Below are 41079 nucleotides of genomic sequence, written 5' to 3'. Positions count from 1 at the left end.
TACATTACTGCTTTTAAAAGCTCTTCTACGAATGGAAGTATTCCACCTATAAATTTTAAAACTGCCATTGCGATTTCCATATGATTTCCTCCTCTTTTTGAATATTAAGATGTGTTATTCTTTATACTCACATTATAGTAAGCGTTTACATTTTTATCAACACATTTTAATATGCAATATTGCATATTAAAATGTGTTTTAAATTCTCTTCTTTTTTTATGCGTTCATAGAAAGGTATCACCAGTATTTTGAAACAAAACATGCTAATGGTTAGTACCAGTGTTGCTGTAACCAGAGAAAAAATGATGATTTTGTATAGAAAAAAGTATTTTTACGTTTTTGCATAAATGTAAATCAGTTGCTGCACTCAAGACCTTTAACAATTAGATCTCTTTGTTCGAAAAAGATAAACAAAGACTTCAAAACCTTAACATAAATATAAAAAATAAAAACAATACTATTTCAAAACTTCCAATACCGTGTTCTTCAAGATTTGTACACCGTCTAATATACAAGATCGATCAAACGTCATGTGGGGATGGTGTAATCCTGGTTTTAAATTCGCACCTAGCCCTAGCATAACTGCCTTTAAATGAGGCTTTTTCACCGTATAATAATGAAAATCATCACTTCCAGCTGTGCGAAGCGGCGGGGTGCAGCCCTCTGCTCCATATGTTTGCAGAATCCCCTTACGAAGGAACTGTTCCGCTTCTTCTGATACCACCGCTCCAGGTACATAGTCGACCCAATCATACGAGATCTTTACACCCATTGATTCGGCTGATTGAATAACGCGTTCGATCTTTTTCTTTAACTCTTCCAACAATCCATTGTTTTCTGCTCGCACATCTAAAGCAAAATGTGCGTTCCCAGGGATGATATTTAAACTTTCACCGCCTGCTTGGCATCTCGTCATTTTAACAGAATAAGAAGATTGCGGCGAAAACCATATATTTTTTAATCCCATATTAATCATCGTAATGACATCAATTGCGTTTGTACCTTGATGTGGCCGTGCACCGTGAGCGTCAGTTCCAACGATGTGAGCTTCTAAAAAGTCAGCTGCTCCGTGCCGAATAGATGGAGCTGCTTGCTTCAATGATAATTCCTCTATTGGTCGCAAGTGAATGCCAAATAAGAAATCGACGTCATCCACAACGCCTTTCTCCACCATCTTCAGAGCGCCGCTACCCTTTTCTTCTGCAGGCTGGAAAATAAATCGAACGGTTCCTGTTTGCCAATTCGCTTGTTTTAACTGTAAAAGGAGTCCCATCACAATTGTCATATGCGCATCATGACCGCATGAATGATTTGCTTTAAACTCTCCATCCACTTCTTGCCATAATGCGTCCATATCACCTCGAACCGCAACAACCGGTTTCCCGCTCCCCATTTCTGCGATTACACCAGGACAATCATCAAATGTTTTATAAGAAATGCCTTCTGCCTCTAAAAACTTCGTAATATAAGCAGTCGTATTATACTCTTTCCAGCTCACTTCAGGATTCTCATGTAAATGTTGAAAAATCTCGCTTAACCGATCCTGCAAATCCATTTTTTTCACCGCTCTGCTCTCCCTTCTCGCATCGCAACCATTTATTCATAACAATCATGTTTCCCCAAAACATATTCAATATTCTTTTAAATGTCAAGAAATAAACACTGATAATTCACAATTGTCCTCACACTTATTTTTGAAATATAATATGAGAAAACAACGGAAGAGAAAATCACCTCAGCTATCTCATATTCACAAAAGCATTGTAAACAGAAAGGGGTCTTTTCATTGAAAATTACAGCGATTCATCTTTATGCCATTCGTTTGCCACTGCAAAATCCGTTTATTGTAAGCTACGGCACGTATCCTGATATGCCTTCTATTATTGTCAAACTCGAAACGGATGAAGGCATTGTCGGTTACGGAGAAGGCGTAGCTGACGAACATGTTACAGGCGAAACGTGGGAAAGCACCTTTCATATTATAAAACACACATTAGCTCCTGCTTTATTAAGAAAGAATCCAATGAATATCGAGAAAACACATGACATCATGAATCAAACCATTTACGGCGTACCTACTGCCAAAGCTGCGCTTGATATTGCTTGCTTTGACATAATGGGCAAAAAACTTGGCCAACCTGTGTATCAACTCATCGGCGGTCGCTACCATGAAGAATTCCCAATTACCCATGTATTAAGCATTGATTCTCCAGAAAACATGGTAAAAGAAGCGGCTTCTATGATAAATAAAGGATACCAATCCTTCAAAATGAAAGTCGGCACAGATGTCAAAAGAGATGTGGAAAGAATTGAAGCTGTACGTGAACGAGTCGGAAATGAGATCGCGATTCGCGTTGACGTAAACCAAGGCTGGAAAAACAGTGCGACAACATTAACTGCCTTACGTTCTCTAAAATATTTAGACATCGACTGGATTGAACAGCCTGTTATCGCCGACGACATAGACGCAATGGCTTACATTCGCTCCAAAACGGATCTTCCCCTTATGATAGACGAAGGATTAAAAGGGCCACGTGAAATGCACCAAATTATTCAAAAACAAGCAGCTGATAAAGTAAACATTAAACTAATGAAGTGCGGCGGAATCTATCCAGCTGTCAAACTAGCCCATCAAGCAGAACTAGCTGGAATAGAGTGTCAAATTGGTTCCATGGTCGAATCATCCGTTGCCTCTTCCGCTGGATTCCACGTCGCTTTCTCGAAAAAAATTATCACAAGCGTCGAACTAACAGGACCACTAAAATTCACAAAAGATATCGGAAACCTCTCTTATGATGTACCATTTATTCGCTTAACAGAAAAACCTGGACTAGGCGTTGATATCGATGAGAATGTACTCAACGAATTAACTGTTTTTCAAGATATTGTTCGCTAAAGGAGGCCACAGCATGAACATTCTATATGAAGGAACGTTGAAACAAACGGAGCAACCATTCAAAGTTGCACTATTATCTTTGCATCACACCGAGCAACTCTTATCCGTACAAAACGACGTCATTGAAGCGCTAGAAAACAAAGAAAACTTAAAGCCTCTTACATTAGAAGAATTTGAAAACATACTAAGCGGAAATGGTTTGATGATTGGTGCATTCGTAGACGAACAACTCATCGCCTTTCGCGCACTCTTAGTTCCGCCGCTTGATGAAGATCATTTAGGATTGGATATTGGATTAACGGGTGAGGAATTAGAACGTGTTATCTATCAAGAAGTTTCAAATGTTCATCCAGATTATCAAGGAAACGGACTTCAAAAAACATTGGCGAAAGTGATTATGGAGCAATTAAAACAGTCTGATCACAAATATGAGTATGTTTGCTGCACCGTTGCACCGTTTAATATTCCTAGTTTAAAAGATAAGTTTGCGCAAGGGATGGAGATTGCTGCGCTGAAGGAGAAGTATAGCGATCGATTGCGTTATGTGTTTGTGAAAGAGTTGCAGAGTGAGAGGGAAAAAGAATGGGTGAATGTAGAAAAGCTTCTTATGGGTGATATTGGTGGGCAGAAACGGTTGCTGGCAGAAGGGTATCGTGGGTACGAGATGGAGTTTCGTGGCGAGGAGTATTGGGTTTGGTTTGGGAAGTAGGGCAATAGTTACTACTTCCTGATACTTGACTAATTTTGCAATTTTGTTCATTTGGCTTGAATTAGGGAAGAATTTAGCATTTGATAAACGAGTAGAACAAATACTTATTTCAGCTTGTCAGAAATCAAACTGTACAACAGTTGAGATGTTGAAAAGCGCATAAAAAAGACCTCAACTAAGAGTCGATTGAGGTCGAAATATTAGTAAACTAAGTCATTTTTTAGCCCTTATTAAATTGTATTTGAATAATAGTGTTATTCCTAAGTTCATTAGAAAATGCACAACAAATGGTACTAAAATATTGTTTGTTTCAAAATATATCCAACCAAAAGTCAAACTTGGAACGCTTATATTTATTAGCATTATAGGCTTTTTGAAGTATTGAATATGAAAACCTAAGAATAATAAAGTAGTTGTTATAATTACAATCCATTGGTTCTCTATAAATATGAAAAGCAAATTTTGAATAATTCCTCTAAATAAAAGTTCTTCAAATAACGCTCCTAAAAACATAAAGGCAAAAATACTTAACAGTGAATAATTTTGATAACTCTTGTTTGTATCGTCAATGTATTTCGAGGGAATGTAAAGCGTTAAAATTACACCATACAAAAGTAGAGCAAACGAAGCAATACATATATTCATTATCATTCTGATCGGTTTATCGAATGATAAGAAATTTTGAATTGTGAGTACATCATTAACCATAAGAATAAAAATGACAGCCACGCAAATGAATGTAAAGGAAGAGAATACTAAAACAGCGTCTTTGGGGTTGAAATCTTTTTTTGGTTTCTTGGTTTTGTCTTTCATATTTTTCATATCTTACCTTCTTTCTTGTAACTTTAGAATAATCAAAACACCTTATATTCCCATAGTATCAGAAGGTATAATATCTACAAATAATTATTTAAAAAGCAACAATCTTTTAGAAAACAGCCAAAAGAAAAAAGAGAGCCATTTCGCTCCCTCCTTTCTATAACTTCGAACAGTTTCTTAAATAATACTGATAAAATAATTCATCGGACCAACCCATTCGATGCTTTAGCTCAGTTAAATATGCTAATAGAATAAAGGGACCATCTGAATTGAGCTCAAAAGAAACTCCTCTTTCTTGCAGATCATTTGCTAACAGAGTGATCATTTCCATATTTCCACTACGATAAATTTCCTCACCAGCAATAGAAACTTCCTTCGCAAATTTTAATAGACCTCTTTCATGCAATTTCGCTTTTTGTGATTCATAAATGCCATACGCACTGCTGAATAATACATCGATGTCCTTCAACGTAAGTGTTTCTTTTCCAATAAATAAATTTTGTGTTTCTTTTTCAAACACCCGAATAATTGGAATGTCCTCCTTTTTTTCCTTCAAAGCATGCAAAATACTCATGTAATACCATGATTGGTCACGTTTTCCACGCTTAAAACGCGACCATACTTGATCGTCTTCTCTTTCTACATCTTCTTGAATAGACCGTAAGTTATGTAATTTATCTGCGATGATTAAAGTAATCTCTTCATTCGAACGGTATGAAAGAGATTGGATAGTATGTTTTTTTCGTTCTTCCCATGACAATGATTTATCTGGCTCTGAAGCCACCTGAACCATCTTCAACACTTCTTCGCCAAAATGCTCGCACAGCTCAATCTCAGTTGTATTCGTATCTTCTAAAGTGTCGTGTAATACCCCCGCAGCAATCACTTCATCACGCTGCTTTGCCTGCTGTAAAATGAGTGCTACTCCAAATGGATGGATAATGTACGGAATATTAGTACCCTTGCGCATTTGGCCTTCGTGCTTAATAGCAGCAAACTGCATCGCTTTCTCAATTAATCTGCTCATGTACCTCATCTCCTTTATTTATATTCATAACATAAACACCACCCAGAATATAATCTTCCGAGCGGTGTTTGCTTCTCCAACCACTAAAGTCAAAAGTGCCCCTTCGTAAAGGGGCACTTTTAATTTATTTATTAACTTCTAACAAATCCCCCTGCTCCAGCCTTTTCATTACTCTCCTTTTGCTCTACCTTATAACGATCTCCACCTACAAATAAGGAAACAAGAAGCCCAATGATACCAGCTATTATTGCCAATATAACGCCGCGGTGCAACGCTGTTTCTAATGCCCCTCTCAGGAATTCTACTAACTGAGGAGGAATCTGTGTATGATTTTGCATCAAGATTTCTGGTTTTGCTAATTTCTCAATCTGATCAGCCGGTATTCTAGAGGATGTTGCAAAATCCACCATCTTTTCTTTTAAATCATTGTTCACAATAGTTGCTGTAATGGCAGCCTCCATCACACCACCAATACTTCTCCAGAACCCCACAACCGATGACACAATCCCCATATATTTCATATCGACGGATTGAGCGACGCACATAAGTGGTCCAAGAACAATCAGCCCCATCGTGGTCATGACAAGCGTTACTATTAACTTATGAATTGTTCAACCTTAATACATCCCCTGCTTCATTTTCCTTTTAGTAATCATACTCCCTAAGAACCAAAGTACAACAATCCAAGTAAGTAAATATATAAACTGACCTTTAAATTCTAATAGGTCATGTCCCTTTTCTATTCCTTGAACCAGCGTCATGTATGATTTTTGTGGTAAAACGTTACAAATCTTATTTAAAATTGTATTTTCCCCTGTAAAAGAAATATAGCAGCCTGATAATATACAAGTTATAACATAAATTCCACTGGCCACTACAGAGTAGTTATGTTCAATAATTGTTGCAATGAATAAAGCTAATGCCGTTGCGAGGGCACAAAGAATTCCAATTAATATCGCCAACATTCCATAACTAAATCCGATGTCTACATTAAAAACAACCTTTGTGATAACGAGCGCTAAATATGACGGTATATAAAGCCATAAGAATGTAAAAATCCCATGTGCAAAAATATATTGCCTTTCACTTACCGGCGCCGTTAATACACGTTTGAAGATTTTTTTATCCCTGTCCTCTGTATAAAGGGTTATCAATGCAACACCTTGCATGAAAAGGATCATTAAAATAAATCCTAAAACGTTTGTTCCAACACCTCTTTTTTCTTTTTCTACTTGCTTACTTTCTGAAATCTTACCTGTTTTAAAGAAGTTTTCTAGAATTTTTTCATCATTTTTGTTTTTTAAAGTTGTTATATCATAGTTGCCATTAGTTTTCTCTTCCACAATGGCAATATACTTTCCCGAAAGAAGCTCTGAAATGGCTGGTTTTTTATTGATTACATCAATTTTAATCCTATTATCTTTTGGAATGCTCTGTTCATTATTTGAAATAAAAGCTATGTTGCCCTTTATATCTGTTTTTCCCGTAAAAAATACCGCAAGTCCAATCATAATTGGAACAACTATAAACGCCACTATGATCACCACTTTCTGGGCTAAAATCCTATTAAAATTATTTTTAAATATGTGAATTACATTCATCATACATACTCCTCCGGCTTAAAAGTTATTTGACATACTATCATGCAAACGATCGAAGCAAACAGCAAAAAGGAAAGAGTAGGTATATACGTGCTGAAGTCATGGTCATAAATAACCTTAAAGGCACATTCTGTAACCCACTTTATTGGCGATATATAGGATATTTTCTCTATGATTTTCCCGAGACTTGCTATAGGGAAAAAGCTGCCACCAAAAAAGACAAACACTAATATTGGAATTTGCATGACTGAATTTGCAACTCCTTCATTTTTGAAAATACTACAGAACATTGTGCCGAGAGAACAGCCAAATAGTGTTAGCATATTCATTAACAGCATGATGTATAGAAGGTTTCCCTGCCCAAAATTAATGTGAAGGAGATATTGACCTACAAACAATATGACACTGTATGAAATAGTGCCTAACATGTAAGTAGAGATTAATTTGGATAAATATATTTCTGTTTTAGAAACTGGTGCATATGTAATGCGGGTATTCCCCATCTTAACCTTTTCTTCCATAAACGTATTCGTAGCTGTCATGGCAATCAATAATGCGGTAAAAATCATCATCGTGACTCCGTAATAATCATAGGAACTTATCGGCCCTGAACCATAGCCACCTTTTGCTGCGAACCCCATAACTCCTATGAGTATAAATGGGAATATCGTATTGGTAATTAGCAATGCTGGATTTCTAAGGATATTCATAAAATCAAATTTTATTATTTTTATAAAGTTCATCTATGTATCCCCCCTAATCCCTTAAACTTCTTCCTGTCAATTCTAAAAAAGTAGTTTCTAAAGATGCCTCTTTACTGCTCATGCTTTCAATTTCACAACCACTCGCTAACATTAAAGATATAATGCCATTTAGATTATCATTGGATTTCCCAGCAGTTATCTCAAGCATATTCTCAAGTAATTTAACCTTCGTTATCCCATTCATTTCATACAACTGCTGTTCATTTAATCTATTTAAATCTTTAACACAAAAATAATAAGTAATTTCATCACTCACTTGTTGGTTTAATTCTTCTTTTGTCCCCTCTGCAATAATCTTTCCCTCGTTCATAATAATAATTCGATCACAAATTGCTTCCACTTCTTCCATGTAGTGTGTGGAATAGATAACCGTTGCGCCTCTATTTTTCAATGTTTTAATTGATTCTAAAATATGATTTCTTGATTGAGGATCAATACCCACTGTCGGCTCATCCATGATAATAAGTTGTGGCTGATGGGCAATTGCACAAGCAATATTTAATCGTCGTTTCATACCGCCTGAAAAGGTCTTGGGCTTATCGTCTTTTTTTTCATAAAGCCCTACTAGTTCCAAAGCCTCCTTGACCATACTCTCTAGTTGTTTTCCTTTTACTTTATAAAGACTTGCAAAAAAACGTACATTTTTCTCGGCAGAAATTTCTTCATAAATTGCTAAATCCTGAGGAACAATTCCAATCCCCTGTTTTATCGGTTTTACATCTTTTCTTAAATCATGCCCCAAAATCGTTATTTCGCCATTATCAGCTGCTAATACAGTAGCCAAAATATTTATAGTTGTACTTTTCCCTGCCCCATTCGGACCTAATAATCCAAGGATTTCCCCCTTATTAACTACAAAATTGATTCCATCAACAGCTTTTTTTTCATGATAATTTTTTTCTAGTTTTTCGACCGTAACAATACTGTTCATTTTTTCATCCCTCTCATTTAGACAATATAATGTCTAAATGAACAATATCACAATAATTTCAATTGGTCAATATACTGTCTATTTTAACCTGGATGCCGTCACCTATTATAAATACCAATTGGAAAACCAACAGCCGACTCGTTTTAGGAGGGAGCATTACCACCAGCAAATAGCAGGAGTTACATGTAGGAAAATCAAAACGCACTTAAATTTAACAAAATTAAAAAGTCATAAACTTAATTATGACTTCTTCGTTTCTTTACTATATTTCTATCTTTTCTCATTTCTAGAATGGCTTCTTCGTCTTTCAAATTCCTTTAATAGTCTCGCCTCTACGTCCTTCACATCTTCATTCATTTCTAATTCAACTTCTTCTTCAAAGCCATCTTGCTCCTCACCGTCAAAGGAATACAGCCTCTTCAATAACCTCCACAATATTTCCATTTCTTCAGTTGTGAAATCTTCAAAAAGATCTAGAAAAAAGTTAATTCCACCTTCAGCACATTCCACTGCTACTTGTTTTCCAGCTTCCGTAATTTTAACATTAACAGCCCGTTTATCCTTTTGACTTGGCACAGTCGTAACATATCCTTTATTTTCTATAATCGTTATCAGCTGTTTCACACTCTGTTTCGTGGTACCTAACTTTTTAGCAATATTGTTGATTGTTGTTTCATCTTCCGGCAAATGAGCTATTGCGATCATTGTCATATACTGTCGTGATGTTAATTTGTCATAGTATTTATCGCCTTGTACCTGAAGCTTATTTGCAAGAGAAAAAAGTGTTCCATAAGTTTGCTGCATTAAAAATAGCTCTCTATAAGTGTCCATCATATTTCCTTTCTTCTTAGACATTATATTGTTTAAAATGATAATAACATAACATGCTAAACAGTCATTTTCCAACTTGATAATGCTAACCAGTTCTCCATTTCCTTATAATCAGGCATTATCTTCCCAACAAGACGCCAAAAAGATCGATCATGATTTAAATGAACCATATGACACATTTCATGAACAACTACATAATCAATTACCCTTGGCGGTGCCATTGCTAGCTTCCAATTAAACGTTAGCTGTAGATTTGAATCACAAGTACCCCATGTACGATTACTATCTGAAATACGAATGGAACGCGGTTTTGTTTTAAAGTTACTTTGATGCGCTTTAATACTCTTCTCTACTAATGCCTTGCACTGCTTATAGTAAAATCTTTTTAAAGCTTGCTGGATTTTCTCATCCTTTAGCTCTTTCACATAAATATGTAGCTTATCTCCTTCAAAAACTGCATTGTCTTGCTCAATACTTGCATCTTGAGAAATCTGTATCGGATACGTGCTTCCTAAATACAGAAATCCCTCTCCTTGATCATAAGCCTTTTCCTGAGGGCCAAGCATTCTCTCCTGCATTTCCTTACGTGTTTTCTGGATCCAATCCCACTTTTCCTCTAACAATTGGATTATGTATTCCACAGGTGTCCCTTTCGGAGCTTGCACTTCCACATTCCCGTAAGAATCTACATAAAGACGTACTGATTTTTTCTTCTTATAAGTTATATGAAAATTAATTGTCTCACCTAAATATGCATGTATCATTTCATCACCTAGCGTATTTGTTCATAATTATTTTATAAATAAAAAAGAGTAGGCTACAAAACATCCTACTCTATCTATTATATCATTTACTGCTTCAACATAAATGTTACAACGCTTATTCCTTAACCTCTATACTTTACAGCTAATCCCTTTACGAAATTCCTTGCGTATCTATCGCCGCACTCTTTGTAATTCTTATGGCCTTTCTTTCTTAATAGAGCGCCTAACTCTCCTTTTGTCACCTTAACTCCTACGCTGTCTAATATATCAAGTACATCTTCACTCGTTAATGAAAGTGCTATTTTCATTTTCTTTAGAAGAAGGTTATTAGCACTCTCATTACTCTGTAAAGGCATCGCCTGTCCAGCTGGTTGCCCTGGTTTCGGATCTTGCTTTCCTCTTTTTAAAGTAATAAATCCATTTAAAAATGACTCTAACATCATCATATCGCATGTTAATACGTAATCATCTTCGACTACATCAGCATTTTCAGCTTCATGTTGTGGACTTTTCTTTACTTTTGTAAGCATATCAACTACTTCTTCTTTTGTTACTTCCATGCCACCAAGTTTAAAGATTTCCACCATATCTATATCTTTTATATCCATAGCATATCTTACTCTTTTTAATATATCGTTGTTGCTCATTGCCATTGTTAGTCCTCCTGGAATGTTAAATATAGTAATGCTTTTAGCATGTATAAATTAATGTCGTTAAATTAATACTTTAACATTTTAGAGGTAGGTTTTATAGTCTTATCCGACCTTTTCTCCATCATTGTATCTATGGATCGCTTACGTGTTTGTTGTATGCCTATAAAAAGATTTCCCTCGTAACATTAACTAAAAGAAAAAACAGTGCTTTGATTTCTCAAATACACTGTTCTTTTTCAGCTTTACGCTTATTTTAAACTCAACCAAATCACACACTACACATACATTGATGCAATTCATTTCCCATCTAACTCTTTAAGGGTTACACTGTTTCACTATCCCCAGCCTCATCAACACTCTCTTCAAACTTATCAAGCAATGCACGCACTTCATCTGTTGATTTCGTGTTCATCAATTGATTTCTTAATTCAGCAGCTCCATGGAATCCTTTAACATAAATTTTGAAAAAGCGATGAAGCCCTGTGATTGAACGTGGCAGTACTTCCGCATATTGATCTTGAAGATCAAGCTGTAGTCTTAAAAGGTCAAGGTGTTCTTTACTGCTATGCTCTCTCGGCTCTTTTTCAAAAGCAAACGGATTTTTAAAGATACCTCGTCCGATCATAACGCCATCAATACCGTACTTTTCAGCAAGTTCCATTCCAGTTTGACGATCAGGGATGTCTCCATTGATTGTTAGTAGCGTATTTGGTGCAGTGCGATCACGTAATTTTTTGATCTCCGGAATTAGCTCCCAATGTGCATCTACTTGGCTCATTTCCTCTCTTGTACGTAAATGAATAGAAAGGTTCGCAATATCCTGTTTTAAAATATGCGTTAACCAATCCTCCCACTCATTTAACTCTTTAAAGCCAAGTCGTGTTTTCACACTGACAGGTAGTCCACCCGCTTTTGCTGCTTGAATAAGTTCTGCCGCAACGTCTGGACGCAGAATAAGGCCACTACCTTTCCCTCTCGATGCCACATTCGGTACAGGGCAGCCCATATTAATATCGATACCTTTAAATCCTAGCTCTGCCATGCCTATACTCATTTGACGGAAATATTCGGGATTGTCCCCCCAAATATGTGCCACCAGTGGCTGTTCATCTTCTGTAAAAACCAAACGGCCACGCACACTTTTTATACCCTCTGGATGACAATAGCTATCCGAGTTTGTAAACTCTGTGAAAAATACATCCGGTCGACCAGCTTCACTTACTACGTGACGAAAAACAACATCTGTCACATCTTCCATTGGTGCAAGTACAAAAAATGGTCGTGGTAAATCACGCCAAAAATTATCTATCATTTCAAACTCAAATCCTCTCGTTGTGAAAATCGGCAATGTTTATTTTAACTAAAATCAGCCTTGAATGGTATTTTATAAACAAAAAAGCAGATGGTATAGATTTTTTCTACATCAACTGCTCTTTTATTATACCAACTTAAGCCAAGCCACACACTCCACATGCGTAGTATGCGGGAACATATCCACAGGCTGAACCTCCTGCGTCTTATATCCACCTTCTTCAAGCACCTTCAAATCACGAGCAAGTGTCGCCGGGTTACATGATACATACACAACACGTTTTGGCTTCATGTCGATGATTGTGTTTAATAGTGCTTCATCGCAGCCTTTACGAGGCGGGTCCACTACAATCGTGTCGGCAATGATACCTTGTTTGTACCAGTTTGGGATGACTACTTCCGCTTCTCCTACGCCGAATTCGACGTTTGTCATGTTGTTTAATTCTGCGTTTCGGTTTGCGTCTTCGATTGCTTCTGGGACGATTTCAACGCCGTATACTTTTTTTGCTTTTTGCGCTAGGAATAAAGAGATTGTTCCGATGCCGCAATAGGCGTCGATGACCGTTTCGTTTCCATCTAGTTTTGCGTACTCTAGTGCTTTGTCATAGAGCACTTTCGTTTGCGCCGGGTTTACTTGATAGAAAGAACGTGCTGAAATGGCAAATTTAATATCACCAATAAAGTCATAAATATATTCTGATCCGTATAGGACTGTTGTTGCGTTGCCGAAAATGACGTTTGTCCGTTTGTTGTTAACGTTTTGGACGATCGATTTTACGCTTGGGAACTTCGCTGTAATTTCTTCGATGATTGCCTGTTTGTTTGGAAGTTCTGCCGTACGTGTAATAAAGACTAGCATGATTTCCCCTGTGACTTGTCCGTAGCGAGCCATAACGTGACGAAGTGTGCCTTTGTGGCGTTCTTCGTTGTACGCTGTTATGCCGTGCTTTTCACAAATGCGTTTTACTTCTTGAATTAATGTATCGTTTTCTTCTGCTTGGATTAAGCATGTTTCCATGTTAATGATGTCATGCGTTCCTTGGCGATAAAAACCAGCGACAAGTCCGCCTTCACGTTCGCCAATTGGTACTTGCGCTTTGTTTCGATATACCCATGGATTTTCCATACCAAGGACAGGATGAACCGACACATCATGTAGTCCGCCAATGCGCTGCATTACGCCCTGCACTTGTTTTTCTTTTGCTTGTAGTTGTCCTTCATATGTTAAATGCTGCAGCTGACAACCTCCGCAATGGTTATATACTGGACATTCTGCGTCTTTACGATATGGACTTTCTTTACGAATCTTCATTAAACGACCAAAGGCAAAATTCTTTTTCACTTTAATAATTTTAATTTGCGCTTCTTCACCTGGTAATCCGTTTTTGACAAAAATAGGATAGCCTTCTACTTTCGCAACACCGGCACCGTCATGTGTTAAATCTTCAAATACTACATCTATAAACTCGTTTTTTTCAACTGGTGGCGTCATTATGTTAACCATTTTTCGACCTCTCTTTTTTCATAACACTGCGTTACATTTTACCATATTCCCTCGCTCTTTAGCCATTGGAAGAAAAAATCTATTGACGACAATTCTTTATAAATGATACGCTACTACTAATTGCATACGGATGGTGTTACCTCATATATACTTGATGATATGGATCGAGAGTCTCTACCTGGCAACCGGAAATTGCTGGACTATGGGGGAAACTAATGAATATTAGCTTTTTTTGTATATATAAAGACTCATATTGATTAGCTTTCTCGCATAGAAGGAAGCCGATCTTTATGGGTCTTTTTTTATTTTTATTTTAAAGGTCAGACATCATACGTATGACTTAAAATCTTTGAGGGTACCACCTCTATTTACTTAACAGCATCTGAAAGGAGCAAATTTTGTGCACTATGTAATGAGTATTATCGGCATCCTTGCCGTATTAGGAATTTGTTTCGCTTTCTCTACCAACAGAGCAAAAGTGAATTTCCGCGCTATTATTATTATGCTTGTTTTCCAAATTTTAATTGGTTGGTTTGTATTTGGAACAAAGGCTGGTCAGCAAATCATCGTTTTTATCGGTCAAGTCTTCAATAGATTAATTAAACTTGGTACGACAGGCGTGGATTTCTTATTTAACGGCATTCATAAAGATTTTGTCTTTTTCTTTAATGTATTATTAATTATCGTCTTTTTCTCTGCACTACTTTCTATTTTTAGTTATCTCGGCATTTTACCTTTTATCGTTCGCGCTTTCGGCGGTGCGATTTCAAAGATTACAGGTTTGCCGCGTGTGGAATCGTTCCACGCTGTAAACTCGGTCTTCTTTGGATCAAGTGAAGCTTTACTTGTTATTAAAAATGACCTGCAGCATTTTAATGCAAACCGTATGTTTATCATTTGCTGTTCGGCAATGAGTTCTGTATCAGCTTCTGTCACAGCATCTTATGTGATGATGTTAGATACAAAATACGTATTAGTAGCCTTGCCGCTAAACTTATTCTCTAGTCTTATCGTTTGTTCATTATTAACACCAGTTGATACAGCACAAGAGGATGAAAAGCTCCAAAAGTTCGATAAAAATATGTTTGGCAACAGCTTAATCGATGCAATGATTAACGGTGCATTAGACGGTTTAAAAGTAGCTGGAATTGTTGCAGCATTAATGATTGCTTTTATCGGTGTCATGGAAGTTGTAAACTTCGTAATTTCTTCTGCTTCAGGTGCAATTGGTCATAGAATTACATTACAACAAATCTTCGGCTACATTCTTTCACCATTTGCTTTCTTAATGGGAATTCCAGCACATGATGTTATTTCTGCTGGTGGTATTATGGGAACAAAGATTGCATTAAACGAATTCGTTGCGATTTTAGATTTAAAGAAAATCATGACAACATTATCCCCGCGCACAGTTGGGATTGTGACAGTATTCTTAATTAGCTTTGCAAGCATTAGCCAAATCGGCGCAATCGTTGGTACAATTCGTGCTCTATCTGAAAAACAAGGGAGCGTTGTATCACGCTTTGGTTGGAAACTCCTTTGCGCTTCCACATTAGCTTCTATTTTATCTGCGACAATTGCGGGATTATTCATTTAACTATACAGACGGCTTCCTATTCCCAAAAGTAGGAAGCCATCTCTTTTACATACAAACAGAGGCAAACTACACCAAAGGATAGCTTGCCTCTATTATATAAATACAAGTTGATTTTTTAACATATAAGTCGCTGATATGCAGAACAAAACATGGCCGCTACTTGCTTTCTACCTTTGTTTTAAACTTTGCACGTGGCAGAAAAAGTCCCTGACCGTTTCTACGCACGGCCAGTTTCTCTGGTCTCCTTCCCTAAAAAAGGTGGTTTTTATGTCATTTTTTCAATTTGTATTTATATAGATAAGTGATTTCTATTAAAAATTATTAACTTCTATAATTTTTTGTTGTATTAACCATTTTTTAAATTCAATTGAACCTAATTCATAATCTAAATCATTTGTATGAAGTGAAAAAATTTTAACGCCATATTTTTCATAATATTGCTCTTTATACTTTTTAGGAATTTTTAAATTGTAACTTTCAAAATCAAAAAATACGTCCCAAGTATTCGTTTGATTTTTTTTATATGCAATTGCTTCAAAATCATATCCTTGTTCGTAATAACCTAAATGCAAATGATATTTTGAATCATATATAGAATTCATAACAACATTCCCTTTACTTTTAGTTAAAGATAATAATGTTTTTTCATATTAGAAGCAACATAATAATATATTTACTTTTTTATTGTTGCTTGTTTCTCTTTTTCAGAATTACAAGATCTCCCCTGGTTGCTGCATTGCTGCCATGCAAAATACACCATGACCACTACTTGCCTTCTCCTTTTTGTTTTAAACGTCGCACGTGGCAGAAAAAGTCCCTGACCGTTTCTATGCACGGCCAGGTGCTCTCATCCTCGCATAAAAAAAGAAAGAGGGTTTTTATGTCGATTTTTCAATATAATTGATTCATTTAAGTGTATACATTTATTATCTCTTATTCGTTGTATAAGTATAGGGAGGACAAATGATGAAAAAAGAAGATATACTCGCCTCCTACCTTATCAGTTTAGGAGAGGAAGTGTTCAATCTATTACTAGCGAAAGGAGCCAAAAAAGAAGATGCTGAAGATATAATTCAAAACACTTTTTACAAAGTATATACACTGTTAGATGATCTAACAGTGAGCAATATACGTCCGTGGTTTTTTAGAGTCGCACTCAATGAATATATTGACTCAAAAAGAAAAAAGGAGCAGCAGAACATCTACTTAACCGAAGAAATTTATGTAAAGCTCCAATATACAGACAGCGAATTTGACGCCATTTTAAATAAAGATGAGATTTTCTATTTATTAAAAGACATCAAAAAAGACTACAAAGAAGCTTTCTTTTTAAAGTATTACTATGATTTTTCATATGAAGAAATTGCAATTATTTTGGACGTTAAAGTAAACAGTATAAAGCAAAAATTATATCGTGCCCGTAAATCTATTCACTCAAAAATAGGAGGAAAACATTAATGGACACTTCGTTAAAAGATGCTTTAAAAAAAGCTAAACGAAAACAATTACTAAAAATCATCATTACTTCAATTATTGTTGTGCCTATTCTATTACTAATCTTTTATAAAACTGGAAATTACTTTGCGGCGAAAAGTTCTACAAGACTTCACAAACAACTCTTTTTACATAATGAAATTGCCGAACCTAATGTCAAAATCAACTCTCAAGTTACAAGTAACTCCTCCATGTTTGGTGGTAACATTGTAACGAATCGTTCTAAAAATATTAATGGTTATTTAGTACAATGGAGCACACTTACAAGTTCGTATGATTGGCTTCGCGTTAATATCGATCACAACGAGTTAATACCAGGATTTTATTGGTCTGATACAGAGTTCTACGAGTATGATAAACAAACAAAGAAGAAAGTTGCGACATTTTATCATCCATCTATTAAAAAGTACTATGATGGTGTACAAAATGAACTAGGTGAAATTTCACAAATGGAAAATCACGTTGCGGAAGTTGCAATTTCTTTCGATCAGCCTTATACATTACAAGAAATCCAAGCAAAAATTCCCGATAATTTAAACATCGTATGGTTGTATATGACATCAAAAATTGTAGATGAAAGCAAAGGCCCTATGGGTATGCCTGTTTATGGATTCAATCCATCTGATTCACCGAAAAAGGCATACGATAGCTTTATTGATGCATTAAAAAAATATGATACAGATAGTAGTGACGAAACAATCCAGAAGTTTTTAAAATCAAATAAAAATAAACAGTTCGATGAGGTAAAAATTTTAGGAGTAATGTTGACTGGTCAAACACAAAATTTTAAATCCTTAGAAAATCAAGGTTTCATTCGTGGTGCTTCTGTAGGGGCTACTGCACAAATCGTTCCTTATATTAAACCAAAGAAATAATAAGCAAGAGACCAGATGAACATTTGGTCTCACTTTGTTAAAAAAGATTATATCAACGAAAATGCCAAATTTTTTTGGCACTTTCGTTGATTTGTATTTGTTTTATAAAGTAGTTTTTTCTATAATTTGATGTGTTAGATGTAAACCAACTCGCTTAAGTGAGCGAAGTTTGGTCCATTTTTTAAGTTTTGTATGATGGCCGTCATTAAAACTTGTGTTTTAACTTTTTGAACTCCACGGTATCGCGCATAGCGCAAACCGTGGAGTTCTTTACTATGGGCGAACAGAACGAAGAATTTCCCCTCTCATGGACTCCTCGTTTACTTGTTTAAAATAATAATGACAACGCTGCGATGTTCTTTTGTGATAAAACTTTGCAATAGAACCGATCAGCATTTGTCTAGAAAAATTCCCCAAACAAATCTTTGGTATATATAATAACTTTATAGATATAACTAACATTCTATTTATGTGAAAAAATTGAAAAGAGGTGGCACTTTGAACAAATGGGTTATATTATCTCTATCATGTGTACCTTTCGCTCTTCTAACTGTATGGAATGAAGTTACATTAGAAATAGGTGGCTCAGCAAATATTTTTTGGAAAATCGGGATATTTGCACCGCTTGCAGGGGCTATATTTGCAGCTGGGGCTAGTAAGACTTATCAACACGTTATACTTACAATGTTTAATTTAAGTTACTATATTGGGTTTATATTGTATGCAATATATGAATAAAACTCCAAATTCATAACAATGACGTTTGCTGATCTTCTTATGTAATTAACGGGATGGCAAACAGAGAAACTTTGTTTTCATTTTTTCTACATATAGTTACTGCTATGTAGAGCAGCTGCCCCCTTAAACAGAAAGAAGCTTTTATGTTATTTTTTAACTGATATAAAAACATCCGCCTAATAAATCACAAAAATTCAGTATCCTTGCCGTAATTAACCAAAAAAGGATATTCCCCTCTTCATTCGAGAGTGATATGATTAACAAGGATATAATACACAATAGAAGGATGGATATGATGAAGAAATACGCACTATTGGCTTTACTTTCTTCTACTATTCTCGTAGGCTGCAACACTAGTGTAACTAGTGATAAACAAAAAAAAGAGGCAGCTACCGAGAAGCAAAAAGAGACGAAAAAAGCGGAAGCGAAAACAGTAGCCGTTCCTTTAACACAAGGGAATGTAACATGGGAGCCCTTTGCACCTGATGCAAAAAACACTGTGCTCTATATGAACAATTTAAAGGATGCGTTTACAGAAGTACAATACCACGTTTGGCGCACTGCTGATGGCCCTGAAAGCAAACAAACATTTTCCTCAAAGGAAAAAGAACATAACTTTGCTTTCCCATTCCACTTAAAATCTTTCAATTTGAAACGCGGAGAATATCAAATTGAAACAACAGGATTAAAAGAAGATGGCACACAAGTACCTCTTGCGAAATCTACAATTACATTCCAACAATCTGTACCAATTCTAATGTATCATGCAATTGAAAAATACTCTGGACCAGGTGACGGTGAGTTAGGGTTGTATGTACCGCCAGAACAGTTTGAATCACATATGAAATACTTAAAAGATAACGGGTATACATTGCTGACTTTTGAACGTTGGGGTGATATCAATCGTGTTAATAAACCTGTCTTTATTACGCTAGATGACGGGCGCAAAAATAATATGAATGCCCTTAGAATTTTACAAGGTTTAAAGGATGATAAATTCCAACCAGCAGCGACAGAGTTTATCGTTGCCAATGACATCGATGCACAAAATCGTCTTTCAAAAGATGAAATTAAAGAGATGGCGAATTCCGGTATTTTCTCTATCCAATCGCACACATCTACTCATGCGATGATGGCTTTTTCAAACAATTATGATGAAGAGTTACGAGTTTCAAAAGAGAAAATCCAAAGTCTTACTGGTCAGAAGATCATTGCTCTTGCGTATCCAGTAGGTTCTTATAACGATCAAGCTGTTGCAGAAACAAAAAAATATTACGAATTTGCCGTAACAACAGATCATGGCAATCATCTGACAAAAGGTTTACCGAACGAGCAATATTTAATTAAACGCCATTTTGTCGGACCTAAAACAACAATGGGCGAATTTAAAGCATTGGTAAGAGAGCGCAATTAACGATATATACATTCAACTTAGAAACCTTACATAAAACCCTCTTCCTTTTAGCTGGGCGAGAGCAACTGGCCATGCGTAGAAGCAGTCAGGGCCTTTTTCTGCCACATGCGATGTTCAAACAAAGAGAAGAAGAAAGTATCAGATTACTTTTTGTTTGGCATGGCGGCGACCTTTGTATTGGAAAGTCAACTTGTATTCATATAAATACAAGTTCCTACCGCATAACAACGACTTATATGTGGAAAAATGAATTTATATATTGTAAGGCTGTTTTTATGAACAAAGCAGCCTCTTCTTATACTTTGATTAAAGGATGCTTATACTATGAAAAAATATATTTCTACTATACTACTCTCTACTATGTTCATCGCTGGTTGTAGTAATTCGACGCAAACAGAACCGAAAAAAGAAGCGACAGCCTCTAAACAGCAGACAGCTAAGAAAACAGAAGAGAAAGTACAGCCGCAAGGATCCATTTCGTGGAATCCACTTACACATGAATCAACAAATACTGTTATCTATACAAAAGATGTAAAAGATCCCCTGCTAGAAGTGCAATATAAAATTTGGCGCACCGCTGATGGAAAAGAAAGTATAAAAACATTTTCTTCTAAAGAAAAAGAAAATCATTTTTCTTTACCGTTTGATCTGAAAGAGTTTGAAGGTAAGCACGGGGAATATCAAATTGAAGCAAGTGGTGTAAAAGAAGACGGAAAAACGATTCCACTTACAAAATCAGCAATTGTGTTTCAACAGCATGTACCGATTCTCATGTATCATGCGATCGATGATTATAAAGAAGGCGACGGTATTAAAGACCTATTTGTCTCCCCCGCCAACTTTGAAGCGCAAATGAAGTATTTAAAAGATAACGGCTATACACTTCTAACTTTTGAACGTTGGAACGACATTAACAAAGTGAACAAGCCAATTTTCGTTACATTTGATGATGGGATGAAAAATAATCTAAATGCGTTTCATATTTTACAAAAGCTGAAAGATGACAAATTTAAACCAACTGCAACGGAGTATATGATTACTGATTCTATCGATACAGAAGGTTCTCTATCTACAGCTGATATAAAAGAAATGGTAAACTCCGGCATATTCTCTGTTCAATCTCATACAGCAACACATGCAGATTTACCAAAAACCACAAACTATGAAGCTGAGCTAAAAGGTTCGAAGGAGAAACTGGAAAAAGTTACTGGAAAACCTGTTATTGCGATTGCTTATCCATTTGGCCATGTAAATGACCAAGTTGTTGCCGAAACGAAAAAGTATTATCAATTTGCGACAACAACGAAACCTGGACAATTCATTACAAAAGGTGAAGCAGATGAGTTATTACGCATGAAACGTGTCCGCATTCATAACAACACGACTGTAGAACAGTTTAGTTTAGCAATTAAATAAGAAAACAGACCCCGATAGTAATCGGGGTCTGTTTATAAATTCAGAATTTTCCTGTATTATAGATATAAGAAATATTTAAACAAAGGAGAATACATATGTCATTTGAGCAAACGTTAGAAAAATATGCTTCACTAGCAGTAAATATCGGAGTTAATATTCAACCGGGACAAACGTTAAGTATTGGTGCACCAATTGAAGCTGCCCCGTTCGTTCGTCTTGTTACAAAAAAAGCTTATGAATCCGGAGCAAAGCATGTATACGTTGACTTTGTAGATGAGCAATTATCACGCTTAAAATTTGATTTAGCACCAGAAGAAGCGTTTGCTGAATTCCCTGCTTGGAAAGCACGCGCACGTGAAGAACTAGCAGAAGAAGGCGCAGCATTTATGTCTATTTACGCCGAAAATCCTGATTTATTAAAAGGTGTAGATCCAAAACGTATTGCAAGCGCAAACCGAGCAGCTGGGGAAGCAATGAAAAAAGTTCGCGAATATATGCAAGCTGATAAAGTAAGCTGGTGTGTAATTTCTGTTCCAACAGTAGAATGGGCAGCAAAAGTATTCCCAGATGTACCGAAAGAAGAGCAAGTAGCAAAATTATGGGATGCGATTTTCCAAGCTACTCGTGCGAATTTAGAAAACCCTGTTGAAGCATGGAACGAACATAACGATAACTTACATACGAAAGTACACTATTTAAACGATAAACATTACAAAGCGCTATCCTACAAAGGACCAGGCACAGATTTAACAATCGAGCTTCCTGAAAAGCATTTATGGGTTGGTGCTGGCAGCGTTAACGAAAAGAATGTACCATTCATGGCAAACATTCCAACTGAAGAAGTATTTACAATGCCTTTAAAAACAGGCGTAAATGGCTATGTAACAAGTAAAAAGCCATTAGTTTATGCCGGAAATGTGATTGATAAATTCACACTTACATTTGAAAATGGGCGCATTGTAGACGCTAAAGCTGAAGTTGGCGAAGAAACATTAAAACACTTAGTCGAAACAGATGAAGGTTCTCACTTCTTAGGAGAAGTTGCATTAGTACCGCATGATTCACCTATTTCAAATACAAACATTTTGTTCTACAATACACTATTTGACGAAAATGCATCTTGCCATTTAGCAATCGGTAATGCCTATGCCTTTAACTTAGACGGCGGTAAAACAATGTCAAAAGAAGAACTTGCAGAAAACGGTGCAAACTCTAGTATTACACACGTAGACTTTATGATTGGCTCCGGCGAACTAGATATTGATGGTATTACAGCAGATGGTACTCATGAGCCAATTTTCCGTAAAGGGAATTGGGCTCTTTAATAAAAATAAAGAAGGGAGCAGAATCAAAAGAGATATAGATGTCTTTTGATTCTGCTCCCTTCTTATATGTTCACTGATATATCGGCGACTTTTTCGATATATCGGCCCTTCGACACGAAATAAAGACGCCTCGACATTGTTCTGCGTTTTAAATGCCCGATTGGTTCAACTAACCGTCAGTGGGGATACCCCCAGTTTCACTTTATAATCCTAATGAAATATATTTAATTTCTAAATACTCTTCAATTCCAAAATACCCACCTTCACGGCCGATACCACTTTCTTTAAATCCACCAAATGGCGCCTGCGCAACCGATGGTAGACCATCATTTAAACCGATAATTCCGTATTCTAATGCCTCACTAATTTGGAATGCTTGACTAATATTTGTTGTGAAGACATACGCTGCTAGGCCATATGGTGTGTTATTAGCACGCTCAATTACTTCTTCAGCTGTTTTAAATTTCGCAACAGGTGCAAGTGGCCCAAATGTTTCTTCTGTCATACATAACATCTCATCATTCGCTTCGCCGATTACAGTTGGCTGAACAAAGTGACCATCTAATTCTGCAACCTTTTGGCCTCCGTTCAGTACTTTTCCGCCTTTTTGAATGGCATCTTCTATATGTTCTTGCACCTTCTCAACAGCAAATTGATCAATAAGTGGTCCGACAGTTGTACCTTCTGCAAAACCGTCACCTACTTTTAATTCTCCGACAGCTTTTTGGAACTTCTCTACGAAGTTCTCATATACATCTTCTTGAACAAACACGCGATTCGTACAAATACACGTTTGGCCAGCATTACGGAATTTCGAACCGATTACCGCTTCGACAGCTTTATCTAAATCCGCATCATTCATCACAATAAACGGTGCATGACCACCTAATTCTAGAGAAACTTTTTTCACTGTTTCTGCAGCACCGCGCATTAATTCTTTACCAATTTCCGTCGATCCCGTGAATGATACCTTTCTCACACGTCCATCATTCATCCATGTATCAGCAATTGCTTTCGCGCTTCCTGTTACAATATTTAAAACACCTTTAGGAATGTCTGCTTCATGCGCTAGCTCAGCTAATTTTAATGCTGTTAATGGCGTTTGACTTGCTGGTTTCACAACTGCCGTACAACCAGCTGCTAATGCAGGTGCTACTTTTCTTGTAATCATCGCTGCCGGGAAGTTCCACGGCGTAATTGCTGCTATGACACCAACAGGTTGCTTCGATACAAGAATTCGCTTATTCGGATGAGAAGCTGGAATCATGTCTCCATATACACGCTTACCTTCTTCCGCATACCATTCTACAAAACTATTTGCATAGTTTACTTCACCAAGCGCTTCCGCAAACGGTTTTCCTTGTTCCTTTGTCATAATAGCCGCGATTTCTTCTTTATGCTCATCAATTAATGCAAACCACTTTTTCAATTTGTTCGCACGCTCTGCTGCTGTTAACTTCGACCAAGTCTTAAATGCATCATGCGCCGCATCCACCGCTTGCTTCGCCTCTGTTACTCCGCCTTTCGGTACAGTAGCAAACACATATTGCGTAGCAGGATTGTTAATTTCAATTTGCTCATGCAAATGAATCCACTCTCCATTTATGTACATCGCTTTCTTATCTAACATTGCCTTTTTATCCAATTTATTCGTCCTCCTTTATATTTACTATTATGATATACCTTTTTAAGTAACATAAAAAACGAGATGCTCACAGGCCTCGCAAAACACAACAGGACCCGCTCTCACCCCTCCCAAAAAAGAAAGGTTTTTTTATGTTGGATTTTCTCAATTCGTATTTACCGATATTTCTTCCTCTTCAATAAACTTTTTAATTTTCCGCGTTGCCGCCGACTGACTAATCTTTAGCGCTTCCGCTACCTTATAGCTTGATCCATGTACTTTATACGCCTTTAAAATAAGACTACGCTCTACTTCTTCTAACATTTCATACAAACTTTTCCCCGATTGCTCAATCGTCGACTTTTGCATAGATAACGGTAAATCGTCCATTGTAACAAGCTCATCTGTAGTAATGACAACACGTTCCATTACATTTTCTATTTCGCGGTTGTTTCCTTCCCACGGATATTCTAAAAATGCATGCAACACATGCGGGGATAACCTCACACTGCGTGCATACTTCTCATTAAAATGGTGTAAGTAATACGAAACGAGCGGTAAAATGTCTTCCTGCCTCTCACGTAAAGGAGGAATATGAATGGGGATAACGTTAAGACGATAATATAAATCCTTTCGAAACGTTCCCTGTTTCACCATCTCTTGCAAATTTCTATTTGTTGCAGCTACAATGCGAACGTCTACTTTTTTTAATTCTCTGCCTCCTACTGCACGAAACGTTTTTTCCTGTAAAACTTGTAAAAGCTTCGCTTGAATTTCAAGAGGCATTTCGCCAATTTCATCTAAAAAGAGCGTTCCTTTATGAGCCAGTTCTAAAATCCCTTTTTTCCCTTCGCGATGCGCACCTGTAAAAGAACCGCCTGCATATCCAAACAGTTCAGATTCAATTAAATTCGTTGGCAAAGCGGCACAATTGATTTCATAAAACATTTCATTTTTCCGATGGCTCAGTTCATGTAAATGGCGTACTAGTCGGCTTTTCCCGACTCCGGTCTCTCCTAAAACAAGAACTGTACTATCGACTACAGATACCTTTTTTATTGTTCCAACGATTCTCTCCATCGCTGCACTTTTAAAAATGAGTCCTTCATGCTCATATGTTTCTCGTAATTCTTTTTTATACGTTTTTAATTGATCAGTCATTGTCTCTACCTGTTGACGCAGTTGATAGAGCTCTGTTAAATCACGCGAGTAGCTAATGACCCTCCGTAAATTGCCTTGGCCATCAAAAACTGGCCGCGTTCGAACATGTAAGTACTCTCCCGATTTTGTCGTTTGTACAAGTTCAATCGGCTTCTTTTTTTCAATCACTTCAAGAGTTGCCGACGGATAAAAAATCCCGTCCTTTTGCAGCTCTTTTACACTCTTACCAACTAATTGTTCAGCGGGTAACTGGTAATGCCTTTCACACATGCTATTTACACGAACGACAATCCCTTTCTCATCTGTTACAAAAATTTCATCAAAAGCGTATTCAAATACATCTTTCAAATCCATAAACGCTCGTTCCTTTTCCGCCACCATCCCAGTCACTCCCTGAGGTTTAAATAGTTTAAAAGTTTCATAACCCTGAAATATCACAGAGTTTCTCTTAGAAAATATATGATATTCAAACACGTCCAATTTATATAATGCTATCTTATCATTATATAACAGGGAGCCTGGAAACAGTGGCAAACAAGTTTTTAAAATATAGATTTAATACAGCTTCAAGCACGGCTAGATGCTCTTAAAAAGAAAAGAGGGTTTTATGCCTTTTTTTCAATACACAAATAACGGCCACGTAGAACACAACAAGACCCGCTCTCACTTTCTCCTTTTGTTTTAAACTTAGCATGTGGCAGAAAAGGGCCTTGACCGCCTCTACGCACGGCCAGCTGCTCTCGTCCATCTAAAAAAAGAGAGTTTTTATATCTTACACGTGCGCTTTATCTACTTTTCCATAACAAGATTGCAGCGACTCTTCTAGAATCATAAGCCCTTCTTCAAGCTGCTCATCCGTAATTACAAGCGGCATTAAAACACGCACGACATTTCCGTACGTACCTGCCGTTAATAGCAACAAGCCTCTCTTATTTGTTTCTGCAATAAGCTTACCAGCTAGTTCCTTATTCGGTTCTTTCGTCATTTTATCTTTCACTAATTCAAAGGCACACATCGCTCCTAATCCGCGAACATCACCAATGCATTCACATTTTCCAGCCATTTGATGAAAACGATCCATCACTACTTTTCCAATATGCACAGCTCTTTCATTTAAATTTTCTTTCTCCATTACATCAAGAACAGCTAATGCAGCGCTGCATCCTAATGGGCTTCCAGCATACGTTCCGCCTAATTCACCCGGCGCAGCCTCATTCATTACTTCTTTTCGGCCAATTACACCGCTAATTGGCACGCCTGCCCCTAGCGATTTCGATACCGTAATTAAATCTGGTACAACATCGTAATGGTCAATCGCAAAATATTTCCCTGTACGGCCAAATCCTGTTTGAATTTCGTCAGCAACGAACAAAATGCCATGTTCAGCACATAAACGGTGTACTTCTTTCACAAACTTTTTACCCGGAACAATAAAGCCGCCTTCTCCTTGTACTGGCTCCATCACAACAGCAGCAATACTTTCTGGTGCAACTTCTGTGATTAAGAAATTTTTAAACTCTTCAATAATGAAATCTTCATATTGCTCTTCTGTTAATCCATCTGGTCGGCGATATTCATAAGGAAACGGTGCTTTATACACTTCTGGTGCAAATGGACCAAATCCGTTTTTATATGGCTTTACTTTACTTGTCATTGTCATCGTCATTAATGTGCGGCCGTGAAACCCTTTTGTAAAGGCAATAATCCCTGTTCGTTTCGTATACTTACGAGCAATTTTCACTGCATTTTCAACCGCTTCCGCTCCACTATTTAAAAATAAAACTTGCTTATCAAAATTACCTGGTGCAAGCGTAGCTAGCTTTTCTGCCAATTCTATATACGACTCATACATCATTACGTTAAAACCTGTATGAATATATTGATCGATTTGCTTATGAAGAGCTTCCGTAACGGCCGGATGACAATGTCCGACGTTAATTGTACCGATTGCCCCCGCAAAGTCGATAAACTGATTTCCATCTACATCTGTCACAAGCGCTCCTTGAGCCGATTGTACAAATGTTTGAATTCCATTACTTACTCCTCTTGGTACAATATTTTGACGGCGTTCAAATAAAGAAGCTGCCTTTGAACCCGGAATATTTTCATTAACTTTCGCAAAATTTGTTTTCATGATATTCTCCACCTCTTTTAGTCATTTGCCTTTTATAATGCAAAATGTGTGCCAACTTATAAATGCACGATCCCTCATGTTTCCAGACGTTTCGACATAAAAAAACAAGTCATTAAAGACTTGTTACAAGTCTTTAATGACTTATCCGAAAGGTTTCTCTCTGGGGGTGGTATGAGATTTTAACTCGATGGGCATGTGACGATAGCCCAAGAACAAACAAAGCGAAAAACCCTAATTTATCAAATCAAAGTTTGTATGAGTTTTTACGAGTTCATTCCATGTGTTTATATTCGCTGGCCAGTAAAATATCATCTCACCTAAGCTCGTACTTCGTTTTCTATTCTATCATTGCACATATTTACTTTAATTTATGAAAAAATACTATTAAACATTTTCATATAATTGTTATAATATAATTAGACTGATATAAGAGTTTTTTCTAGATTATATATTTGAAGAACTCTCATGCAAAAAGAGCAAATTCTCTACTTGAGAACTTGCTCTTTTTTGCAGAGAAACATTACCAGAAGGCCCTAAGGGAGTACCCAAATTTCACAAAAAACTCCCCACATCCCTTCGTAAAAATATATAGATATAATATAATTTTAAAATTTACAAAAAGATTAAGAGGCGATAAAGAATGAAAAGATATATTAGAATAAAAGGAATTGGCACATATTTTCCAAAACGAAAAGTAGATTCTTTTGAAATAGATCGCATGCTAGATGTACCAGAAGGCTGGACATTAAAAAAATCCGGGGTAAAAACACGATACTTTGCTGATGGTGAAACATCTTCTTATATGGGTGCTGAAGCTGCAAAAAAAGCTGTAGAAGATGCTAAGTTAACATGGGCTGATATCGATTGTATCATCTGCGGAAGCGGAACGATTCAACAAGCAATCCCTTCTACTGCATCACTTATTCAAGAACAGCTCGGACTACAGCACTCTGGTATTCCATGTTTTGATATCAACTCAACATGCCTAAGTTTCATAACAGCACTTGATACAATTTCTTACGCAATTGAATGCGGGAGATACAAAAATGTTGTTATCATTTCTTCTGAAATTTCTTCTGTGGGATTAAATTGGGGACAAAATGAAAGCAGCATTTTATTCGGTGACGGTGCGGCAGCTGTTGTGATAACAAAAAGCGATCATACATCTTCCATTATAGCTTCCCATATGGAAACATATAGCTCTGGTGCGCATCTATCAGAAATTCGTGGCGGTGGAACGATGATTCATCCTAGAGAATATAGCGAAGAGCGAAAAGAAGACTTCCTGTTCGATATGAATGGCAGAGCTATTTTTAAACTATCTTCTAAATATATGTTGAATTTTATCGAAAAACTACTTATGCATACTGGTTATTCCCTAGATGATATTGATTTAATTGTTCCTCACCAAGCAAGTGGACCAGCTATGAGACTGATTCGTAAAAAATTAGGAGTTGATGAAGAGCGCTTTATGACCATTTTTGAAGACTACGGTAATATGATTTCCGCATCTATTCCAGTCGCCCTTTTCGAAGCGATTAAACAAAAGAAAGTGCAACGCGGAGATAAAATATTATTGCTAGGTACTTCTGCAGGACTTTCTATCGGGGGCATCCTTCTTGAGTACTAAGAAAACAGTATTAATTACAGGGGCACGTGCACCAGCGGCTTTACATTTATGCAGACTGTTTAATAACACCGGACATACCGTTATTATTGCAGATAGTATTCCTTATCCATTAAGCAAAGTTTCAACAAGTACTGATTACTTTTATGAAATTCCTTCTCCAAAGTGGAAAACAAATGAAAGTATCCATGCGCTGCTATCAATTATTCAACGCCACAATGTGGATTTACTTATTCCTACTTGTGAAGAAATATTTTATATATCTAGACATAAAGAAAAATTAAGTCCATTTTGTCATGTATTAGTAGATGATTTTAACAAACTTTCATTACTCCATAACAAGTGGGAATTTATTCAATTAGTGGCGGATTTAGGTTGGCAAGTTCCTGCAACGTATAGAATAAATAATGAACAAGCCATAAGGTCAATGATTCACCAAAGACCAGCCACTACTCCTTTTGTGCTAAAGCCGATTTTCTCTCGTTTTTCTGATAAAGTGGAATTTATTACAAAAGAGGCTGTTATAAAAGAAATCATGGTAGACAAGTCAGATTATATCATTCAAGAGTTTATACAGGGAACACAGCATTGCTCCTACAGTATCGCACAATCTGGGAAAGTGTTAGCTCACTCTACCTATAAAACGGAATTCACGGCAGGCCTAGGCGCTACCATTGCATTTAAACATATTAATCATCCTAAAATTGAACAGTTTGTTAGGCATATTGTAAAAGAGCTAGATTTCTCTGGACAAATTGCCTTTGATTTTATCATTACAGAGAATGGAGAGGCTATTCCAATTGAATGTAATCCACGTACCACAAGTGGATTACATTTATTCGATGAGGAAATATTATCCGCTTTTTTTAATACAAAAGTAAACAATACACTAATTCCAAAACTAAATTCTGAGTGTGCAATTCGGTTAGCAATGCTTTTATATGGCCTCCCCTACTTAAAAAGTAAACAAAAACGTAAGCGATGGTTAAAAGTTCTATGCTCCTATCCAGATATCATTTATAGTCACACTGATAGGAAATCATTTTTTTATCAATTTTTTAGCATGTATAAATTATGGCGTGAAAGTTATAAACATGAACGGACTATTTTAGAGCAAACAACATATGACATATCATGGGATGGTGAAAATTTATGAAAATGCTAGTAACTGGCGGAACGGGCTTTCTAGGACAAAAACTCGCCTTTCGATTGATGAATATGGGCTATGAAGTAACGGCAATTGGGAGAAATAAAACAATCGGGAAATTATTAGAACAAAATGGAATTGAGTTTGTACATTGTCCTCTTGAAGACAGGAATCGTGTTCTACAAGTTTGTAAAGATAAAGATTATATCTTTCATAGCGGCGCCCTTTCTTCCCCTTGGGGCAAATATAAAGATTTTTACAATGCGAATGTGTTAGGAACAAAACATATTATTGAGGGAAGTCAAAAGTCCGGTATAAAACGCCTTATCCATGTATCAACACCAAGTATTTATTTCTATTATGATGAACGACAAGATGTAGTAGAAAACGCGAAACTTCCTAATACATTTGTAAATCATTATGCAAAAACGAAGTACATCGCTGAACAAGCTGTTGATCAAGCTTTCACTCATGGTTTACCAGTTATCACGATACGCCCACGCGCTTTATTCGGTCCAGGAGATAACGCTATTCTTCCACGTCTTATTAAAGTATGCGAAAAAGGTGCCCTACCGAGAATTGGTACAGAAAATGTTCTTGTTGATATTACATATGTCGAGAATGTTGTAGATGCCTTACTTCTTTGTATGCATTCCCCAATACATACATTAGGACAAAAATATAATATAACAAATGACGAACGTGTAAATTTATATGAGGTCATTGAAAATGTAATGAAACGCCTTGATAAGGAGATACAATATAAAAAAATTTCCTACAAAACTGCTTTTACACTAGCTACTATACTAGAAGAAATTTCAAAAACTATTTTATTCGGAAAAGAACCTATTCTCACAAAATATACTGTTAGTGTCCTTTCAAAAAGTCAGACATTAAGTATTGATAAAGCTAAAAAAGAACTAGGATATGCTCCAAAGATCAGTATAGAAGAAGGAATTACAAAATTTGTAGACTGGTGGAAAATACAATGAAAATCAAATCTTTAAAGCTATATGATACAGGCTATTGCACACATCCAGAAAAAATTGCATACTCCAAGGGCAGTTGGAAACAAATCCGTTTTCCAGCTACAGTAGGATTACTTCAGCATCCAATCTTAGGGTATATTTTATTTGATACTGGATATGCTGGACACTTTAAAGAAGCAACAAAAAAATTCCCTTACTCTGTGTATGCAAAACTTACCCCTGTTCATTTTACGGAAGAGCAATCTATTAAACAGCAACTGCTTCTTGATGGTATTCAGCCAGAAGAAATTAAATATATTATTCTTTCTCATTTTCATGGCGATCATACAGCTGGTCTGCCCGACTTTCCAAAAGCCAAAATACTAACCTTCGCCAAAGCTTATGAGGATATAAAACAGAGAAGTAAATTTGGAGCTCTATTAAAAGGGTGCCTAAAAGATACACTGCCGATTGATTTAGAGCAAAGGATGACATTCATTGATCGAACTCCATCCCTTAACTTCCCCCCTACATATGGAAAATTTGAAGAAGGCTACGATGTATTTGATGATGGCTCCTTACTTGCTGTTGACTTAACAGGACATGCAACTGGACAATTTGGTCTATTCGTCCATTTACATAGTAATAAAATTGTCTTTCTTTGTGCAGACGCAGTGTGGCTAAGTAAAACTTATAAAAACCTTGTATTTCCTAGTAAGGTTGCCAACCTTTTAACTAGCGATCCAAAATCTTACCGAAAGAATATTGAGAAGTTACACCATTTATCGCAAATATCACCTGAGATTGAAATTCTACCAACTCACTGTGAACACACATGGAATAAAATTAAAACAGGGGTGTACTATGAATAAATTACGGATTCTCCAGCAATACTTGAAAACAAAATATTGTTTTCGATTTTCAGATCGCAAACAATTGGAACTGTTTCATAAACAACAAATAAAAAAACAACTTTTGTTTACTATAGAGACGTCTCCCTTCTATCGCCAGTTATATACTCCTTTTTTAAAAGAAATTCAAAAGGGAAATTTTACTGCACTCCCTATCATTGATAAAGAAGTAATGATGGAACATTTTGATATATTAAATACAGTTGATATTTCAAAGGAAGAAGCATTTCGTGTAGCATTTGAAGCAGAAAAGACTCGAAATTTCTCTCCAACAATTCGTGATATAACTGTCGGGTTATCATCAGGCACTAGTGGAAATCGTGGGGTTTTTCTCGTTTCCGAGAAAGAACAAACGTTGTGGGCTGGCTCGATTATTGGAAAGGTGCTTCCTTCTAGCATTCTACATAAACACACGATTGCTTTTTTCTTACGTGCAAATAGCAATTTATACGAAGCAACAAAAAATAAGCGAATCTCATTTCATTTTTTTGATTTACTAGATTCGTTTCATCAGCATATCACTCGATTAAATGAAGTAAATCCATCTATTTTAATTGCACCTCCGTCTATGTTACGAAAAATCGCTTACTGGCAACAAGAAGGACTTATTATGATTTGTCCCCAAAAAATTATCTCTGTAGCAGAAGTGCTTGAAGATATTGATAGAGAGTTTATTCGTGCAACTTTCCAACAGACAGTACACCAAATTTACCAATGTACAGAAGGTTTTCTTGCTACCACCTGCAGACAGGGTACATTACACATCAATGAAGATCTCGTTCATATTGAAAAAGAATACTTAGATCAGGAAAACGGGATATTCGTTCCCATTATTACTGATTTCATGAGGAAAACACAGCCTATAATACGCTACCGTCTCAATGACATATTAATTGAGAAAAAAACGGCGTGCATCTGTGGTTCTCCCTTCTTAGCCTTAGAACGAATTGATGGTCGATGCGATGATATATTTATTGGAATAAGTGAATTGGATAATAGTGAGATATCTATTTTTCCTGACTTCATTCGAAGAGCAATTTTGTTTGCATCCAATGAAATTCAAGAATTTAAAGTAGTGCAGCACAGCATAGACAAAGTTGAAATTAAACTTAAAGTACCACCTAAACATCTCAAATCATGTAAATTAAATGTAATACAAGAGTTACATACACTGTGGTCTACTAAAAAGTGTGCTATACCATATTTTTTCTTTTCACATTACGATATTCAATTATATGATAAAAAATTAAAAAGAATAGAAAGCCTTGTAAAGCATGGTGAACATATATGATTAAGCTACATAATATTCATTCCTTGCATAGCATTGACTGGGCCTCAAAAAAAGATGGAGCATATGTACGAGACAGCTTCCTGCCTCTCTTTCAAAAGGGCGTTACAGCATTTATTAAAAATGTTAACACTCATCTATTTCTATTAGAAATTGATGATCTCATCTTGCCAGTTACTATTAATAACGCGGAGTTCGAAAATTCATATGTATGTTCCCCTTATACACATTACATATCCTATGCATTAGAAGAGTTATGGGAGTTAAAAAAACCATGGCTAGAGAAGCTACTAACCTATCCGATTCATCTTATGGGAAGTTGGCTACGACGAACGAATATTAATAAAGTAATTGTCGTAAATAATTGGATGCTTTCAACAAATCTTTATCATTCTATCAACAAACAACAAATCGAACAGATTACGAATTTATTTGTTGAGAAATTTCCAGAGCATACAATTCTATTTCGCTCTTTAAATAACGAATTATATCCCACAATTACACAAGCATTATCTACAGTAGGTTACAATAAAATTATGTCTCGTTCTATATACTTATTTGATCCAAAGCACTATAAAGAAATGAATCGAAAAAAACGAAAAGACTTATTAAACGATAAAAGTTTATTAGAGAAAAGCAATTATGAAATAATTACGAATGAAGGATTTACAAAAGAAGATATTTTACAAATTTCCAAGTTATACAACCAACTATATATTGAAAAATATTCCGGTTATAATCCAATGTTTACACCCGCTTATTTATGGAATGCTCTTCAGCATCATTTATTTGAGATAAAGGCCATAAAAAAAGGAGATACAATAGATGGTGTCATTGCTTATTTTATTAGGGATGGAGTTATGACAACTCCTATCCTTGGCTATAATACAAACTCTGATCAGCAACAAGGCTTATACCGTATTCTTTCCCTCCTTATTACAATGGATTCTATCGAAAAAGATTTAATTTGTCATTGTAGTGCTGGGGCTGGTGAGTTCAAACGAAATCGTGGTGCAAAACAGCAGATTGAATACAATTATATGTATCACGCTCATTTGCCACCTAATCAACAAAAGGTATGGAAAGTATTAACTTGGATACTAAATACATGTATAGAACCGATGGCAAAAAAACATCGCTTTTAAACAAAAAAGAGATAAGACTCGTAATGTGTAGAAACCATAAGTAGTAAGTATATTATTAGATCTTACATATGAAAATAATTTTTTCGGGCTACAGGATACACTTGATTCGCTCGGAAATGAATTAGTTAAAGGAATTCATTTTACAAAGAACAAAATTGATGGTATTGGAAAAGCAAAAAGTAACCAATGCTATTCTTAGGTTATCAGTAAATTATTTAACTAATTTTATGCTTAGCGTTCAGAGAAGCGGTTAATGTCTTAGCGTGGTTTTTATATCATTTAGTTGATAAGAACTCATCGAAATCAAGTTAAAAAATACATTCTTCCCCGAAACGAAAAAACCGAGCTAAATTCTCATAAATAACTGTAGAGATATAAATTTTTTGCTTGAGGATATTTCAAAACCTTAACTTGATGGACATGTGGTACTTCCCCTCTCTATATGAACCACTGCTAGACAGAACAAAATATGACCTGCTTTCACCCTCTAAAAAGTTTTCCCATCTTCACAAAAAAACTACCTCTTACAAGGTAGTTTCTTTATGTTCTGGAATAAATAACTCCAAACAGTGATACACATTTTCAAATTCCATCGGTGCATCACCGCCGTATTCACCATCTAAATTAATCATTAATTTTTCTGTTGAATGTACTTTGATTCGATTTGCTTGTGTGTATAACACTTTTGGATTATTGATATGCTCACCGCGCTGCGCTTGTGTCGCTGCTTTAATTAAGTCGGCAATTGATCCTTTTTTCAATATTAATAAATCAAATAAACCATCATTAATAGAAGCATATGGCGCTACTTTTTCAAAGCCGCCGACTGAGCGTGTATTTGTAATCAAAAACATTGTAATTTCTTCTCGTAATATTTTTCCATCATATTCAATTTCTACATATGTTGGATGTAAGGATGGTAACATTTCAATCCCTTTTAAATAATACGCAAGTTGTCCAAGTACTGTTTTTAATTTACTTGGTACTTCGTATGTTAATTCAGTTATGCGGCCACCGCCTGCAATATTAATAAAATATGTATCATTTGCTCTTCCAAGATCAAGAGGTACCGTTTGGCCGGCACAAATGATATCAACAGCTTCTTCAATTGAACGAGGTACACCAATCGCCCTAGCAAAGTCATTTGTTGTGCCAACTGGAATAATTCCGAACTTTGGACGATGTTCATTTCCAACTAACCCATTCACAACTTCATTTAATGTACCGTCGCCGCCTGCTGCGATTACAACGTCAAACTTACGCTCTGCCGCTTGCCTCGCCGCTACAGTCGCATCTCCAGGACCCGTCGTCGCATGACATGATGCTTCATACCCTGCTTGTTCTAATTTTTGTAGTACTTCTGGTAAGTTTTTCTTAAATAACTCCCGACCAGAAGTCGGATTATAAATAATTCTTGCACGTTTCATATAGCATTAGCACAGGAAAACCCTCATTCATCAAAAAAGGGAAAGGAATAGCCGCTAAGTACTCACTTAGCATTCCTATGCATACCCTCCTTCCATTTTTCACTTTCACGAAGTCATATAACTTCATTTTTCACATTAAGGCACTATTTATTTCATGCGATGAAAAAATTCTCTCTAAATTTAGATTTATCATTATTACAAGTTTTTTGCAACTATCTTACCATACTTAACATGACAGCATTTTCCTTATATTTGTCAGTTAATCAAACGTTTGTTTAAACGAAATGCCATTTAAACAAACGTTTGATTAACCTAGAAAAACACCCATATATGGGTGTTTTTCTGATTAATCGTTGCTGTTACTGTCTAGCTCCGGTGGCTAGAACAGTCAGTCGTTTCGCCTCCTCCGACGAAGCAAAAAACGCTTCTCTGTCGAAAGCTCCAACGCCTTCCCGTTCTAATCAAGCCACCTTGATTTTTCAACAGCCACCCTAATGCTATGCAAAACAAAAGGTGACAAGCTACTTGTTTGCTTACTTTGTTTTAACATCGTCCGTGGCAGAAAAGGGCCCTGACCGCTACTATGCATGGCCAGATGCTCTCGACCACTTAAAAAAGGTGGTTTTATGTTAGTTTTTCAATTTGGATTTATATGTCTAGCTCAACTTTTCGTTATGTCTAGCTCCGGTGGCTAGAATACTCGGTCATTTCACTTCTTCCTCCGAGGCAAAGAACGCCTCTCTGTCAAAAGTTCCAATGCCCTCCTATTCTGATCGAGCCACCTCCGCTTTTCGTTATTATCGCTTGTTAATCTCTTCAAGTAAGATTTTATTAACAAGCGGCGGATTTGCTTGTCCTTTTGTTGCTTTCATAATTTGACCAACTAAGAAGCCAATTGCACGGTCTTTACCGTTTTTAAAGTCTTCAATAGATTGTTCGTTATTATCAAGAATTTCTGTTACGACTTTGCGAAGCGCTCCTTCGTCAGAAATTTGAACAAGACCTTTTGCTTTTACGATTTCTTCTGGGTCTCCACCTTTTTCAATTAATTCGTTAAATACTTTTTTCGCAATTTTAGACGAAATTGTACCTTTTTCAATTAATTGAATCATTTTAGATAAACCAGCTGGTGTTAGTGCTACGTCTTGTAATTCTTTTTGTTGTTTGTTTAAGTATGCTAATACTTCACCCATTAACCAGTTTGATGTTAATTTCGCGTCTGCACCGTCTGTAACTGTTGCTTCGAAGAAATCAGACATCTCTTTCGTTAATGTTAATACGTGTGCATCGTAAGCTGGTAAGCCAAGCTCTTCAACATAACGTACTTTACGAGCATCTGGAAGCTCAGGAATAGAAGCACGAACGCGCTCTTTCCACTCATCGTCGATGTAAAGCTCTACTAAATCTGGCTCTGGGAAGTAACGGTAATCGTCAGATCCTTCTTTCACACGCATTAAGATTGTTTTCTTCGTTGCTTCATCATAGCGGCGTGTTTCTTGTTGAATGATACCGCCAGATAATAGCTCTTTTTCTTGACGCACTTGTTCAAACTCAAGACCTTTTTGAACGTAAGTGAAAGAGTTTAAGTTTTTCAGTTCTGCTTTTGTACCGAACTTTTCTTGTCCAACTGGACGAAGGGAAATGTTCGCATCACAACGAAGGGAACCCTCTTCCATCTTACAATCAGATACGCCTGTATATTGAATGATTGATTTTAATTTTTCTAAATATGCATACGCTTCTTCTGGTGTACGCATATCTGGCTCAGATACGATTTCGATTAACGGCATACCTTGACGGTTGTAATCAACTAGTGAGTAACCTTCGCTTGTATGCGTTGATTTACCTGCATCTTCTTCTAAATGAAGACGTGTAATACCGATACGTTTCTTTTTGCCGTCTACTTCAATTTCAATCCAACCATTTTCCCCAATTGGTTTATCATATTGAGAAATTTGGTACGCTTTCGGGTTATCTGGATAGAAATAGTTTTTACGGTCAAATTTTGTTTCTGTTGCGATTTCACAGTTTAACGCCATTGCAGCTTTCATTGCAAAGTTAACTGCTTCTTTATTTAGAGTTGGAAGCACCCCAGGATATCCTAAGTCAATTACACTTGTTTGTGTATTTGGATCCGCTCCGAATTCTGTTGGACTCGCAGAGAAAATTTTCGAATTCGTTTTTAACTCAACGTGAACCTCTAAACCGATAATTGTTTCTAAATTCATCTATGCTCGCCTCCTTACAGACTTGCTTTTTTTGTATGATAATCTGTTGCTTGCTCAAACGCATGTGCAACGCGATAAATTGTTGCTTCATCGAAGTGTTTACCGATAATTTGCAGTCCAAGTGGCATGTTGTTTGCACCGAATCCACATGGAACAGAAATTGCTGGAACACCTGCTAAGTTTACTGGAATTGTTAAAATGTCATTTGCATACATTGTCATTGGATCGTCGACTTTTTCGCCTACTTTAAACGCTGGAGTTGGCGTTGTTGGTCCAATAATAACATCATAGTTTGCAAATACATTTTCAAAATCATTTTTAATTAATGTACGTACTTGTTGTGCTTTTTTGTAATATGCATCATAGTAACCAGAGCTAAGTGCAAATGTACCAAGCATAATACGACGTTTTACTTCGTCACCGAAGCCTTCGCTACGCGTATTCTTATAAAGGTCCATTAAGTTATTCACATTATCAGAACGAACGCCGTAACGTACGCCGTCAAAGCGTGAAAGGTTTGCAGACGCTTCAGAAGAAGAGATTAAGTAATATGTTGCTAATGCGTATTTAGAGTGCGGAAGCGAAACTTCTTCCCAAGTTGCACCCATTCCTTCTAATACTTTTAACGCAGCTAGTACAGATTCACGAGCTTCTTCGCCAACACCTTCACCTAAGTATTCTTTTGGCACAGCAATGCGTAAACCTTTTACGTCGCCAGTTAAACCAGCTAAGTAATTGCCAACTTCAATGTTTGCAGAAGTTGTATCCATACGGTCCACACCAGAAATAGCTTGTAGTAAGTATGCATTGTCTTCTACTGTACGCGTAATCGGTCCAATTTGGTCAAGAGAAGATGCAAATGCAACTAAACCGTAGCGAGATACACGACCATATGTTGGTTTTAAACCAACAACGCCGCAATATGCAGCTGGTTGACGAATCGAACCACCTGTATCAGAACCTAGAGAGAATAATACTTCTCCTGCCGCTACTGCTGCTGCAGAACCACCACTAGATCCGCCTGGAACATACTCTAAATTCCATGGATTCTTTGTTGCATAAAAACCAGAGTTTTCGTTAGAAGAACCCATTGCAAACTCGTCCATGTTTAATTTACCGATTGTAATTGTGTCAGCAGCGTTTAGCTTTTGCACAACTGTTGCATCATAAATTGGGTCAAAATTTGCTAAAATTTTGCTCGCACATGTTGTACGAAGACCTTTTGTTACGATGTTATCTTTCACACCGACTGGCATGCCAAATAGTAAACCGTTATCTTCAGCACCTAACTTCGCATCTAATTCTTTCGCTTTTGCACGTGCATTTTCTTCATCTAATGTAAGAAAAGCTTTTACATTATCTTCAACATCCGCAATACGTTTGTAAGATTCCTCTACTAAATCTGTAACGGAAATTTCTTTGCTATGTAACTTTTTATGTAATTCTGATACAGAATGATCAAATAATGACATCGAAATTCCCCTCCTCTACTCTAATACTGCTGGAACACGGATTTGATTCTCTTTGTGATCCGGTGCATTTTTTAATACTTCTTCAACTGGTAAACCTTTTTCAGGTACATCTTCACGCATAATATTCTTCATATCTAATACATGAGTTGTTGGTTTTACATTTGTTGTATCTAATTCATTTAACTGCTCAGCAAATGTAACAATTGCATCGAGTTGTTTTTGAAATTTTTCTGCTTCTTGATCAGTAATTGCAAGACGCGCTAAATGTGCAACGTGCTTTACATTCTCAACGGAAATTCTTGACACGGCTAGGCCACCTCCATAATATATCGTACAATCTACAATACTATTGATGATACCAAATTTTCAGTAGTTCAAGCAAGTCAACACAGCATACTTCACTCATTTTTGGACAAAAAAAGAAAGGCCTCTGCCTTCCTTATCCACTTTATATAAGTCCATTTTTATTTTTCAACGTATAAGCCTCTGCTATGCAGGATACAACATAAGCTGTATTCGTTTGCTCCCTCTGTTTTAACATGGAACGTGAAAAAAAGGAACCGACCGCTTCTACACACGGCCAGTTGCTCTCGCCAACCTAAAAAAAGAAGGTTTTATGTCCTTTTACTCACCATACAATTCCATTTAATAGAGTCCATTCTTACTTCTCAATTGTTTCTTTTTTAGAAACTGGTTCAGTATGAATGTTATTTGCATTATCCTCTTCATTATCACGAATTGTTTTTTGCAGTACAAAACTAGACATTGTTAAAAATAATGTACCAATTAAATAATAGCCTTTTACACTGAGCGGTTCCTCTAACGTATAAATACCAATTAACATGCCAGAAAGCGCACAAACGAAAGATGTCCATGCTAAAAACGTGAACGCTTGGGTGTTCCTTCTTCTCATTGTCTCTCTCCCTTACTATTTTCAATTCGTTATAAATTATTAATACTATTATTTTATATTTATGTAACTCTTACTTTCGTATTACTCTGACACACATTTCATTTCTGTGAAAATAACTTGATTCAGAGCACAATTTAACTTTTTAACAATAAATCTAGATCTTCTTTTTGCGTGTGAAACACGCAAAAAGACAATAAGAAAGAAGACTACTGTTCTTTAGATATTTTTTCAGTAGTTGTGTATATGAAATCGGAAACTGGTCTATGCTAGTAATTTTGAGTATTCAATAAATGCTGTTCGTTGTTTCAATATATGGTATATCACCTTAATTACTTTATGCGCAATGGCGATGATTGCTTTTCGCT

Annotated in this window: 36 protein-coding genes, 2 pseudogenes and 1 riboswitch; of the genes and pseudogenes, 16 read left to right on the top strand and 22 right to left on the bottom strand. The window is 36.4% G+C overall.

Annotated elements, in window-relative coordinates; all coding sequences use genetic code 11:
• Positions 1-457 precede the first annotated feature (457 nt).
• Positions 458-1564 carry a M20 peptidase aminoacylase family protein gene (locus tag H280_RS0117720; protein WP_020062474.1) on the bottom strand — a complete coding sequence of 369 codons (1107 nt, stop codon included), beginning with the start codon at positions 1562-1564 and terminating at the stop codon, positions 458-460.
• Between the two features lie 222 nt (positions 1565-1786).
• Here H280_RS0117720 and H280_RS0117715 point away from each other — a divergent pair, with 222 nt between their 5' ends.
• From H280_RS0117715 to H280_RS26585, 3 genes and pseudogenes are all read left to right on the top strand, one after another.
• Complete coding sequence (locus tag H280_RS0117715) at positions 1787-2896, top strand: mandelate racemase/muconate lactonizing enzyme family protein (RefSeq protein WP_020062473.1); 1110 nt, start codon at positions 1787-1789, stop codon at positions 2894-2896.
• 13 nt (positions 2897-2909) lie between these two features.
• On the top strand, positions 2910-3605 hold the full coding sequence (locus tag H280_RS0117710) for a GNAT family N-acetyltransferase (protein ID WP_020062472.1): 696 nt from the start codon (positions 2910-2912) through the stop codon (positions 3603-3605).
• Positions 3606-3627: 22 nt separating this feature from the next.
• A pseudogene (locus tag H280_RS26585) lies at positions 3628-3768 on the top strand (IS1595 family transposase); the annotation flags it as partial.
• A 50-nt stretch (positions 3769-3818) separates the two neighbouring features.
• Here the strand turns inward: H280_RS26585 and H280_RS0117705 are convergent.
• The 11 genes from H280_RS0117705 to rlmD all read right to left on the bottom strand — a co-directional run bounded on the left by H280_RS0117705 (position 3819) and on the right by rlmD (position 13810).
• A complete protein-coding gene (locus H280_RS0117705) occupies positions 3819-4427 on the bottom strand; it encodes a CPBP family intramembrane glutamic endopeptidase (RefSeq protein WP_020062471.1) in 609 nt (202 codons plus the stop codon).
• A 154-nt stretch (positions 4428-4581) separates the two neighbouring features.
• Entirely contained in the window at positions 4582-5451 is an 870-nt protein-coding gene (locus H280_RS23805; RefSeq protein ID WP_020062470.1) for an HD domain-containing protein, read from the bottom strand.
• A 131-nt stretch (positions 5452-5582) separates the two neighbouring features.
• Positions 5583-6032 carry a hypothetical protein gene (locus tag H280_RS0117695; protein ID WP_028411292.1) on the bottom strand — a complete coding sequence of 150 codons (450 nt, stop codon included), beginning with the start codon at positions 6030-6032 and terminating at the stop codon, positions 5583-5585.
• A gap of 36 nt (positions 6033-6068) precedes the next feature.
• Positions 6069-7055, bottom strand: a complete 987-nt coding sequence (locus H280_RS0117690; protein ID WP_020062468.1) for an ABC transporter permease — start codon at positions 7053-7055, stop codon at positions 6069-6071.
• A complete protein-coding gene (locus H280_RS0117685; RefSeq protein ID WP_020062467.1) occupies positions 7052-7795 on the bottom strand; it encodes an ABC transporter permease in 744 nt (247 codons plus the stop codon). The genes H280_RS0117690 and H280_RS0117685 overlap by 4 nt, the downstream gene beginning before the upstream one ends.
• A gap of 13 nt (positions 7796-7808) precedes the next feature.
• Positions 7809-8747, bottom strand: coding sequence for an ABC transporter ATP-binding protein (locus tag H280_RS0117680; RefSeq protein ID WP_020062466.1), 939 nt, complete (start codon positions 8745-8747; stop codon positions 7809-7811).
• 270 nt (positions 8748-9017) lie between these two features.
• Entirely contained in the window at positions 9018-9578 is a 561-nt protein-coding gene (locus tag H280_RS0117675) for a MarR family winged helix-turn-helix transcriptional regulator (protein ID WP_028411290.1), read from the bottom strand.
• A 56-nt stretch (positions 9579-9634) separates the two neighbouring features.
• Positions 9635-10342 (bottom strand): M48 family metallopeptidase, encoded by a 708-nt coding sequence (locus H280_RS0117670; protein WP_020062464.1) that lies wholly within the window; start codon positions 10340-10342, stop codon positions 9635-9637.
• A gap of 122 nt (positions 10343-10464) precedes the next feature.
• A complete protein-coding gene (locus H280_RS0117665) occupies positions 10465-10995 on the bottom strand; it encodes a DUF1456 family protein (protein ID WP_020062463.1) in 531 nt (176 codons plus the stop codon).
• Positions 10996-11317: 322 nt separating this feature from the next.
• Positions 11318-12307, bottom strand: a complete 990-nt coding sequence (locus tag H280_RS0117660) for a tRNA dihydrouridine synthase (protein ID WP_020062462.1) — start codon at positions 12305-12307, stop codon at positions 11318-11320.
• Between the two features lie 126 nt (positions 12308-12433).
• Positions 12434-13810, bottom strand: a complete 1377-nt coding sequence (rlmD, locus tag H280_RS0117655; protein ID WP_020062461.1) for a 23S rRNA (uracil(1939)-C(5))-methyltransferase RlmD — start codon at positions 13808-13810, stop codon at positions 12434-12436.
• Positions 13811-13931: 121 nt separating this feature from the next.
• Positions 13932-14033: riboswitch (purine riboswitch) on the top strand.
• A 177-nt stretch (positions 14034-14210) separates the two neighbouring features.
• On the opposite strand from rlmD, the gene H280_RS0117650 reads away from it, so the two are divergent.
• Complete coding sequence (locus tag H280_RS0117650) at positions 14211-15407, top strand: NupC/NupG family nucleoside CNT transporter (protein ID WP_020062460.1); 1197 nt, start codon at positions 14211-14213, stop codon at positions 15405-15407.
• 311 nt (positions 15408-15718) lie between these two features.
• Here H280_RS0117650 and H280_RS0117645 read toward each other — a convergent pair whose 3' ends face one another.
• Complete coding sequence (locus H280_RS0117645) at positions 15719-16009, bottom strand: DUF3986 family protein (protein ID WP_020062459.1); 291 nt, start codon at positions 16007-16009, stop codon at positions 15719-15721.
• Positions 16010-16373: 364 nt separating this feature from the next.
• Between H280_RS0117645 and H280_RS0117640 the strand changes: the two genes are divergently transcribed.
• Both H280_RS0117640 and H280_RS0117635 read left to right on the top strand, forming a co-directional pair.
• Complete coding sequence (locus H280_RS0117640; protein WP_020062458.1) at positions 16374-16865, top strand: RNA polymerase sigma factor; 492 nt, start codon at positions 16374-16376, stop codon at positions 16863-16865.
• Positions 16865-17776, top strand: coding sequence for a sigma factor regulator N-terminal domain-containing protein (locus H280_RS0117635; protein ID WP_020062457.1), 912 nt, complete (start codon positions 16865-16867; stop codon positions 17774-17776). The genes H280_RS0117640 and H280_RS0117635 overlap by 1 nt, the downstream gene beginning before the upstream one ends.
• 134 nt (positions 17777-17910) lie before the next feature.
• Here H280_RS0117635 and H280_RS25275 read toward each other — a convergent pair.
• Positions 17911-18060: pseudogene (locus tag H280_RS25275) on the bottom strand (transposase); the annotation flags it as partial.
• A gap of 214 nt (positions 18061-18274) precedes the next feature.
• Here H280_RS25275 and H280_RS0117630 point away from each other — a divergent pair.
• The 4 genes from H280_RS0117630 (at position 18275) to H280_RS0117615 (ending at position 22669) form a co-directional block, all read left to right on the top strand.
• Positions 18275-18514 (top strand): hypothetical protein, encoded by a 240-nt coding sequence (locus H280_RS0117630; protein WP_020062456.1) that lies wholly within the window; start codon positions 18275-18277, stop codon positions 18512-18514.
• A 295-nt stretch (positions 18515-18809) separates the two neighbouring features.
• Positions 18810-19928, top strand: a complete 1119-nt coding sequence (locus tag H280_RS0117625) for a polysaccharide deacetylase family protein (protein WP_028411289.1) — start codon at positions 18810-18812, stop codon at positions 19926-19928.
• A 324-nt stretch (positions 19929-20252) separates the two neighbouring features.
• Positions 20253-21344: a polysaccharide deacetylase family protein gene (locus tag H280_RS0117620; RefSeq protein ID WP_020062454.1), complete on the top strand. Its 1092-nt coding sequence runs from the start codon at positions 20253-20255 to the stop codon at positions 21342-21344.
• Between the two features lie 95 nt (positions 21345-21439).
• Positions 21440-22669: an aminopeptidase gene (locus tag H280_RS0117615; RefSeq protein WP_020062453.1), complete on the top strand. Its 1230-nt coding sequence runs from the start codon at positions 21440-21442 to the stop codon at positions 22667-22669.
• Between the two features lie 202 nt (positions 22670-22871).
• On the opposite strand, the gene H280_RS0117610 is transcribed toward H280_RS0117615, so the two are convergent.
• From H280_RS0117610 to gabT, 3 genes are all read right to left on the bottom strand, one after another.
• A complete protein-coding gene (locus H280_RS0117610; RefSeq protein WP_442852830.1) occupies positions 22872-24281 on the bottom strand; it encodes an NAD-dependent succinate-semialdehyde dehydrogenase in 1410 nt (469 codons plus the stop codon).
• Positions 24282-24458: 177 nt separating this feature from the next.
• Positions 24459-25835, bottom strand: coding sequence for a sigma-54 interaction domain-containing protein (locus H280_RS0117605; protein ID WP_020062451.1), 1377 nt, complete (start codon positions 25833-25835; stop codon positions 24459-24461).
• Positions 25836-26226: 391 nt separating this feature from the next.
• A complete protein-coding gene (gene gabT / locus H280_RS0117600; RefSeq protein ID WP_020062450.1) occupies positions 26227-27588 on the bottom strand; it encodes a 4-aminobutyrate--2-oxoglutarate transaminase in 1362 nt (453 codons plus the stop codon).
• A gap of 640 nt (positions 27589-28228) precedes the next feature.
• On the opposite strand from gabT, the gene H280_RS0117595 reads away from it, so the two are divergent.
• From H280_RS0117595 to H280_RS0117570, 6 genes are read left to right on the top strand one after another with little or no spacing between them, the layout of a single operon-like run.
• A complete protein-coding gene (locus H280_RS0117595; RefSeq protein ID WP_020062449.1) occupies positions 28229-29218 on the top strand; it encodes a beta-ketoacyl-ACP synthase III in 990 nt (329 codons plus the stop codon).
• On the top strand, positions 29208-30371 hold the full coding sequence (locus tag H280_RS0117590; RefSeq protein WP_020062448.1) for an ATP-grasp domain-containing protein: 1164 nt from the start codon (positions 29208-29210) through the stop codon (positions 30369-30371). Before H280_RS0117595 ends, H280_RS0117590 begins: the two co-directional genes overlap by 11 nt.
• Positions 30368-31354, top strand: a complete 987-nt coding sequence (locus H280_RS0117585; RefSeq protein ID WP_020062447.1) for an NAD-dependent epimerase/dehydratase family protein — start codon at positions 30368-30370, stop codon at positions 31352-31354. The genes H280_RS0117590 and H280_RS0117585 overlap by 4 nt, the downstream gene beginning before the upstream one ends.
• A complete protein-coding gene (locus tag H280_RS0117580) occupies positions 31351-32202 on the top strand; it encodes an MBL fold metallo-hydrolase (RefSeq protein WP_020062446.1) in 852 nt (283 codons plus the stop codon). Before H280_RS0117585 ends, H280_RS0117580 begins: the two co-directional genes overlap by 4 nt.
• Entirely contained in the window at positions 32195-33532 is a 1338-nt protein-coding gene (locus tag H280_RS0117575; protein WP_020062445.1) for a F390 synthetase-related protein, read from the top strand. Before H280_RS0117580 ends, H280_RS0117575 begins: the two co-directional genes overlap by 8 nt.
• Complete coding sequence (locus tag H280_RS0117570) at positions 33529-34674, top strand: hypothetical protein (protein ID WP_020062444.1); 1146 nt, start codon at positions 33529-33531, stop codon at positions 34672-34674. The genes H280_RS0117575 and H280_RS0117570 overlap by 4 nt, the downstream gene beginning before the upstream one ends.
• Positions 34675-35198: 524 nt before the next feature.
• On the opposite strand, the gene H280_RS0117565 is transcribed toward H280_RS0117570, so the two are convergent.
• The 5 genes from H280_RS0117565 to H280_RS0117545 form a co-directional block, all read right to left on the bottom strand.
• On the bottom strand, positions 35199-36101 hold the full coding sequence (locus H280_RS0117565) for a diacylglycerol kinase (RefSeq protein WP_020062443.1): 903 nt from the start codon (positions 36099-36101) through the stop codon (positions 35199-35201).
• A 797-nt stretch (positions 36102-36898) separates the two neighbouring features.
• Positions 36899-38329 carry an Asp-tRNA(Asn)/Glu-tRNA(Gln) amidotransferase subunit GatB gene (gene gatB / locus H280_RS0117560; protein WP_020062442.1) on the bottom strand — a complete coding sequence of 477 codons (1431 nt, stop codon included), beginning with the start codon at positions 38327-38329 and terminating at the stop codon, positions 36899-36901.
• A 14-nt stretch (positions 38330-38343) separates the two neighbouring features.
• Positions 38344-39801 carry an Asp-tRNA(Asn)/Glu-tRNA(Gln) amidotransferase subunit GatA gene (gene gatA / locus H280_RS0117555; RefSeq protein ID WP_020062441.1) on the bottom strand — a complete coding sequence of 486 codons (1458 nt, stop codon included), beginning with the start codon at positions 39799-39801 and terminating at the stop codon, positions 38344-38346.
• Between the two features lie 15 nt (positions 39802-39816).
• Positions 39817-40107 (bottom strand): Asp-tRNA(Asn)/Glu-tRNA(Gln) amidotransferase subunit GatC, encoded by a 291-nt coding sequence (gene gatC, locus H280_RS0117550; protein WP_020062440.1) that lies wholly within the window; start codon positions 40105-40107, stop codon positions 39817-39819.
• A 355-nt stretch (positions 40108-40462) separates the two neighbouring features.
• Positions 40463-40714 (bottom strand): YiaA/YiaB family inner membrane protein, encoded by a 252-nt coding sequence (locus H280_RS0117545; RefSeq protein ID WP_020062439.1) that lies wholly within the window; start codon positions 40712-40714, stop codon positions 40463-40465.
• Positions 40715-41079 lie beyond the last annotated feature (365 nt).

Source organism: Bacillus sp. 123MFChir2 (assembly GCF_000383235.1).
Lineage (GTDB): Bacteria > Bacillota > Bacilli > Bacillales > Bacillaceae_G > Bacillus_A.
This window is presented reverse-complemented; position numbering and strand designations above follow the sequence as displayed.

What these genes read in the sequence shown, in the direction of transcription:
- H280_RS0117645 (WP_020062459.1), bottom strand. Translation starts at nt 16,009, where the DNA reads ATGAATTCTATATATGATTCAAAATATCATTTGCATTTAGGTTATTAC.
- gabT (WP_020062450.1), bottom strand. Translation starts at nt 27,588, where the DNA reads ATGAAAACAAATTTTGCGAAAGTTAATGAAAATATTCCGGGTTCAAAG.
- H280_RS0117595 (WP_020062449.1), top strand. Translation starts at nt 28,229, where the DNA reads ATGAAAAGATATATTAGAATAAAAGGAATTGGCACATATTTTCCAAAA.
- gatB (WP_020062442.1), bottom strand. Translation starts at nt 38,329, where the DNA reads ATGAATTTAGAAACAATTATCGGTTTAGAGGTTCACGTTGAGTTAAAA.
- H280_RS0117625 (WP_028411289.1), top strand. Translation starts at nt 18,810, where the DNA reads ATGAAGAAATACGCACTATTGGCTTTACTTTCTTCTACTATTCTCGTA.
- gatA (WP_020062441.1), bottom strand. Translation starts at nt 39,801, where the DNA reads ATGTCATTATTTGATCATTCTGTATCAGAATTACATAAAAAGTTACAT.
- H280_RS0117690 (WP_020062468.1), bottom strand. Translation starts at nt 7,055, where the DNA reads ATGATGAATGTAATTCACATATTTAAAAATAATTTTAATAGGATTTTA.
- H280_RS23805 (WP_020062470.1), bottom strand. Translation starts at nt 5,451, where the DNA reads ATGAGCAGATTAATTGAGAAAGCGATGCAGTTTGCTGCTATTAAGCAC.
- H280_RS0117585 (WP_020062447.1), top strand. Translation starts at nt 30,368, where the DNA reads ATGAAAATGCTAGTAACTGGCGGAACGGGCTTTCTAGGACAAAAACTC.
- H280_RS0117680 (WP_020062466.1), bottom strand. Translation starts at nt 8,747, where the DNA reads ATGAACAGTATTGTTACGGTCGAAAAACTAGAAAAAAATTATCATGAA.
- H280_RS0117580 (WP_020062446.1), top strand. Translation starts at nt 31,351, where the DNA reads ATGAAAATCAAATCTTTAAAGCTATATGATACAGGCTATTGCACACAT.
- H280_RS0117685 (WP_020062467.1), bottom strand. Translation starts at nt 7,795, where the DNA reads ATGAACTTTATAAAAATAATAAAATTTGATTTTATGAATATCCTTAGA.
- H280_RS0117620 (WP_020062454.1), top strand. Translation starts at nt 20,253, where the DNA reads ATGAAAAAATATATTTCTACTATACTACTCTCTACTATGTTCATCGCT.
- H280_RS0117570 (WP_020062444.1), top strand. Translation starts at nt 33,529, where the DNA reads ATGATTAAGCTACATAATATTCATTCCTTGCATAGCATTGACTGGGCC.
- H280_RS0117545 (WP_020062439.1), bottom strand. Translation starts at nt 40,714, where the DNA reads ATGAGAAGAAGGAACACCCAAGCGTTCACGTTTTTAGCATGGACATCT.
- H280_RS0117605 (WP_020062451.1), bottom strand. Translation starts at nt 25,835, where the DNA reads ATGGTGGCGGAAAAGGAACGAGCGTTTATGGATTTGAAAGATGTATTT.
- H280_RS0117660 (WP_020062462.1), bottom strand. Translation starts at nt 12,307, where the DNA reads ATGATAGATAATTTTTGGCGTGATTTACCACGACCATTTTTTGTACTT.
- H280_RS0117575 (WP_020062445.1), top strand. Translation starts at nt 32,195, where the DNA reads ATGAATAAATTACGGATTCTCCAGCAATACTTGAAAACAAAATATTGT.
- H280_RS0117665 (WP_020062463.1), bottom strand. Translation starts at nt 10,995, where the DNA reads ATGGCAATGAGCAACAACGATATATTAAAAAGAGTAAGATATGCTATG.
- H280_RS0117705 (WP_020062471.1), bottom strand. Translation starts at nt 4,427, where the DNA reads ATGAAAAATATGAAAGACAAAACCAAGAAACCAAAAAAAGATTTCAAC.
- H280_RS0117565 (WP_020062443.1), bottom strand. Translation starts at nt 36,101, where the DNA reads ATGAAACGTGCAAGAATTATTTATAATCCGACTTCTGGTCGGGAGTTA.
- H280_RS0117670 (WP_020062464.1), bottom strand. Translation starts at nt 10,342, where the DNA reads ATGATACATGCATATTTAGGTGAGACAATTAATTTTCATATAACTTAT.
- H280_RS0117610 (WP_442852830.1), bottom strand. Translation starts at nt 24,281, where the DNA reads ATGTACATAAATGGAGAGTGGATTCATTTGCATGAGCAAATTGAAATT.
- H280_RS0117710 (WP_020062472.1), top strand. Translation starts at nt 2,910, where the DNA reads ATGAACATTCTATATGAAGGAACGTTGAAACAAACGGAGCAACCATTC.
- H280_RS0117675 (WP_028411290.1), bottom strand. Translation starts at nt 9,578, where the DNA reads ATGGACACTTATAGAGAGCTATTTTTAATGCAGCAAACTTATGGAACA.
- H280_RS0117615 (WP_020062453.1), top strand. Translation starts at nt 21,440, where the DNA reads ATGTCATTTGAGCAAACGTTAGAAAAATATGCTTCACTAGCAGTAAAT.
- H280_RS0117695 (WP_028411292.1), bottom strand. Translation starts at nt 6,032, where the DNA reads ATGACCACGATGGGGCTGATTGTTCTTGGACCACTTATGTGCGTCGCT.
- rlmD (WP_020062461.1), bottom strand. Translation starts at nt 13,810, where the DNA reads ATGGTTAACATAATGACGCCACCAGTTGAAAAAAACGAGTTTATAGAT.
- H280_RS0117635 (WP_020062457.1), top strand. Translation starts at nt 16,865, where the DNA reads ATGGACACTTCGTTAAAAGATGCTTTAAAAAAAGCTAAACGAAAACAA.
- H280_RS0117640 (WP_020062458.1), top strand. Translation starts at nt 16,374, where the DNA reads ATGAAAAAAGAAGATATACTCGCCTCCTACCTTATCAGTTTAGGAGAG.